Origin of the sequence: Pseudomonas flexibilis, assembly GCF_000806415.1 — a bacterium.
In the GTDB taxonomy this organism is placed as follows: Bacteria; Pseudomonadota; Gammaproteobacteria; order Pseudomonadales; family Pseudomonadaceae; genus Serpens; species Serpens flexibilis.
Map to the genome: position 1 here is coordinate 399,989 of NZ_JTAK01000005.1, position 51,037 is coordinate 451,025.

Annotated in this window: 47 protein-coding genes and 5 tRNA genes (1 of these 52 only partly in view); 5 read left to right on the forward strand and 47 right to left on the reverse strand. The window is 66.2% G+C overall.

Annotated features, from left to right (window positions below):
• The 14 genes from PT85_RS14010 to gorA form a co-directional block, all read right to left on the reverse strand.
• Positions 1–205, reverse strand: the beginning of a protein-coding gene (locus PT85_RS14010) for a hypothetical protein (protein WP_039606992.1). 554 nt of this gene lie to the left of the window's left edge; only the first 205 of its 759 coding nucleotides appear in the window; the start codon lies at positions 203–205; the stop codon falls past the left edge of the window.
• Between the two features lie 305 nt (positions 206–510).
• Complete coding sequence (locus PT85_RS14015; protein WP_052237694.1) at positions 511–1,707, reverse strand: Fic family protein; 1,197 nt, start codon at positions 1,705–1,707, stop codon at positions 511–513.
• Between the two features lie 782 nt (positions 1,708–2,489).
• A complete protein-coding gene (locus PT85_RS14020; RefSeq protein ID WP_039606993.1) occupies positions 2,490–3,494 on the reverse strand; it encodes a helix-turn-helix transcriptional regulator in 1,005 nt (334 codons plus the stop codon).
• A gap of 391 nt (positions 3,495–3,885) precedes the next feature.
• Positions 3,886–3,962, reverse strand: a tRNA-Pro gene (locus PT85_RS14025).
• 83 nt (positions 3,963–4,045) lie between these two features.
• On the reverse strand, positions 4,046–4,411 hold the full coding sequence (locus PT85_RS14030) for a MerR family transcriptional regulator (protein WP_039606994.1): 366 nt from the start codon (positions 4,409–4,411) through the stop codon (positions 4,046–4,048).
• Complete coding sequence (gene ihfA / locus PT85_RS14035; RefSeq protein WP_027591532.1) at positions 4,392–4,694, reverse strand: integration host factor subunit alpha; 303 nt, start codon at positions 4,692–4,694, stop codon at positions 4,392–4,394. The genes PT85_RS14030 and ihfA overlap by 20 nt, the downstream gene beginning before the upstream one ends.
• A gap of 3 nt (positions 4,695–4,697) precedes the next feature.
• Positions 4,698–7,076 carry a phenylalanine--tRNA ligase subunit beta gene (gene pheT, locus PT85_RS14040; RefSeq protein WP_039606995.1) on the reverse strand — a complete coding sequence of 793 codons (2,379 nt, stop codon included), beginning with the start codon at positions 7,074–7,076 and terminating at the stop codon, positions 4,698–4,700.
• A gap of 39 nt (positions 7,077–7,115) precedes the next feature.
• The gene (gene pheS / locus PT85_RS14045; protein WP_027591534.1) at positions 7,116–8,132 is read right to left on the reverse strand and encodes a phenylalanine--tRNA ligase subunit alpha; all 1,017 of its coding nucleotides are present in this window, start codon (positions 8,130–8,132) and stop codon (positions 7,116–7,118) included.
• Positions 8,133–8,278: 146 nt separating this feature from the next.
• Entirely contained in the window at positions 8,279–8,635 is a 357-nt protein-coding gene (gene rplT / locus PT85_RS14050) for a 50S ribosomal protein L20 (protein ID WP_027591535.1), read from the reverse strand.
• 30 nt (positions 8,636–8,665) lie between these two features.
• On the reverse strand, positions 8,666–8,860 hold the full coding sequence (gene rpmI / locus PT85_RS14055) for a 50S ribosomal protein L35 (protein ID WP_027591536.1): 195 nt from the start codon (positions 8,858–8,860) through the stop codon (positions 8,666–8,668).
• A 61-nt stretch (positions 8,861–8,921) separates the two neighbouring features.
• The gene (gene infC, locus PT85_RS14060; RefSeq protein ID WP_175444358.1) at positions 8,922–9,470 is read right to left on the reverse strand and encodes a translation initiation factor IF-3; all 549 of its coding nucleotides are present in this window, start codon (positions 9,468–9,470) and stop codon (positions 8,922–8,924) included.
• The gene (gene thrS / locus PT85_RS14065) at positions 9,470–11,392 is read right to left on the reverse strand and encodes a threonine--tRNA ligase (RefSeq protein WP_027591538.1); all 1,923 of its coding nucleotides are present in this window, start codon (positions 11,390–11,392) and stop codon (positions 9,470–9,472) included. Before thrS ends, infC begins: the two co-directional genes overlap by 1 nt.
• Positions 11,393–11,616: 224 nt before the next feature.
• Positions 11,617–11,693, reverse strand: a tRNA-Val gene (locus tag PT85_RS14070).
• 86 nt (positions 11,694–11,779) lie between these two features.
• Positions 11,780–13,132 carry a glutathione-disulfide reductase gene (gene gorA, locus PT85_RS14075; protein WP_039560244.1) on the reverse strand — a complete coding sequence of 451 codons (1,353 nt, stop codon included), beginning with the start codon at positions 13,130–13,132 and terminating at the stop codon, positions 11,780–11,782.
• Between the two features lie 76 nt (positions 13,133–13,208).
• Here gorA and PT85_RS14080 point away from each other — a divergent pair, with 76 nt between their 5' ends.
• The gene (locus tag PT85_RS14080) at positions 13,209–13,649 is read left to right on the forward strand and encodes a VOC family protein (protein ID WP_027591008.1); all 441 of its coding nucleotides are present in this window, start codon (positions 13,209–13,211) and stop codon (positions 13,647–13,649) included.
• Positions 13,650–13,660: 11 nt separating this feature from the next.
• Here the strand turns inward: PT85_RS14080 and galU are convergent, their stop codons facing one another.
• The 20 genes from galU to PT85_RS14180 all read right to left on the reverse strand — a co-directional run bounded on the left by galU (position 13,661) and on the right by PT85_RS14180 (position 29,213).
• Positions 13,661–14,500, reverse strand: a complete 840-nt coding sequence (galU, locus tag PT85_RS14085; protein ID WP_027591009.1) for a UTP--glucose-1-phosphate uridylyltransferase GalU — start codon at positions 14,498–14,500, stop codon at positions 13,661–13,663.
• Positions 14,501–14,591: 91 nt separating this feature from the next.
• Positions 14,592–14,825, reverse strand: coding sequence for a hypothetical protein (locus tag PT85_RS14090; protein ID WP_027591010.1), 234 nt, complete (start codon positions 14,823–14,825; stop codon positions 14,592–14,594).
• 62 nt (positions 14,826–14,887) lie between these two features.
• Positions 14,888–15,826 (reverse strand): DNA replication terminus site-binding protein, encoded by a 939-nt coding sequence (locus PT85_RS14095; RefSeq protein ID WP_037009227.1) that lies wholly within the window; start codon positions 15,824–15,826, stop codon positions 14,888–14,890.
• A gap of 192 nt (positions 15,827–16,018) precedes the next feature.
• A tRNA-Leu gene (locus PT85_RS14100) sits at positions 16,019–16,105 on the reverse strand.
• Positions 16,106–16,294: 189 nt separating this feature from the next.
• A tRNA-Cys gene (locus tag PT85_RS14105) sits at positions 16,295–16,368 on the reverse strand.
• 41 nt (positions 16,369–16,409) lie between these two features.
• A tRNA-Gly gene (locus PT85_RS14110) sits at positions 16,410–16,485 on the reverse strand.
• A 61-nt stretch (positions 16,486–16,546) separates the two neighbouring features.
• On the reverse strand, positions 16,547–17,107 hold the full coding sequence (gene pgsA, locus PT85_RS14115) for a CDP-diacylglycerol--glycerol-3-phosphate 3-phosphatidyltransferase (RefSeq protein ID WP_027591011.1): 561 nt from the start codon (positions 17,105–17,107) through the stop codon (positions 16,547–16,549).
• Between the two features lie 33 nt (positions 17,108–17,140).
• Positions 17,141–18,967, reverse strand: coding sequence for an excinuclease ABC subunit UvrC (uvrC, locus tag PT85_RS14120; RefSeq protein ID WP_039606996.1), 1,827 nt, complete (start codon positions 18,965–18,967; stop codon positions 17,141–17,143).
• A gap of 1 nt (position 18,968) precedes the next feature.
• Positions 18,969–19,613: a response regulator transcription factor GacA gene (gene gacA, locus PT85_RS14125; protein WP_039560241.1), complete on the reverse strand. Its 645-nt coding sequence runs from the start codon at positions 19,611–19,613 to the stop codon at positions 18,969–18,971.
• Positions 19,614–19,764: 151 nt separating this feature from the next.
• The gene (locus tag PT85_RS14130) at positions 19,765–20,433 is read right to left on the reverse strand and encodes a phosphoribosyltransferase (protein WP_039606997.1); all 669 of its coding nucleotides are present in this window, start codon (positions 20,431–20,433) and stop codon (positions 19,765–19,767) included.
• A gap of 84 nt (positions 20,434–20,517) precedes the next feature.
• On the reverse strand, positions 20,518–21,003 hold the full coding sequence (locus tag PT85_RS14135; protein WP_039606998.1) for a hypothetical protein: 486 nt from the start codon (positions 21,001–21,003) through the stop codon (positions 20,518–20,520).
• A gap of 75 nt (positions 21,004–21,078) precedes the next feature.
• Entirely contained in the window at positions 21,079–21,543 is a 465-nt protein-coding gene (locus tag PT85_RS14140; protein WP_039606999.1) for a periplasmic heavy metal sensor, read from the reverse strand.
• Positions 21,540–21,917 (reverse strand): anti-sigma factor family protein, encoded by a 378-nt coding sequence (locus PT85_RS14145; protein WP_039607000.1) that lies wholly within the window; start codon positions 21,915–21,917, stop codon positions 21,540–21,542. Before PT85_RS14145 ends, PT85_RS14140 begins: the two co-directional genes overlap by 4 nt.
• Positions 21,910–22,467, reverse strand: a complete 558-nt coding sequence (locus PT85_RS14150) for an RNA polymerase sigma factor (protein ID WP_039607001.1) — start codon at positions 22,465–22,467, stop codon at positions 21,910–21,912. Before PT85_RS14150 ends, PT85_RS14145 begins: the two co-directional genes overlap by 8 nt.
• A gap of 269 nt (positions 22,468–22,736) precedes the next feature.
• Entirely contained in the window at positions 22,737–23,396 is a 660-nt protein-coding gene (locus PT85_RS14155) for a dienelactone hydrolase family protein (RefSeq protein WP_052237695.1), read from the reverse strand.
• 17 nt (positions 23,397–23,413) lie between these two features.
• On the reverse strand, positions 23,414–24,319 hold the full coding sequence (locus PT85_RS14160) for a universal stress protein (RefSeq protein ID WP_039607002.1): 906 nt from the start codon (positions 24,317–24,319) through the stop codon (positions 23,414–23,416).
• A gap of 86 nt (positions 24,320–24,405) precedes the next feature.
• Entirely contained in the window at positions 24,406–25,248 is an 843-nt protein-coding gene (locus tag PT85_RS14165) for an FAD/NAD(P)-binding protein (RefSeq protein ID WP_052237696.1), read from the reverse strand.
• Positions 25,245–26,255 carry a 4Fe-4S dicluster domain-containing protein gene (locus PT85_RS14170; protein ID WP_039607003.1) on the reverse strand — a complete coding sequence of 337 codons (1,011 nt, stop codon included), beginning with the start codon at positions 26,253–26,255 and terminating at the stop codon, positions 25,245–25,247. The genes PT85_RS14165 and PT85_RS14170 overlap by 4 nt, the downstream gene beginning before the upstream one ends.
• Complete coding sequence (gene fdhF / locus PT85_RS14175; RefSeq protein WP_039607004.1) at positions 26,242–28,320, reverse strand: formate dehydrogenase subunit alpha; 2,079 nt, start codon at positions 28,318–28,320, stop codon at positions 26,242–26,244. The genes PT85_RS14170 and fdhF overlap by 14 nt, the downstream gene beginning before the upstream one ends.
• Positions 28,321–28,322: 2 nt before the next feature.
• Entirely contained in the window at positions 28,323–29,213 is an 891-nt protein-coding gene (locus PT85_RS14180) for a universal stress protein (RefSeq protein ID WP_039607005.1), read from the reverse strand.
• Positions 29,214–29,357: 144 nt separating this feature from the next.
• On the opposite strand from PT85_RS14180, the gene PT85_RS14185 reads away from it, so the two are divergent.
• Positions 29,358–30,395, forward strand: a complete 1,038-nt coding sequence (locus tag PT85_RS14185; RefSeq protein ID WP_065365793.1) for a phosphotransferase — start codon at positions 29,358–29,360, stop codon at positions 30,393–30,395.
• Positions 30,396–30,421: 26 nt separating this feature from the next.
• Positions 30,422–31,384, forward strand: coding sequence for a ribose-phosphate diphosphokinase (locus PT85_RS14190; protein ID WP_039607006.1), 963 nt, complete (start codon positions 30,422–30,424; stop codon positions 31,382–31,384).
• Between the two features lie 10 nt (positions 31,385–31,394).
• Here PT85_RS14190 and groL read toward each other — a convergent pair whose 3' ends face one another.
• The 11 genes from groL to glgP all read right to left on the reverse strand — a co-directional run bounded on the left by groL (position 31,395) and on the right by glgP (position 45,017).
• Entirely contained in the window at positions 31,395–33,020 is a 1,626-nt protein-coding gene (gene groL / locus PT85_RS14195; RefSeq protein WP_039607007.1) for a chaperonin GroEL, read from the reverse strand.
• 140 nt (positions 33,021–33,160) lie between these two features.
• Entirely contained in the window at positions 33,161–35,443 is a 2,283-nt protein-coding gene (locus tag PT85_RS14200; RefSeq protein WP_052199719.1) for a heavy metal translocating P-type ATPase, read from the reverse strand.
• Positions 35,443–35,964 (reverse strand): cytochrome b, encoded by a 522-nt coding sequence (locus PT85_RS14205; protein WP_027591608.1) that lies wholly within the window; start codon positions 35,962–35,964, stop codon positions 35,443–35,445. Before PT85_RS14205 ends, PT85_RS14200 begins: the two co-directional genes overlap by 1 nt.
• 33 nt (positions 35,965–35,997) lie before the next feature.
• Entirely contained in the window at positions 35,998–37,434 is a 1,437-nt protein-coding gene (locus PT85_RS14210; protein WP_052237697.1) for an ATP-binding protein, read from the reverse strand.
• Complete coding sequence (locus PT85_RS14215; protein ID WP_039560231.1) at positions 37,428–38,087, reverse strand: response regulator transcription factor; 660 nt, start codon at positions 38,085–38,087, stop codon at positions 37,428–37,430. The genes PT85_RS14210 and PT85_RS14215 overlap by 7 nt, the downstream gene beginning before the upstream one ends.
• A 55-nt stretch (positions 38,088–38,142) precedes the next feature.
• Positions 38,143–38,793 (reverse strand): tetratricopeptide repeat protein, encoded by a 651-nt coding sequence (locus PT85_RS14220; RefSeq protein WP_039607008.1) that lies wholly within the window; start codon positions 38,791–38,793, stop codon positions 38,143–38,145.
• Positions 38,790–39,620, reverse strand: coding sequence for an SDR family oxidoreductase (locus PT85_RS14225; RefSeq protein ID WP_039607009.1), 831 nt, complete (start codon positions 39,618–39,620; stop codon positions 38,790–38,792). Before PT85_RS14225 ends, PT85_RS14220 begins: the two co-directional genes overlap by 4 nt.
• Positions 39,607–40,275 carry a TenA family transcriptional regulator gene (locus tag PT85_RS14230; protein ID WP_039607010.1) on the reverse strand — a complete coding sequence of 223 codons (669 nt, stop codon included), beginning with the start codon at positions 40,273–40,275 and terminating at the stop codon, positions 39,607–39,609. The genes PT85_RS14225 and PT85_RS14230 overlap by 14 nt, the downstream gene beginning before the upstream one ends.
• Before the next feature lie 3 nt (positions 40,276–40,278).
• Entirely contained in the window at positions 40,279–41,736 is a 1,458-nt protein-coding gene (locus tag PT85_RS14235) for an AMP-binding protein (RefSeq protein ID WP_039607011.1), read from the reverse strand.
• Positions 41,720–42,400, reverse strand: coding sequence for a thermostable hemolysin (locus PT85_RS14240; RefSeq protein WP_039607012.1), 681 nt, complete (start codon positions 42,398–42,400; stop codon positions 41,720–41,722). The genes PT85_RS14235 and PT85_RS14240 overlap by 17 nt, the downstream gene beginning before the upstream one ends.
• Positions 42,401–42,518: 118 nt before the next feature.
• Positions 42,519–45,017, reverse strand: a complete 2,499-nt coding sequence (gene glgP / locus PT85_RS14245) for an alpha-glucan family phosphorylase (protein ID WP_407681102.1) — start codon at positions 45,015–45,017, stop codon at positions 42,519–42,521.
• Positions 45,018–45,134: 117 nt separating this feature from the next.
• Between glgP and mgtA the strand changes: the two genes are divergently transcribed.
• Together mgtA and PT85_RS14255 are read left to right on the forward strand one after the other, a co-directional pair.
• Positions 45,135–48,683, forward strand: coding sequence for a magnesium-translocating P-type ATPase (gene mgtA, locus PT85_RS14250; RefSeq protein ID WP_052237698.1), 3,549 nt, complete (start codon positions 45,135–45,137; stop codon positions 48,681–48,683).
• Between the two features lie 52 nt (positions 48,684–48,735).
• A complete protein-coding gene (locus PT85_RS14255; protein ID WP_039607014.1) occupies positions 48,736–49,293 on the forward strand; it encodes a DedA family protein in 558 nt (185 codons plus the stop codon).
• A gap of 206 nt (positions 49,294–49,499) precedes the next feature.
• On the opposite strand, the gene PT85_RS17820 is transcribed toward PT85_RS14255, so the two are convergent.
• The gene (locus tag PT85_RS17820) at positions 49,500–50,153 is read right to left on the reverse strand and encodes an AbiV family abortive infection protein (RefSeq protein WP_074467516.1); all 654 of its coding nucleotides are present in this window, start codon (positions 50,151–50,153) and stop codon (positions 49,500–49,502) included.
• Positions 50,154–50,262: 109 nt separating this feature from the next.
• Positions 50,263–50,580: a hypothetical protein gene (locus PT85_RS17825; protein ID WP_074467515.1), complete on the reverse strand. Its 318-nt coding sequence runs from the start codon at positions 50,578–50,580 to the stop codon at positions 50,263–50,265.
• Between the last annotated feature and the right edge of the window lie 457 nt (positions 50,581–51,037).

Here is a 51,037-nt window from a genome sequence, read left to right on the forward strand (position 1 = left end):
GCAGATCACCATTCTGGATGGCATCGTACAGGAGCTCTGTGCGCGCCCGGAGTTCTGAGCCGCGCGGGCAATTTAGACTGCGCGGAAAAGTTCTGGGCTGCTTCATCGCGGCGAGAATGACACTCTCGTAGCGCAGCAGCCCCAGCCAGCGAATGGCGGCCTCGATGGGACGGTAGTGGGTTTTCGATACTGGTGTTACCTGCATGCCTTGCCTCCTTGGCGTATGCGAACTCCATTACTGAACAAAAAACGTCCAGTAGCTGTAGCTCGCAACGGCGAGAGGTAGCAGGGCGCAGCCTGGCCAAGGAGCTATTCGGTGACTCGCTCGGCAATATGACTGAATGGTCAGTTGATTTTCGTCAAACCAGCCGCCCCGGACCGTCAAGAACGCGTGTTGTCGCGGGGATGCCAAGCGTGCTCTGAGCGAACCAGTCAGTCGTAGCGAGAGGCCGCCCTTCGCAGTGTCTCGTGCATGTCGCTGCGGCGACTCGGGCGCACTGGCACTGCGGGTTATTCGCGCATGGGGCGGTGAGTTGCCGTGGGCTGGGCTTCAGAATGAACCGGCGCCCCATGACGCGATGACGGGTCGCAATTAACCTGGTACCGAGTACTCCGCCCACTGCCAGGCAGCCGCACGAGGCAGCCCTTCCCCAGCAGGTCGCCAAGGTGGCGGGTGGCCGTGGCTTTGGAAACCTTCGCCACGGCCTGGTATTGGGACGCACTGATTCCGTCTTCAAAGCCGCGTTCCCCGCCATCAAGCAGGCGGTTGAGCACTTTGATTTGTTCGGCAGACAGGGCCTGGTTCCGGTGGACCTGCCAGAAGCGAGCCTTGGCGAGAACACGGTCGATCCGCGCAAACGCTTGTTCCAGGCTCCTGAGCAGCGTGCCGAGGAACCACTGCAGCCAGGCCGTGATATCCAGGGTGCCCTTCTGGCTGGCTTCAAGGATGCGGTAATAGCCGGCGCGATCGGCGAGGATACTGGCCGACATGGCGTAGAAACGGATGCACTGGGGCTCGCCCTGGGCCAAGGCCAAGTCGGTGATCGCACGGGTCAGACGACCGTTGCCGTCATCGAAGGGATGCAGGGTGACGAACCAGAAATGGGCAATGCCGGCGCGCAGCAAGGGGTCCAGACTGGCATCGCCGAGGCTGCGTTCGAACCAGGCGAGGAAGTCGGCCAGTTGCGCTTCCAACCCCGTGCGTGGCGGTGCTTCAAAGTGCACAGTAGGCCGGTCGATGCGGCCTGAGACCACCTGCATGGGCTCTTCGCCCCGCAGTGCGCCGATGCGTAGGGGGCGGACCAGCAGGCTGTCGTCACTGGGGAACAGCCAGCCATGCCACTTGTACAGTCTCTGCAGATCCAGCGGCTGCTGAGATGCGCGGGTGGCATCCAGTTGCAGTTCCGCCAATCCTTCGGAGCGCGCCGTGGTGCGACCGTCCTCGCTCACCCCCAAACGCCGCGCCAGAGATGAGCGCACCGAGCCGACATTCAGCTGCTCGCCCTCGATGGCTGATGAGGTCACGATGTTCTGCAGCATGGCATCCAGGCTGCTCTGCACCTCGGTATCGCTCTCGACCGCGCCGAGCATGCCGACCAAGCGACCTTGAGCCAGGGTGCAGGCGCGTAGCACCGGGGCAAGCGGTTCGGCTTGCCAGGTGAAGTGTGGCCAATCGGGCTGCTGCCAGATCCAGAGGGGTTCGTTCATGGTCTGCTGCTCATCTGTGAGCCGATTAGTTGATCTATTCGGCTCGCTTTGTGAGCCGATAATGCCGTCTATTCGGCTCACTGTCTAATCCGCAAACAGTTCGGTTCGCCTATTCGATAGCCGGTCAGGCTCATCCGGAGCGCGCCCCTCGCGTCCGGCTACAGCGGATTTGGCGGATGATGGACCTCTGGAGTACGCAGCGGCTTCCAGCTTGAAGCGTCACCAGGCTGGGAATTTGGACCAATCCTCGAAATCCCCACTCCCACCAGCAATCGCACGTTGCGGATATGCCACGCGAAGTTCATGTGGTGGTAGGCATGAGCAAGATCGATTTGAAGGTGACCCTCGTTGTACTGCAAGGGCTCATGGCGATGGCGAACCAACCCACTCTCCAAGCATTCGATGGTCGACTCTAGCTGGCCGATGCATTCGCGGAGATGACTAATGATGAGGTCGCATTTTTTCATCGCCGCTTCAGGGGAAAAAACATACGCTCAGTTTCCACCAGCTGCACGACAGAATGGGTCGCGTCCTGTTGCAACCCAATCCGTCGCATCCAGGCTGCATGCTTGGGTCAGTCGTTATCAGAGCTCTCGGAGAAACTGAATATGGACTAAGCCCAGGCGAACTGGGTACGGTGAAGAACGTCACCGTGAGCGCATCGGGCGGCAAGTGGTTCGTGAGTATCCAAACCCAGCGCGAGGTTGAGCAGTCCGCCCCGACCTACTGGCTTACTCTGTTTATTGGGGGTATGCGGTACTGAGCGTCGCTCCACGCGCGCTTCACTCATAGCGCGCCAGCGCACGACGCAACGTTTCACGCATGGCCTCGCGCAACGCGGCGGGGGCCTGGACGCAGATGTTTTCGCCCTGCTGCAACAACCACCAGCGCAGCTGCCAACTGTCCCGCACTGTGGCCTGCAGGCAAAAGCCCTCCTCGCCCGGCTCCAGGGTCATGTCGGGTGACAGCGGCGTCTCGCGAATCATCCGCGCCAGGGTATCGCTGACCCAGGCCTGCAGCCGCACCGGCGCCTGTGCGCCGAACTGCAGCGCGTCGCTGTCCAGATATGCCTGCAGCGAGAAGCCTTCCGCCCGGGTCAGTGGCATATCCAGCACCTGCACCTCGCGGAATCGATGCAACGCGTACTGGCGAATGTCGCTGTAGGGTTCGGCCGTGGCAATCAGGTAGGTGGTGGAGCCCCGCTGCACCAGTGCCAGCGGATTGAGGATCAGCTCGCGCTCCTTGTCCTGGTGCGCAGCGTAATAGCGGCAGCGCAACTGCTGCTCCTCCAGCAGGCCAAGCTGGATGCGCTCCAGCAACGCCACGTTCACATCCGGGGTCTGCAGGCTCATCTGCGGCTGGACGCTGGCGACCTTGTCGACCCAGCGGGCCGTGGCGTTCTCCTCCGCCAGGGCTTCGAGCTTGCGTCGCGCCTGCTGGAAGCGCGGTTCCAGCCCGCGGCGCAGGCTCAGCGGCAGCACGGCTTTCAGGGTGTCCTCCAGCAGCGCCAGGCTCAGCGCCTCGCTGAGTTCGATTCCCGGCAGCTCCAACTGTGCCCCCGGTCTCCAGTGCCAGCCGTAGGGTTTGCCCCGGTCGTTGCATTGCAACGGGAACAGGCGGGACAACTCCTGCAGGTCACGCTCGACCGTACGCTTGTTGATCTCGTGACCTTCACCGTCCAGCAGCTTGGTGAGCTGGGCTGCGGTCAGTCCAGGCCCGCGACTGGGCAACAGCTTGAGAAGCTGCCACTGGCGGCTGAGGGTGCTACGGGTACTATTGGCGGCCATGCGGGAACTCGCTATCGGATGCGCCTCATAACGACGCATGATGGCCTAACAATGGCGACACCCTCAACCGGAGCCGTTGCCATGACCGATCCCTTCGTACGCAAGCCCAGCTGACGCTCGCACCCCATCAGGCGGGCGGACCCGTCCGACAGCTGTCCACTGGCCTTGATGTGGAGCTTCCGCCTGCAGGGCTATCGCGTCTCGCGGGCGGGCGTAACCAGGAGAAACTGCCTCGCGTTGACGCCTCCCTGGCCCCGAAACCCTGCCTGATAAAAATCCTAATTGCCTACCAATTGCCTACCAGAAGGCCCCAAATTGCCTACCGAAAATTTTCGGTCGCGCATAAAAAAATCCAGTCACCGCTAAGTAACTGGATTTTTTGGAGTTTTTTTGGTCGGGACGGAGTGATTCGAACACTCGACCCCTTGCACCCCATGCAAGTGCGCTACCAGGCTGCGCTACGCCCCGAGATCACTACCAGCCTCGCTGGAAGTGGTGCGCACTATATAGTAACCATCTGATAAATGGAAGCTTTTTTTGCGAGGAGACCCTCAATTGCGCAGGATCCGCAACACGTCTTCCAGCTCGCATAATGTTTGCCGGATGAGCTGTCGTGTTTGTGTAGTGTCTTCGATAGCTTCCTGGCCGGACAGCTTCTGCCGAGCACCGCTGATGGTGAAGCCCTGGTCGTAGAGGAGGGAGCGAATCTGGCGGATGACCAGGACATCATGACGCTGGTAGTAGCGGCGGTTACCCCGCCGCTTCATCGGACTAAGCTGGGAAAATTCCTGTTCCCAGTAGCGCAGGACGTGGGGCTTGACGGCGCAGAGGTCGCTGGCCTCGCCAATGGTGAAGTAGCGCTTGCCCGGGATGGGCGGCAGGTCGTCCGGGCCGCCTTTAGGATTTGCTTCCGGCATAGGTTTCAACCCTTGCCTTGAGCTTCTGGCCCGGGCGGAAAGTCACCACACGGCGCGCCGTGATGGGGATCTCTTCGCCCGTCTTCGGATTTCTTCCGGGGCGCTGACGTTTGTCGCGCAGATCGAAGTTGCCGAACCCGGACAGTTTGACCTGTTCGTTCTGCTCCAGGGCCTGGCGAATTTCCTCAAAGAACAGCTCGACCAATTCCTTGGCTTCTCGCTTGTTCAGGCCCAGCTCTTCATACAGACGTTCAGCCATTTCAGCTTTCGTCAGAGCCCCCATACGCTACATCCTTAACGTGGCGTTGAACCGATCTCCCAGCGAGGTGAGGATGGTTTGGGTCGCAGCGCTCACCTCATCGTCGTTAAGAGTGCGCGAAGGATGCTGCCAGGTCAAGCCGACTGCCAGACTTTTACGAGACGGATCAATGCCTTTGCCCTGATAGACATCAAACAGCTTGAGATCAGTCAGGTAATCCCCTGCGCACTCTCGAATACAACCCAGAACCTCCTCGGCTGGCGTGTCGCGATCAACCAGCAATGCCAGGTCGCGGCGCACTTCAGGGAAGCGTGACAGCTCTCGGAATGCCGGCAGCTTGCCCACTGCCAGTTCGGCCAGGTGCAGCTCGAAGAGGAACAGCGGCTGCTCGATGCCCAGCTCCGTGGCTAGTTGCGGATGAATGGCGCCCATATAACCGACCGTTCGTCCTTCCCGCTCGATACGCGCGCACTGCCCCGGGTGCAGGGCCGGATGCTCTCCGGCAACGAACCGGAAGGCCCCCGCATCGCCTGCAGCAGCCAGCAGCGCTTCCACGTCCCCCTTGAGGTCATAGAAGTCCACGCTCTCGCGCCCATGGCTCCAGGATTCTGGGAGGCGATTACCGGTGATCACACCCGCTAGCATCGACTCCTGCTGGAGCTGGGGGAGCTGACCCACAAAGCGCAGGCCGCTTTCGAACAAACGCACCCGATTCTGCTGGCGATTGAGGTTGTGCAGGACCGCCTTGACCAGACCCGGCCAGAGGGAGGCACGCATCGCCGCCATGTCGGCGGAAATCGGATTGGCCAATACCAGCGGAGTCGCCTCAGGGTTGAACTGGGCAAACAGCTTGGGATCGATGAAGCTGTAGGTGATTGCCTCCTGATAGCCACGGGCAACCAGCAGGCGACGCAACGCGGGCAACTCGGCTGTCGCTTCTGCGCGCGCCTGAGGTGCCAGTCGCGCCTGCGGATAACGAACCGGCAAGCGGTCGTAACCGTACAGGCGCCCAAGCTCTTCGATCAGGTCGACTTCCAGGGCGATATCGAAGCGATGACTGGGGATCTGTACTTCCCAAACACCCTCTACCTTGGCGCTCACAGCCAGGCCCAGGGCGGCGAGCAGACGCTCCACCAGCGCAGGCTCCAGCTCAAGCCCCAGCATCTGCGCGATACGGTCGCTGCGTAGGATAACGGCGTCACGCTTGGGCAGATCGGCCTCGCTGACGGCCTCGACGACCGGGCCGGCTTCACCGCCGACGATTTCCAGCAACAACGCAGTGGCGCGCTCCATGGCCTGACGGGCCAGCTCGAAATCCACGCCGCGCTCGAAGCGATGCGATGCATCGGTGTGCAGGCCATAACCGCGCGCCTTGCCGGCCAGGGCGATCGGATCGAAGAACGCTGATTCCAGGAACAGATCCCGGGTCTGCGCACTCACGCCGCTGTGTTCGCCGCCCATCACACCGGCAATGGCCAGCGGACGTTCGTGGTCGGCGATCACCAGGGTGTCCGCCGTCAGCGTGGCTTCCTGGCCGTCCAGCAGAACCAGCTTCTCGCCCTGCTCCGCCATGCGCACCCGGATGCCGCCGCGAATCTCGGCCAGATCGAAGGCGTGCATGGGCTGGCCGAGTTCCAGCATCACGTAGTTGGTGACATCGACGGCCGGATCGATGCTGCGAATATCGGAGCGGCGCAGGCGCTCGACCATCCACAGCGGCGTCGGACGACTCAGGTCGACGTTGCGAATGACACGTCCCAGGTAACGCGGGCAGGCCTGCGGGGCCAGCAGTTCCACCGGGCGGGTTTCCTCGTGGACGGGCACCACCGGCTGGATCGCCACCGGTTGTACGTCGCTGCCGTAGATGGCGCCTACTTCCCGGGCCAAACCGGCCAGCGACAGGCAGTCGCCACGGTTGGGGGTGAGGCCGATCTCGATGACCACGTCATCCAGGCCCAGGTACTCGCGGATATCCATACCCAACGGGGCATCGGCCGCCAGCTCCATCAGGCCGCTGTGATCCTCGCTGACCTTCAGCTCGGAGGCCGAGCACAGCATGCCGTAGGATTCCACGCCGCGCAGCTTGGCCTTCTTGATCTTGAAGTCCTCGCCCAGCTCGGCACCGATCATGGCAAAGGGAATCTTGATGCCCGCACGGGCATTGGGTGCGCCGCAGACCACCTGGAAGGTTTCGCTGCCGTTGCTGACCTGGCATACGCGCAGCTTGTCGGCATCGGGATGCTGCTCGGCACTGAGAATCTCACCCACCACCACGCCATGGAAGTCACCAGCCACCGGGGTCACGCTGTCGACTTCCAGGCCCACCATGGACAGCTTGGCCACCAGCGTGTCGCGATCGACTTCGGGGTTGGTCCAGCTGCGCAGCCACTGTTCACTGAATTTCATCTTCTGCTCTCTCCTGTTCGGTTCGTGTCGGACGCGGGCCTAGCGGAATTGCGCCAGGAACCTCAGGTCGTTGTCGAAGAACAGGCGCAAGTCATTGACGCCGTAGCGCAGCATGGCCAGACGCTCCACGCCCATGCCGAAGGCAAAGCCCTGGAATTCCTCGGGGTCGATTCCGGACATGCGCAGCACGTTGGGGTGCACCATGCCGCAACCCATCACCTCCAGCCAACCGGTCTGCTTGCAGACACGACAGCCCTTGCCTGAGCACATCACGCATTGCATGTCGACTTCGGCGGACGGCTCGGTGAACGGGAAGAAGGAAGGACGGAACCGCACGCCCAGCGGCTTTTCGAAGAACACCCGCAGGAACTCCTCGATGGTGCCCTTCAGGTCGGCAAAGCTGATGCCCTTGTCGACCAGCAGGCCTTCGACCTGATGGAACATCGGCGAGTGGGTGATATCCGAATCGCAGCGGTACACACGTCCCGGGCAGACGATGCGGATCGGTGGCTTCTGGTTCTCCATGGTGCGCACCTGCACCGGCGAGGTATGGGTACGCAACAACATGTTGGCGTTGAAGTAGAAGGTGTCGTGCATCGCCCGGGCCGGGTGGTGGCCGGGGATGTTGAGGGCCTCGAAGTTGTGATAGTCGTCCTCGACTTCGGGCCCCTCGGCCACGCTGTAGCCGATATGGGTGAAGAACTGTTCGATGCGCTCCTTGGTGCGGGTAACCGGGTGCAGACCACCGGATGCCTGGCCACGGCCGGGCAGCGTCACATCGATCCGCTCGGCAGCCAGTTTGGCCTGCAGGGCGGCGGCTTCCAGATCAGCCTTGCGCGCCGCCAATGCACCTTGCACTTGGTCACGGGCGGCATTGATAAGCGCGCCGGCCTTGGGACGCTCTTCCGCCGAGAGCCTGCCCAGCGTCTGCATCAGCAGGGTGATCTCACCCTTCTTGCCCAGGTATTGCACCCGGATCTGTTCGAGGGCGTTGATGTCTTCGCTGCCTCGCACGGCCTCCAGCGCTTGGGCGACCAGTGCATCGAGATTTTCCATGTACATCCTCCCGAGGATCTTGCAAAAGCACCCGCTGTGTCAGGCGTTTTTGCAAGAGCCCTTCAAATACAAAATAGGGGAAGAGCCCAAGGCTCTTCCCCTATCGTTGACGCTTCGCTCCGGACGAATCCGGTATGCCGGGGAAGTTAGGCCAGAGAGGCTTTGGCTTTCTCGACGATCGCGGCGAAGGCGGTCTTTTCGTTGACTGCCAGATCGGCCAGAACCTTGCGGTCGATCTCGATGGCCGCCTTTCTCAGGCCAGCGATCAGGCGGCTGTAGGACAGACCGTTCTGACGAGCACCGGCGTTGATACGAGCGATCCACAGAGCGCGGAACTGGCGCTTGCGCTGACGGCGGTCACGGTAGGCGTACTGGCCAGCCTTGATCACCGCCTGCTTGGCAACGCGGAACACGCGGGAGCGTGCACCGTAGTAGCCCTTGGCGAGCTTCAGAATTTTCTTGTGACGAGCACGAGCGATAACGCCACGCTTAACACGAGCCATGAGTAAAGTCCTCTAAAAATCTTGACCGGATTAACGAACGCGCAGCATGCGCTCGACCTTCGCCTTGTCAGACGGGTGCATCAGCGAAGTGCCCCGCAGCTGACGCTTACGTTTGGTCGTCATCTTGGTCAGGATGTGGCTCTTGAAAGCGTGCTTGTGCTTGAAGCCGTTTGCGGTCGGCTTGAAGCGCTTCTTGGCACCACTCTTGGTTTTCATCTTTGGCATGTTCGGTACTCCGTAGCTGAGTGCTTACAAATAACTGCAAGGCCTGCCAGTGCCCTGGTAGTTATTTTTTCTTCTTGGGAGCGATGACCATCATCAGCTGGCGTCCTTCCAGCTTCGGATGCTGTTCAACGGCGCCGTATTCGGCGAGATCGGCTTCGACCCGCTTCAACAGCTCCATGCCCAGCTCCTGGTGAGCCATCTCACGACCGCGGAATCGCAGGGATACCTTGGCCTTGTCCCCTTCACTGAGGAAACGGATCAGGTTGCGAAGCTTGACCTGATAGTCCCCTTCCTCGGTTCCTGGACGGAACTTGATTTCCTTGATCTGAATCTGCTTCTGGTTCTTCTTGGCCGCCGCCTGCTGCTTCTTCTTTTCGAACAGGTGCTTGCCGTAATCCATGATGCGACAAACCGGAGGCAGGGCCTCGGCGGAAATTTCCACCAGGTCCAGCTTTGCCTCTTCGGCGACCCTCAGGGCTTCGTCGATGGAGACGATGCCGATCTGTTCGCCATCCGCACCGATCAGACGGACCTCACGAGCACTGATGTTTTCATTGATCGGAGGCTTGGGTGCCCGTTTGTCTTGTCTCATATCACGCTTAATAGTCATTACTCCGATGCTTGGCGACCACGCCGGGAAACCGTCTGTGCCAGCAAACCGCTGAACTGCTCGATGGGCATGCTGCCCAGATCAGTACCTTCGCGGGTGCGCACAGCGACGGACCGTGTCTCAACTTCCCGGTCTCCAATAACTAGGAGGTAGGGAACCTTGAGCAAAGTATGCTCGCGGATTTTAAAGCCGATCTTCTCGTTTCTCAAGTCAACCTTTGCCCGGAAGCCTTGGGAATTCAGGGTTTTCTCGACTTCCTCGGCGAATGGCGCCTGCTTGTCGGTGATGTTCATGATCACCGCCTGGGTCGGAGCCAGCCAGGCCGGGAAGGATCCTTCGTAATGTTCGATCAGGATGCCGATGAAGCGCTCGAACGAACCCAGGATCGCCCGGTGCAGCATGACCGGCCGCTTGCGCTGGTTGTCCTCAGCGATGTAGCTGGCATCCAGCCGCTCGGGCAGGTTCGGGTCGTACTGCAGGGTGCCGCACTGCCAGTTGCGGCCCAGGCAATCACGCAGGGTGAACTCGATCTTCGGACCGTAGAAGGCGCCCTCGCCCGGCTGGTACTCCCAGGCCAGGCCGGATTCATTCAACGCCTGCGCCAAGGCCTCCTCGGCGCGATCCCAGAGCTCGTCGGAGCCGACGCGCTTGGCCGGTCGGGTCGAGAGCTTCATGGCGATGTCAGTAAAGCCGAAGTCCGCGTAGACCTTGAGCGTCAGCCGGATGAAGTCGGCCGCTTCCTGGCGCACCTGATCCTCGGTGCAGAAGATATGCGCGTCATCCTGGGTGAAGCCACGCACCCGCATGATGCCGTGCAGCGCGCCGGACGGCTCATTGCGGTGGCAAGCACCGAACTCAGCCATGCGCAACGGCAGATCGCGGTAAGACTTCAGGCCCTGGTTGAAGATCTGCACGTGGCACGGGCAGTTCATCGGCTTGACTGCGTAGTCGCGGTTCTCCGAGGAGGTGGTGAACATGTTTTCGGCATAGTTCGACCAGTGCCCGGACTTCTCCCAGAGGATGCGATCCACCACTTGGGGGGTGCGCACCTCGACATAGCCGTTTTCGCGCTGAACCTGGCGCATGTACTGCTCGAGCCCCTGATACACGCTCCAGCCGTTCGGGTGCCAGAACACCATGCCGGGCGCTTCTTCCTGGGTGTGAAACAGCCCCAGGCGCTTGCCCAGTCGACGGTGATCGCGCTTCTCGGCTTCCTCGATGCGCTGGATATAAGCAGCCAGCTGCTTCTTGTCGGCCCAGGCAGTGCCATAGATTCGCTGCAACTGCTCGTTCTTCGAGTCGCCGCGCCAGTAGGCGCCGGATATGCGGGTCAGCTTGAAGGCCTTGAGGAAGCGGGTGTTCGGCACGTGCGGCCCCCGGCACATGTCCACGTATTCCTCGTGGTAGTACAGACCCATCGCCTTCTCGTCCGGCATATCGTCGATCAGGCGCAGCTTGTACTCTTCGCCACGCGCCCTGAAGACCTCGATGACCTCATTGCGCGGCGTCATTTTCTTGATGACGTCGTAATCCTTGGCAATCAGCTCGGCCATTCGCGCTTCGATCGCCGCCATATCCTCCGGCGTGAAGGGGCGATCGATGGCGATGTCGTAATAGAAGCCCTCGTCGATCACCGGGCCGATGACCATCTTGGCATTCGGATAGAGCTGCTTGACTGCATGCCCCACCAAGTGGGCGCAGGAGTGACGAATGATCTCCAGCCCTTCCTCGTCCTTCGACGTGATGATCTGCAGGGTGGCATCATTTTCGATCAGGTCGCAGGCATCGACCAGGCGACCGTTGACCTTGCCGGCGATCGTCGCCTTGGCCAGGCCCGCACCAATGGACTGCGCCACCTCGGCCACGCTGACCGGATGATCGAATGAACGCTGACTACCGTCGGGAAGAGTAATGATGGGCATGGCGCCTCCTCTCCTAGTGGTGACCCCTACCAAAGGCCACATGGGTTGGGATGAGCCAGTAAAGCGATCCGCCGGAAGAACCCGCCGCACTGTGGCAGGAGGCCTGAGGCCTAACCCGTCGAACCGGAGCACTGGAAATCGAAGCCGCGGATGCTTCCAGAAAGCCAGGCATCTGGCAAGCAGCCATAAAAAAGGGTCGCTTGCGGCGACCCTTTCTTGGAATTTGGTAGGCACAATTGGACTCGAACCAACGACCCCCACCATGTCAAGGTGGTGCTCTAACCAACTGAGCTATGTGCCTTCCGATGGCCGTGCATTCTACGCACAGCCCTCATCCTGTCAACTGGTTTTTTCGCTAACGCCCTGAATCGCCGCATTTTTTGGGATTCACTCGCGTGCGGTACGCATGGTGACGAACTCCTCCGCGGCGGTCGGGTGAATTCCCAGGGTGTCGTCGAAATCGCGCTTGGTGGCGCCAGCCTTCATCGCCACCGCCAGGCCCTGGATGATCTCGCCGGCTTCCGGACCGATCATGTGGCAACCCAATACACGGTCGCTGTCGGCATCCACTACCAGCTTCATGAGGGTGCGCTCCTGGGACTCCGTGAGACTCAGCTTCATGGGCCGAAAACGGCTTTCGAAGACTTTCACGCGGTGCTTTTCACGCGCCTGCTGCTCGGAAAGACCCACCGTACCGATATTTGGCAGGCTAAACACTGCGGTCGGTATGAGCTCATAGCTCAACGGGCGGTACTCCTCCGGCCTGAACAGGCGACGCGCCACCGCCATGCCTTCTGCCAGCGCCACTGGCGTCAGTTGCACACGGCCGATCACGTCGCCGATGGCCAGAACGTAGGGGTCCGTGGTGCGGTACAGGTTGTCGACCCGGATGAAGCCCCGATCATCCTGCTCGATACGCGTGTTCTCCAGCCCCAGGTTGTCCAGCATCGGCCGGCGCCCGGTGGCATAAAAGACGCAGTCGGTTTCCAGCACCCGACCGTCGGCCAGCGTCGCCTTGAGAGTGCCGTCGGCCTGCTTGTCGATGCGCCGGATGTCGCTGTTGAACTGCAGGTCAACGCCTTTCTTCTCCATCTCGTCACGGAGATGCACCCGCAGACTCTCATCGAAGCCACGCAGAAACAGATCGCGACGGTAAAGCAGCGAGGTCTTCGCACCCAGGCCATGGAAGATGGAGGCGAACTCCACCGCGATATAGCCACCACCGACCACCAGCACACGCTGCGGCAGCTGTTCGAGGTAGAACGCCTCGTTGGAAGTAATGGCATGCTCGGCGCCGGGAATGTCCGGCTTCTGCGGCCAGCCTCCGGTGGCGATCAGGATATGCCTGGCGCTATAGCGCTGCCCATCGACCTCAACATGCTGGCCACCTACCAGACGCGCATGCCCCTCCAGGAGCTTGACGCCGCTGTCGACCAGCAGCTTGCGATAGATCCCGTTGAGACGCTCGATCTCCCGGTTCTTGTTGGCGATCAGCGTCGACCAGTCGAACGCAGGCTCACCACTCGTCCAGCCATAACCCTTGGCCTGTCGCAGTTCTTCCTCGAAATGCGCGCCGTAGACCAGCAGCTTCTTCGGCACGCATCCCACGTTCACGCAGGTGCCACCCAGGTAGCGACTTTCGGCAACCGCCACGCGCGCACCGAAGCCGGCGGCAAAACGCGCCGCACGGACACCACCGGAGCCGGCGCCAATGACGAAGAGGTCGAAATCATAGGCCATAGTGTTGTCTCCTGATTCAGGCCGCCAGCATACCCCAGCATTCCCGGACTGGGGCATTTCGCTCAGGAGAACCGTCATGGGCCCCACACTGACGCACATCGCGCTGCATGTCCCCGACCTTGACGCCTGCATAGCGTTCTATTCCGACTTCTGCGGACTCCGACTGATACACCAGAGGCCCGCCAAGGGCTCGCGCATCGTCTGGATGGCCGAACCCGGCCGCGAACACGCGTTCGTCATCGTCATGATGCCGGGCGGCAACGAACGTCAACTGGCTACAGACGATTACAGCCACTTCGGATTCGCCTTGCCCAGCCGGGAGGCGGTGGATGAGATTGCCGAGCGCGCGCGCCAGGCCGACTGCCTGATCTGGCCACCCCGGGACGACTCTTTCCCGGCCGGCTATTACTGTGGCGTGCGCGACCCGGCCGGGAACTATGTGGAATTCAGCTATGGCCAACCACTAGGACCGGGCGCCAAGCCGCTAAAAAGCGCCGGAGACGGCCCGCCCACCTGACAGAGGCTGAATCAGAACGCCTTGCCGGCCTTGTAGAAGTGCTCGAAACAGAAGTTGGTGGCTGCGATATAGCCTTCGGCACTGCCGCAGTCGAAACGCCGCCCCTTGAAGCGGTAAGCCAGCACGCAGCCCTGCTGAGCCTGCTTCATCAGCGCATCGGTGATTTGGATTTCACCGCCCTTGCCCGGTTCGGTCTGTTCGATCAGCTCGAAGATGTCCGGAGTGAGGATATAGCGACCGATGATCGCCAGATTCGACGGCGCATCTTCCGGCCGAGGCTTCTCCACCATGCTACTGACCCGATAGATGTCGTCGCGAATGGCCTCGCCAGCGATGATGCCGTACTTGGACGTCTCCTCCGGCGGGACTTCCTCGATGGCCACGATGGAGCAGCGGAACTGGTTGTAGAGGCGCACCATCTGGGCCAGCACGCCATCACCCTCGGTATTCAGGCAAAGGTCATCCGCCAATACCACTGCAAACGGCTCATCACCGATCAGCGGGCGACCGCTGAGAATGGCGTGCCCCAGCCCCCGCATCTCGATCTGACGGGTATACGAGAAACTGCAACTGTCGATGAGGCGGCGGATGCCACTCAGGTAGCGCTCCTTATCGGTGTTGCGAATCTGGTGTTCCAGCTCATAGCTGATGTCGAAGTGATCCTCCAGCGCCCGCTTGCCACGTCCAGTGACAATGGCGATCTGATTGAGACCTGCCTCCAGGGCTTCCTCCACTCCGTACTGAATCAGCGGCTTGTTGACCACTGGCAGCATTTCCTTGGGCATAGCCTTGGTAGCTGGAAGGAATCGGGTGCCGTAGCCAGCTGCCGGAAACAGACATTTCTTGATCATGGCCATCCTTGGTTCGCGAGAAAGTCAGAACGATGCGGCGTGTCCGCCTGATAAGTCGGACAGTGTAGAAAATACCTGCCGTTTTGCTTCGTTATTCCCAAAGCAACTCACCCTCCCTGCTGATCTCCTTGAGCTTGGCCAGTGCGGCATGCGCAACCTCCTCGGCCTCGAAAGCGAGATCATACCGATGCCCCTCCGCCAGGGTATGCACCACAGGCCTGGCATCAGGGTCGCGCGTCTTGACCGCGATCACCGCCTGATAACCGTCCTCCACCGGAAGCGCCGAGGCAACCGCCTCATAATGTTCGAAGTGCCTGAAGATCATACGCCCACCCTCCTCCACTGCCGTCTGGGAATGGACAGCAAAAGCGGGCGAAAGCTCGCCGGTCAGCCCTTGTAAGTCGACGCAATGGTCTCCAGGCGCCCAGCAGGAAGAGCAGTTATTGCGCGGGCAGTCGTGGGCAAGTAGAGGTTCATGCGCGGGATCACTGGAACCCTAGGTTTACGATCCGGACGCTCGGCCTGGCGAGCCGCACGATCGAAATCTCCCAGCTCACGCACCTTCGGCGCGCCGCCCACGCGAATAAACACCGGCAGATTGGCATGCACCATGGCGTCGTAGCGGGTGGCTTCACTGAACCAGAACATGAGCCGCGGATGAGGCGCCAGTTTCTTGTAGCGATGCAGCACCTGCTCGTCGGCCAGGCTTGCAATGCTCTGCAACTCCAATCCCGCCGGGGTACGCTCCACCGAGCAGCGCGCCTCCGCTGCCTGCTGTTGGGCGCGCACCAGAAGCAACTCACGGACATCCTTCACGAGAACCTTCTCGGCGCCGGCCGTATGCCCTGCCCATGTGAACACCAGAAGACGGGGCGCCGCATCGAAGGCCTGGATATGCCGAGACACCTGCATCATGGAAAAACCAGCCCCTAGGGCCGCCCGCAAAAGCCGTGGGCGTGCCGTCTTGGCCAGATTCATCTCCAGACGGGTCTGCTCCACCGTCGCGACCAGAGCATCCTTGAGCCGATTGATTGCTCGCACCTGATCCAGCAGACAATCCCTGACCTCGAAGTAACCAGGCAGGCGCATCACCGTACCCGGGGCCTGCCCCGACGCCCGCTCCAGCATGGAGAAAGCGGCCTTGGCAGACTGGATGGCGTCATTGCCGGTCAGGCGCTCGACGGAAATCACATCAGGAGCCTTCTGCTCCCGTAGCAAAGGCAACCGCCAGGCTACGCCTGAAACAACCTGGCCCGGCCATTGTGCATTGAAACCCAGCAGCGCCTCGCGCAGCTCGGCATGGGCATTACGGATGTCGTCGTACATGGCGCCCTCCAGCATACCCTGCCCTGTTGGCCTGGGCAGGAGGTAAGGCAGACAGACTAACGCAAATATAGGGGTGGTATTAATGAATCAGGAAGTTGCGACTGGAAGGCACGAGCATTTCTGCTGGCACGAAGGGTATGGAAGCGCCTGGCGGCAGCTCCGCCGGAAGAAGAGCGAAGGACTGAATCGAGGTGGTGCCCGAAGCCGGACTCGAACCGGCACGACCTTGACGGTCGAGAGATTTTAAGTCTCCTGCGTCTACCATTTCGCCATTCGGGCAGCGAAGTGGCCGGACTATATACAGACACCCAGGCTTAGGCAAGTTGCCGCAACTCCGCCCAGCAACATGAAAGTCCAGTCGTATCAACGAGTTGTACTTATTGAATACAGGGAAACAGCACGATTGAACGGTATATTCAACGCAAAATAAAAAGCCCCGCAGATTAAATCTGCAGGGCTTTTCAATAGTGGAGGCCGAGGTCGGAATCGAACCGGCGTACACGGATTTGCAATCCGCTGCATGACCACTCTGCCACCCGGCCTCAAATGAAAGCGCCGCATCTGCGGCGCCAACATCAAAAATTGGAGCGGGAAACGAGACTCGAACTCGCGACCCCAACCTTGGCAAGGTTGTGCTCTACCAACTGAGCTATTCCCGCTTGGTGACGGCCGCCATTCTATCGTTTCCAAACACGCCGTCAAGCCTTTGATTCAAAAAACTTATTTCTTTTCCGGGGTGACCCGCAGATGCGGCCAGGCAGCCAGCAGATACTGGCACATGGACCACAGGGTCAGGCCTGCAGCAATGAACAGCAGGCCGTAGCCGAGTAACACCCAGAGCGTGAATACCGCCGGGTTGGCCAGGAGGATGACCAGTGCAACCATCTGTGCGGCGGTCTTCCATTTGCCCCACTGGGATACCGCGACCTGAGCCCGGGCCCCGAGCTCCGCCATCCATTCCCGCAGGGCGGACACCACGATCTCTCGACCGATGATGATCGCCGCAGGGAGGGTCAGCCAGAGATTGCTGTGCTCTTCCACCAGCAGCACCAGCGCCACGGCCACCATCAGCTTGTCGGCCACCGGGTCGAGGAACGCACCGAACGGCGTGCTCTGCTCCAGGCGTCGCGCCAGGTAGCCATCGAACCAGTCGGTCACCGCCGCCAGGGCGAACACTGCGCTGGCAGCCCAGTAGCTCCAGGAAAACGGCAGGTAAAACAGCAGAATGAAAACCGGAATAAGCAGAACGCGTAAGACAGTGAGCAGATTGGGGATGTTCATGGGCAGGCTTGGGCGGCGGGGTGGCACGGCATTCTACTCACTGTGCAGGGCGGCATAAATCGACTCGGCCAGTTTTTTGCTTATACCCGGTGCCTTGGCGATCTCTTCGATACTGGCGCGGCCAAGCTCCTGTAGACCACCGAAGTGCTTGAGCAGCTCACGACGGCGTGTCGGCCCGACGCCAGCAATGCCCTCCAGGGTCGAGGTACGGCGAGCCTTACCGCGCCGGGCACGATGGCCCGTGATGGCGAAACGGTGGGCTTCGTCGCGGATCTGCTGGATTAGGTGCAGTGCAGGCGAATCAGCCGGCAGGGTGAATTCGTGCTCGGCGTCATTGAGGTAGAGCGTCTCCAGCCCCGGCTTGCGGGTCACACCCTTGGCCACGCCGAGCAGCAGCATGCCGCCCACGGCCATTTCCTGCAGCACCTCGCGCGCCATGTTGAGCTGGCCCTTGCCGCCATCCACCAGCAGGATGTCGGGAACCTTGCCCTCCCCCTCCTTGAGCTTGCCGAAGCGACGGGTCAGCGCCTGGTGCATGGCGGCGTAGTCGTCACCGGGTGCCACGCCTTCGATGTTGTAGCGTCGATAGTCGGATTTCAGCGCCCCCTCGGGGCCGAACACCACGCAGGACGCCACCGTCGCCTCGCCGCTGGAATGACTGATGTCGAAGCACTCCAGCCGGGTCGGCTGTTCTTCCAGCGCCAGGGCCTGCGCCAGGGCCTCGAAACGCGCCGCGGTATGCTGCCGGTTGGCCAGACGGGCGGCCAGCGCCTGCTCGGCATTGGTGACTGCCAACTGCTGCCAGCGCGCCCGAGTGCCGCGCACACGTACGCTGATGCTCAGCTCGCGGCCGCGCAGCTCGGCGATGGCGGTCAGCAGCGTCGGGAAGTCCTCATGCTGGGCATTGACGATCAGCTCGGCCGGCAGATCCCGCTCACTGCTGCCCAGATAGTACTGGGCCAGGAAGGCGGCTAGCACACTGGCACTGTCCTCCTCGATGGCCACCTGTGGGAAGAAATTCTTGCTGCCCAGCACCCGCCCTGCCCGCACGCTGATCAGATGCACACAGGCGCCGCCCGGGTTGACGATGGCGGCGATCACGTCCACATCGCCAGTGCCGCCTTCCATGCTCTGCTGATCCTGGACGCGGCGCAGGATGCCGACCTGGTCGCGCAGCTCGGCGGCGCGCTCGAATTCAAGACTCATCGCCGCCTGCTCCATCTCTGTGGTCAGCTCGGCGGCCAGCGCATTGCTGCGACCCTCCAGGAACATCACCGAGTGGCGCACATCCTCGGCGTACTCCGCCGGACTGACCAGCCCGACGCAAGGCCCCTTGCAGCGCTTGATCTGGTACTGCAGGCACGGGCGGGTACGATTGCGGAAGTAGCTGTCCTCGCACTGGCGCACCAGGAAGGCCTTCTGCAGCAACGCCAGGCTTTCACGAATGGCCCCGGCGCTGGGATAGGGGCCGAAGTAGCGACCCTTCGCCTTCTTGACACCGCGATGGATGCCCAGCCGCGGATAATCGCCGTCGGACAGAAACACGTACGGGTAGGATTTGTCGTCGCGCAGCAGGATGTTGTACGGCGGCCGCCATTCCTTGATCAGCGTCTGCTCGAGCAGCAGCGCTTCGGTCTCGTTGGCGGTGATGGTGGTTTCCACCTGGGCGATGCGAGACACCAGCGCAGCGGTCTTCACCGCCAGGCCGGTCGTGCGGAAGTAGCTGGAGAGGCGCTTCTTGAGGTTGCGGGCCTTGCCGACGTAGAGCAGCCGGCCCTCGGCATCGAACATCCGGTACACGCCCGGATGGGAACTGCAGGCCGCCAGGAAGGCGGCCGGATCGAACACGGAAGGCGTCATGTCAGCTGGTGGCGTCGACCATGCCGTGGCGCACGGCCAGCAGCACCAGCTCCACATCACTGGTCACGGCCAGTTTCTCGAAAATGCGGTAGCGGTAGGTGTTCACCGTCTTGGGGGACAGGCACAACTTGTCGGAGATGCTCTGCACCTTCTGGCAACCGGCGATCATCAGGGCGATCTGGATTTCCCGCTCGGAGAGCTGGTCGAACGGCGAGCCCTGGTTCTGCGGCTGGAAGGACTTCAGCGCCAACTGCTGGGCGATCTGCGGGCTGATGTAGCGCTGGCCGGCGAAGGCCTGGCGGATCGCCTGGACCATTTCCTCCAGTGCGGCGCCCTTGGTCAGGTAGCCCGAGGCGCCCGCCTGGAGCAGGCGGGTCGGGAACACATCGTCCTCGCAGACGGTCACCACCACCACCTTGATGTCGGGATGGCTGCGCAACAGCTTGCGCGTGGCCTCCAGCCCGCCGATACCCGGCATGCGCACGTCCATCAGCACCACGTCAGGCTTCAGCTCGCGAGCCTTCCTCAGCGCCTCCTCACCGGAGTCCGCCTCCCCCACGACTTGCAGATCCCTGATATCGGCCAGCATGCGAACAATGCCCGCCCGCACCAGATCGTGATCATCGACAACCAGCAGCCTTATCAAGACGCACCTCATTCACTCGGCCGCTCAGCCGACGGCTTCTTCGTGTGGCCGAACCCTAGCAAAAAAGCGCGTGCTTCGCCTAGCTCGCACGCTCGCGCTGTGCGGATCCTGACAGGCCGGGGAGCTTATCGCGCCACAGGAATGGCTCAATTCAAGCGATGGGTCGCTCCCAGGCGCGCCGCAACAGATCAATCACTTCTTCGTCCGAGGTCTGCGAAAAATCGCGGTACCACCGACCGATAGCCCAAAGGGGTTCGGGAACCAGCGGACAGATCACCTCGTCCGCCTCATGCCGCAGCACGGCGAGCGTTTCCTGCGCGCCCACGGGTACCGCCACGGTGACATGCGCGGCACCCAGCTTGCGTACCGCCTGCACAGCGGCGCGCATGGTCGCCCCGGTGGCGATGCCGTCATCGACCAGAATCACCCGTTTGCCCTTCACCTCCGGCATGGGCCGCTCGCCCCGGTAGACGCGCTCGCGCCGGGCCAGCTCCTCCGTCTCGCGCCGCTCGACCGCGTCTATCGCCACTTCGCCGATGCCCAGGGAGCGGAGGATATCCTCGTTGAGCACCCGCACCCCGCCGCTGGCAATCGCGCCCATAGCCAGCTCGCTGTGCCCCGGCACCCCCAGCTTGCGCACCAGCATCAGGTCCAGCGGGCAATCCAGCGCCAGGGCGACCTCGAACGCCACCGGCACGCCGCCGCGGGGTAGCGCCAGCACCAGGGTTTGCGGGCCACCCTGCCCGGCCAGCAGCTCGGAAAGGGCGCGGCCGGCGGCAACCCGATCGGGAATGGGAACATCCAGCGAGTGCTTGGGCATGGCCGGCCACCTTGGTCAGGATCAGCGTTCATGCTCCAGCATAGAAAGCCAGGAACCGGCCGCAACCGGTCCCTGATCGGAGGGTCAGAAGCGCTTGAACGTCGGATCGTCGAAATGACTGCCGTAATCGTTCAGCGCCATGATGACCCGTACCGCGCCCGCACGCCGTCCCTCGCCGCCGTGCCCGGCCATTTCCTCGGCACCGGCCATAAGGGAGGCGATGATCAGGTGCAACTGGGCGTCGGCCTGCTCCGGCAGCGAACAGTTCTTCACCATGTAGGCCACCCGGTCATTCACCAGCGCCGCCAGACGTTCGTACTCCGCCGTCGGCAGACGGTCCTGGTGGATCGCGTCATGCGTGGCATGCAGCGCCGAACCCAGCTCACCCATGGCCTTGCGCAGCGGCGCATCCGTGACCCAGCGCTTGCCGTTGTCCAGGCGCAGCGTCTGGGCGCTATCGCCGTGTTGATGATGATCATGGCCGCCGGCCGCCAGACTGGCGGTGGCGGTACCCAGGGAAAGGCTGCCCAGCAGCAGGGGAAGCAACAGCGAACGGTAATGCATGGTCATGTCCTTATCTCGTCGATAAACACCCGAAGCGGGCTCGAACCTGTAACGCTGGCGCGCGGAAAAATGTTCCCGTCGTCACTCCCGGTGCAACTGATCGAGGCCGATTGGCCCTACTGGCTGGCCTAGCAGAATGTCTGCCAGTCGATCGCGCTGCGACGGTTCGAGAATCTCCCGCTCACGCAGCAACTGATCGATCACCAGACGCTGCTGCCGCTCCTGCAGCTCGGCGATCCGCACCCGCGCCGCCTCGATCTTCTCGATGTCCGTCTCGGCGGCGAAGATCCCGCGCACCAGGCTGTCGCGCTGTTCGCCTATCGCCTGCATGGACGCCCGCAGTTGCGCCAGGAACGGCGCTTCGGCGTCATGCCAGCGCTGCAGCTGCCGACTGTTCAGTTGCAGCTCGCGAGTCAGGCTGGTCTGGGCTCCGGAGGGCATCGGCAAGCCCTCGCTGGCCAGCTGCGACCAGAGCGCAGCAACCAGCACGCCCAGGTTGATCAACAGGGAGACCGCCAGCAGGCGGCGTTGCAGGGTGGAACTCATTGTGAAACTCCTTGGGGTTGGCAGAATTCGGGGCGGGCGCACAGCCCGCCGGGAGGCGTGCTGCTCAGCACTGCCAGCAGCGCCGAGGCGGGCATTTCCCGGCGCTCTGGCGTGACGAGCGTGGAGCCCAGCAGCACGCCAAGCAGCAGCGAAGCCGCAGCACCCAGCGCCAGAGGGAGGCGGCGCGGGCCGGAGGCTGCTCGTGTACGCCCCCGCAAGGCGCGAAGGTCCTCGCCCAGTACACGCAGCTCGACAAGGCGCGCCTGGCAATCGGCACAGGTGGGCAGATGTGCCTCGGCCATCGGACGCAGGGCAGGTTCCAACTCGCCGTCCAGCAAGGCGGACAGCGCCTCCTGGTGCAGATGCTCAGTCATGCAGGTGCTCTCCTCCTTCCAGTCGATAGTGCTCCAGCACCCCCGCGCGGGCCCTGGCCAGCCGCGACTTCACCGTACCGGGCGGAATGCCCAGCAGATTCGACAGCTCGGCGTATGACAGCCCCTCCTGCTCTCGCAACAGCAGGACCTCCCGCTGCTCGGCCGGAAGGCGTTCGAGAAGCCGTTCCAACTGACGCAGGCGGCGATCCAGCTCCAGCCGCCGAACCGGCGATGGAGACGGGTCCACATGCTGTTCAACCTCGAACGGCTCGGAAGGTTGGCGTAGTTGTCGACGCCATTCATCACGGGTGGTATTACGAGCAATCTGCAGCAGCCAGGTGCGAAAGCGCGCTTCGGGTCGCCAGCGGGCGATTGCCTGCCAGGCCTTGAGGAAGGTTTCCTGGGCGATGTCTGGCGCGTCAGCCGGCGTGCCTGGCAGCCGTCGCACAAAGCGAAGCACCCACGCCTGGTGACGACGTACCAGCAGGCCGAAGGCATGCGGGTTGCCGGCCTGGGCCTGCTCGATCAGTTCTTCATCCGTGTGTTTCATGCCCTGCCCGGATCGGAAGTTGCCGGGCGTTAACGAACACAGCGGTAAAAAGGTTCCCGGACGTCGTCAGGGTTACTCAGCACGGCGCACGGAACACTGGATCGCGATCAAGAAAAATCGCCATTCAGCCTCGGTTAAGCCAGCGCGCCTGGAACGGCCGGCGAAGGAACGCCGCGACCCGTAACAGAGCCGGCGCCGGCTTCAGGAACGCCTGCATGTCGGACTCTGCTGACCTGCAGGGTGCAGGCGTGGCCTGGGGCTCCACACGGCTAGCTGGCCACCAGGAAGCGTTCGAACCAGTCGCCGGCATGTTGCGCCACTTCCTCCAGGGCGCCCGCTTCCTCGAACAGGTGGGTAGCACCCGCCACCACGGTCACCTGCTGGACGCAATGCAGGTGGTGGGCGATCTCGCGATTGAGCGACAGCACCTCGTGATCGAGCTCACCCACGATCTGCAGGGTGGGCGCCGCCACGCCATCCAGCGATTCGCGGGCCAGGTCGGTCCGTCCGCCCCGCGACACCACGGCACGCACTACGTGCGGCCGCTGCGCGGCGGCGATCAGCGCGGCGGCTGCGCCGGTGCTGGCGCCAAACAGGCCGAGCGGTAGCATGGCCAGTTCCGGGTCCCGCTCCAGCCAGTCGATCACCCCGACGATGCGCCGCGCCAGCAGCGGAATGTCGAAGCGCAGGCGGCGCGTCAGCGCATCGATGCGCTGTTCGTCCTCGGTGAGCAGATCGAACAGCAGCGTCGCCAGGCCCCGCCTGGCAAAGGTACGCGCCACCTGCTGGTTGCGCGGGCTGCGCCGGCCACTGCCGCTGCCATGCACGAACACCACCAAGCCGCGCGCCTCGGGCGGCCGCAGCAGGTCGGCCGCCAGGCCGGCGTCGTCAAGGGTCAGGAACAGGGACATCGGTTCCAGGGTGTGCATGGGCCCTCCTCGCTACTTCAGGTGTTTTCCGGACGAATCGCCAACAGGCTGCCGGGCATCTGGTAGAGCAGGTGCTCGGTGGTGCTGCCGACATACCGCTCCAGCCCCCGCCGCTGGATACGCCCCATGACCAACACGTCGATGCCGACATCCCGCGCGAATCCGGCGAGCATCAGGGTGGGGGGACCGAGCAGGAAATGGCGGCGATCCTGCGGCACGCCGCACGCGTCGGCGAAGTGCAGGAAATCGCTGCGCTCGCTGGCCTGCAGGTCGCCCGCAAGGTCGGCCCACGAGGCGCTGAAACCGCTGAAGTCGCCCAGGAACACCGCCATCGGATCGAAGGCGTGCACCAGATGCAGCTCGGCATCGCACTGCAGCGCCAGGGTATTGGCCGCCTCGACGATGCGCCGGTTCAGCGGGCTGTCAGGGGCCTTGTCCCCCCCGGTATCCACCGCCGCCGCGATCCGCCGGGGATGCGCGTGCCCGCCCTCGCCCACCAGATGCAGGGGCACCGCGCAGTCACGCAGCAATTGCCAGTCGAGCGGCGTGGTGAAGGTTCGACGGAGTTCACCGACCCGCTCGACATCCTTGACCAGCACGTCCGGCTGCATTTCCTCCACATAACGCAGGATCTCGGCATGCGGGTCGGCCGTCCACACCACCTCCGCCGTGACATTCAACCCCTGGTGGCGCAGAGATTCGATCTGGGCTTCCAGATGCTGCCTGGCCTCCAGGACAAAGCCGTCCTGCGACTTGCTGCGCACGTCATGCTCCAACAGCGGCCAGGACCACGGCGGCTCGATGCAGGCCAGCACATGCAGGCCTGCATCGCTCTCCCTGGCCAGCACGGCAGCCCGTTGCAAGGCCGGGGAATGGCGCTGACGCAGATCGACGAGAGTCAACAGTCGCTGATAGTGGCCCATGGCAATTCCTCCCTTTTTTCGCCCGCGGCACTGCTGTGAGCATAGGTGCGAATACCCGTGCGTCCCGCGCCGCCGGTCACGCGCTGCTAGCAGTAGCCGGGCGCCGCCGGCAGGGCGTCGGCGCCACTCCCCCGCAGCAGGCGCAGGTAATGGTCATAGCGGTAGGTGGGACCGTCACGACAGACGTAACTCGCACCCAGATAGCAATGTCCGCACAGGCCATCGGCGCAGTGCATGCGCCGCTCCAGCGACAGCCAGATGCGCTCGGCGGGCAGGCCGCGCCGCAGGCATTCGCGCGCGCTGGCCAACATCAGCGGTTCCGGGCCGCAACACAGCAGCGCGTCCACGCCGCCTGCGGCGAACACACGATCGAGCTGGTCCAGGGGCGTACCGGGTCGCTGGCCGGGGGGTGGTTGATCGAAGCTCTCGAACAGCGGCAGCAGCTTGCGCCAGCGCGCCCGTTCCCGGCCCAGCACCTGGGCGGCGGCATGGCGAGCGCCGTACAACAGCGTCAAACGCCAGGGCGCGTCCGGCGCGCAGGCGTCCTCGATCATGCTGGCCAGGGGTGCCAGGCCGCATCCCCCCGCCACCGCCAGCACCCGGCCACCCGCCGGCAGGTCATGCGGCCAACCGTGGCCGAACGGGCCGCGATAGCCCAGCAGCGCACCCGGCGCGCAGGCCAACAGCGCATCGGTGACCCGCCCCATCCGGCGCACCAGCGCGCTGAAGCGGCCGTCCGGATCCGGGGGCCGTACATAGGTGAACGGCGCCTCGCCGACGCCGGGCACGCAGAGCATGAAGAACTGCCCGGGGCGCACGGCGCCATCGCCGGCGTGTGGAGCGTCCAGGCGAAAGGTGAAGTGGCGGGTGTCCTCGCCATCCACATAGCCATGCTCAAGCCACAGACGGCGCGGCGTCGCGTCGATCATGGCTTCGCCACCCGGCCCATGACGCCGTGCACGCCGATGCCACCCGGACAGACCCGGTCGCAGCGCCCGCAACCCACGCAGCCATAGGCGTCGAACTGCTCGCGAAACGCCTCGCCGAACTTGTGATACCAGAAGCGCCGCACGCGCTGCCCGGCGCTGGCGGTGGGGTTGTGCCCGCTGGCCTCGCGCTGGAACGCCTCGTACAGACAGGAATCCCAGACCCGCTCGCGCGCGACTCCGCCCTCCTCGTCCGCCACGTCCAGCGGGGCGAAGCAGGAACAGGTCGGGCAGACCGTGGTGCAGCCGGAGCAACCGAGGCAGCGCAGGCCCACCGCATCCCAGGTCTCCTCGGTGATGCGCCCGGCGTGCAGCGCCTGGATGCCCCGCGCCACCTCCGTCTGCGGGCCCTGCTCGGCCGCCACCCGCCGGGCATTTTCCTGGCGCTCCGCCTCCCCATCGTCCGGCGCCGCCGGCGCATCGAAGCCGCGCAGCGCCTCGGCGCCAGCGGCGGATGCGACCAGCAGCCGCCAGCCTTGCGACAGCGGCAGCAGGATCAGATCGGCGTCGCCGTCATGCACCCGGGGTCCGCTGCCGACCAGGCTGCAGAAACCGCCCGCGCAGCTGTGCCGGCACTCCAGCGCAACCAGCAGACTGGCCCGGCGGCGGGCCTGGTAATGGGGATCGGCGGCGAAGAACTGGTCCTGGTAGGCGACCGCCCGCAAATCGCAGGCATGCAGGCCGAACAGCACCTGCAGCTCGACCTCTGGCATCAGGCCGAGGAACTGCCCGCCGTCGAAGCGAAACAGCCGCTCGCGCTCGGCGAAGAAAAAGCCCTTGGCGGAGAACGGCGGCAGCACGGACGGTGGATCGAACGGGGCGGCATCGTCCGCCGCCAGCGCCTGCCAGTGCCAACCGCCCTGCCCGTCGGCACGCACCTCATGCACGGTGCGCTGGCGCGCCAGCCAGGCGCGCAGCCGCTCCGGACGGTCGAGTTCAACGGCGTCCATGGCGTTCCGTCGTTCGTGGAGTCACACCCGGCGCCAGCGGTTCCACCGCCACGGCGCAGGCCTTGAGCTCCGGCATGCGGCTGATCGGGTCCTGGGCCGGATTGGTCAGCTGGTTGCACGGCGCCTCGCGAAAGTGATACGGCATGGCCAGGGTGCCCGGCGGCACGTCGTCGGTCAGGTGTACCCGAGTCTCCAGCCGGCCGCGCCGCGAGCGCACGCGCACCGCCTGGCGCTCGCCCAGGCCCAGCGCCGCGCCGTCGGCCGGGTGCATGAACAGCAGCGCCAGCGGCGTTTCCCGTTCCAGCAGTGGCGACTGCCGGGTCATCGCGCCGCCACCGTAGTGGAAGTGCAGGCGGTGCGTGGTGAAGGCGAAGGGATAATCGGCATCCGGCACCTCGTCGAGCGGCACCTGGCTGACCGGCAGCAGCCGCCCGCGCCCCCGCGGGAAGCCCCGTTCATGCAGGCGCGGCGAACCCTGCGGATGCGCGGCGTCGCACGGCCACTGCAGGCCATGCGCGACAGCCAGCGCCGGATAATCCATGGCGGAGAAAAGCGGGGTGAGCGCCGTCATCTCGGCGAAGACCGCCTCGGCGTCCGGCCAGTCCATGCCGGAATAGCCCATGCACGCCGCCAGCGCGGACAGGATCTGCCAGTCGGCGCGCGCCGTGCCGGGCGGCGCCACAGCTTGGCGAATGCGCTGCACGCGGCGCTCGCAGTTGGTGAAGGTGCCATCCTTCTCGGTGAAGGCGGCAGCCGGCAGCACCACGTCAGCGAGCCGAGCGGTCTCGCTCAGGCGCAGTTCCACCACCACCAGGAAATCCAGGGCCCGCAGCGCGCGCAACAGCTGGTTCTGGTCCGGGTCGGTCACCACCAGCTCCTCGCCCATCACCATCAGCGCGCGCAGCTGGCCGCGCCGCGCCGCCTCGCTCATGGCCAGCGAGGTCAGCCCCGGCAAGGCGGGCGCCGGACGGCCCCAGGCCGCGCCGAAGCGCGCCTGCACGGCAGGGTCGGCAGCCGGCTGGTAGCCGGGATAGACATCCGGCAGACAGCCCATGTCACAGGCGCCCTGCACGTTGTTCTGCCCGCGCAGCGGGTTGATGCCGGTACCCGGCCGGCCGCTCTGGCCGCAGGCCAGCACCAGGTTGGAAACCGCGATGACGTTGTTGGTGCCGCTCTGGAACTGGGTAATGCCCATGCCGTAGGCGGTAAAGGCGGCGCGGGCGTGGCTGAACAGATAGGCCACCCGCTCCAGCTCGGCCAGCGCCAGCCCGGTCTGCACGCAGCACTGCGCCAGATCGAAGTTGGCCAGGTGATGGCGCAGCGCAGCCTCGCCCTCGCAGCGCGCGGCGAGAAAGGCGCGATCCTCCCAGCCATTGGCGAGGATCAGGTGCAGCAGGCCGTTGAGCAACGCGATGTTGCTGCCCAGACGCAGCTGCAGATGGATATCCGCCAGGCGTGCCAGGCGGGTGCGGCGCGGGTCGACGACGATCAGCGTGGCGCCGCGCGCCTGGGCGCGCAGCAGGCGCGCGCCGATCATGGCGTGGTTCTCGGTGACGTCGGCGCCGATCACCAGCAGCAGATCGGCCTGGTCGATGTCGGCGATGCCTCCACTCATCGCCCCGGAGCCCAGGGTGCGGCCCAGACCGGCCACCGAGGGGCTGTGGCAGATGCGCGCGCAATGGTCGATGTTGTGGGTGCCGAGCACCGCTCGGGCGAATTTCTGCGCCGCGTAGTTATCCTCGTTGCTGGCATGGGCGCAGCTGATCACCCCGACACCGGACGGGCCCAGCTCGTCGAGCGCCAGCTGGAAGCCTTCGGCGGTTCGCGCCAGCGCCTCCTCCCAACTGGCCGGGCGCAGGCGGCCGTTTTCCCGAACCAGTGGCTCGCGCAGGCGCCCGGCGGGCTCGACGGCGAAGCTGCACGCCCAGCCCTTGGCGCACAGCTGACCTTCGCTGACCGGATGTCCGGGTTGCGGCTCGACGCCAATGACCCGGCCCTCCTCCACGCGCAGCCCCAGACCGCAGCCGACGCCACAGAAGGTGCAGATGCTCGGCACCACGTGCATGTTCAGCCGCCCGGAGCGATGGCCAGGATGCTGCAAGGCACCTGGTAAAGCGCGTGCTCGGTGGTGCTGCCGACCAGCCTGTCCAGGCCCTTGCGCTGCACGCGCCCCATCACCAGCACGTCCACCTGCTGTTCGCGGGCGAACTCGGCGAGGGTCATGGTCGGCGGGCCGAGCAGGAAATGCCGGCGATCCTCGGGAACCCCCTGTGCCTGGGCGAACGCCTGGAAGTCCTGCTGGGCGATGTCGCGCAGCTCGTTCCAGGACTCGCTGGGCGCGCCGGCGTCGGCCATGTAGTAGCGCAGCGGGTCATAGGTGTGCAGCAGGTGCAGCTCGGCGCCGCTTTGCATCGCCAGGGCGTTGGCCGCCTCGATGATGCGCTCGTTCAGCCCGGTTTCCCTGGCCTGTTCCCGCGAGGTGTCGACCGCCGCGACCACCTTGCGCGGCTGGGCATGACCACCGGCGGCAACCAGATGCAGGGGTGCGCTGCACTCGCGCAGCAGGTGCCAGTCCAGCGGAGTGATGAAGGTGCGTTTCAGCTCGCCTTCGTGCTGCACATCCTTGATCAGCAGGTCCGGCTGCAGCTCGGCCACGTGCTGGAGGATTTCCGCCCGTAGGTCGGACACACAGAGTACCTCGCGGGTGATCGTCAGCCCCTGTCGGCGCAGCGGCTCGATCTGCTCCTCCAGGCGCGTGCGGCATTCCGCGGCGTAGCCATCGCGGGTCCTGGCCTGCACCTCGGCGGGCAGCAGGGCCACCAGCGCGGGTGTCGCCACCAGCGCGGCCACATGCAGCGTGGCGCCACCCGCGCGGGCCAGAGCCGCCGCGCGCTGCAGCGCCGGGGAATGACGCATCCGGGGATCGACGATCACCAGCAGGCGCTGGAACTGGGTCATGGGGGGCAGCCTCCGTGAAGTCCGGCCGCGCGGCCGCCCTTTCACTGTAGCCGCGCCCACCCCGAACCGTTGATCGTCATGGCGGCCGCCCGGCGGAGATTTCACCCATGCTGCACAGGGTCGCGCTGACGACGGACGACACGCATGAATGGACAACGCGAGGTCATCGACTTCCTGTGCAATCCGCGCAGCCACGGCCCGGGGCCGGGCATCGTCGAGCGCATCGACACCCACGGCTCGCTGATCGTCCTGTACGGCGACCGGGCCTATAAGCTAAAGCGCGCGGTGACCTACGCCTCGCTGGACTTCCGCAGCCTGGCGAGCCGCGCCCGTGCCTGCCGCGCGGAACTGGCCCTGAACCGCCGCACCGCGCCAACCCTCTACCTGGGGGTGAGCGCCATTACCCGCCAGGCCGATGGCCGACTGGCCTTCGATGGTCCCGGCAGCGTACTGGACTGGGTGGTGGTGATGCGCCGCTTTCCCCAGGAGGCCCTGTTCGACCGCATGGCCGGCGCCGGCACGCTGGCGATGGACCTGGCCGAACAGCTCGGTGCCGAAATCGCCCGCTTTCACAACAGCGCCGAGCGCCTGCCCGAGCACGGCGGTGTCGAAGGCATCCGCCTGGCCATCGAGGAGAACCACCGGGAACTGCTCGGCCATCCGGACCTGCTGCCCAGCGCGCCGGTACAGGCCCTGTACCGCGCCAGCCTGCAGGCGCTCGACCGCCAGGCCGACTGCCTCGAACAGCGGCGCCGCGACGGCCGGGTCCGGCGCTGCCACGGCGACCTGCGCCTGGCCAACATCTGCCTGTTCGAAGGCCGGCCGACGCTGTTCGACGGCATCGAGTTCAGCGAGCGACTGAACTGCATCGACGTGCTCTACGACCTCTCCTTCGTGCTCATGGACCTGCACTTCCGGCAGTTGCCGAGGCACGCCGAGCAGCTGCTGGCCCGCTACTGGGCACAGCGCGACGAAGCCGAAGACTGCCAGCCACTGCCGCTGTTCTTCGCCCTGCGCGCGGCGCTGCGCGCCTTCACCCTGGCCGGCAGCGCCAAGCGCCAGAGCGAGCCACGCATTGCCCGGCTCAAGGCTCGCCAGGCCCGCAGCCTGCTGCGCCTGGCGCGCGTCAGCCTGGCGCTCCCGCCGCTGCGCTTGACGCAGGCACGCCAGCGGCAATGCTGAACCCAGGCCCGATCATGGAGAGGCACATGTCTACGGAACGCCCGCTTATCTTCGCCCTGCACGGCAGCCAGGACTATGCCCGCCGGGTCGCCCGACACCTCGGTTGCGACCTCGGCGAACACGAGGAACGCACCTTCGAGGACGGTGAACACAAGACCCGCGCCCTGGAGCGGGTCAACGGCCGCGACGTCGTGGTGCTGCACAACCTCTACGGCGACGAGCGCCAGAGCGTCAACGACAAGCTGTGCCGCCTGCTGTTCTTCTGCGGCGCGCTGAAGGACGCCGGCGCCCGCCAGCTGCAACTGGTCGCCCCCTACCTGTGCTACGCCCGCAAGGAACGCCGCACCCAGTACCAGGACCCGGTCATCACCCGTTACCTGGCGGGACTGTTCGAGGCCTGTGGGGTGGATCGGCTGATGGCCCTGGAAGTCCACAACCTGGCGGCCTTCGACAACGCCTTCCGCATTCCCACCCAGCACCTGGCCAGCGCCGAGCTGTTCGCCGAGCACTTCGCCCCACTGGCCGCCGACGCCGAGCTGGTGTCCGTGTCGCCGGACGCCGGCGGCGCCAAGCGCGCCGAACTGTTCCGCCAGGCCCTGCAGCGGCGCATCGGCCGGCCGGTGGGCAGCGCCTACATGGAGAAGTACCGGGCCAACGATGTGGTGACCGGCGCCCTGCTGGTCGGCGAGGTGCGCGGCAAGGTGGCGATCGTGATCGACGACCTGATCAGCACCGGCGGCACCCTGCTGCGCGCCGCCCGTGCCTGCCAGGAGGCTGGCGCCTCGCGCCTGTTCGCCGCCGCCGCGCACGGGCTGTTCACCGGCGGCACCGAGCTGCTGGACAGCCCGCTGTTCGAAGGCATCGTCCTGTGCGATACGGTGCCGCCGTTCCGCCTTCCCGCCGAGCTGGCCGCGCGCCGGCTGACCCTGCTGGATTCCACGGCCATGGTGGCGGCGCAGTTGGCGGAGAATTACGGCATCCAGACGTAACGGTACGGAATCAGTACATATCGGGATGGGGTTGGCTCGGCGGCGGCGCTTCCTTCTCCGGCAGCTCGGTCATTACCGCCTCGGTCAGCAGCAGCACGCTGGCCACCGACACGGCATTCTCCAGCGCCACTCGCACCACCTTGGTGGGATCGATGATGCCGGCCTCGTACAGATCCACGTAGCGGTTGGCGGCGGCGTCGAAGCCGACGTTGCCGCCCTCGGCCAGCATGCGCGCCACCACCACTCCGGCATCCACCGCCGAATTCTCGGCGATGGTGCGCGCCGGCGCCTCCAGGGCGCGGCGCAGGATCTGCAGGCCGGTGCGCTCGTCGCCCTCGCAGCCGGCCTCGACCTGCTCCAGCGCCGGCACGCAGCGCAACAGCGCCAGCCCGCCGCCCGGCACGATGCCTTCGGCGATGGCCGCCTTGGTGGCCGCGATGGCATCATCCAGCGCGTCCTTGCGGGCGCGCATCTCGGATTCGGTGGGCGCGCCCACGCGGATCACCGCCACGCCGCCGGCCAGCTTGGCCAGCCGCTCCTGCAGCTTCTCGCGGTCGTAGTCGCTGGTCGCCTTGTCGATCTGCTGGCGCAGCTGCTGCACGCGCTTGTCGATGGCCTCGCGGGCGCCCGCGCCGCCGATCAGCGTGGTGCTCTCCTTGTCCACCACCACCCGCCGGGCGCGGCCGAGCATGTCCAGGGTCACCTGCTCCAGGCTCAGCCCCAGCTCGCTGGAAATCACCTGGCCGTCGGTGAGAATGGCGATGTCCTGCAGCAACTCGCGGCGCCGGTCGCCGAAGCCCGGCGCCTTCACCGCCACCGCATGCAGCACGCCGCGCAACTGGTTGACGATCAGCGTGGCCAGCGCCTCGCCCTCGATGTCCTCGGCGATCAGCACCAGCGGCCGGCCGCTCTTGGCCAGCTGTTCGAGCAGCGGGATCAGGTCCTTGAGCAGGCCGATCTTCTGCTCGCAGAGCAGCAGGTAGGCGTCTTCCAGCACCACCTGCATCTTCTCGCTGTCGGTGACGAAGTACGGCGATACGTAACCCCGGTCGAAGCGCATGCCTTCCACCACCTCCACCACGGTTTCTGTGGTCTTGGATTCCTCGACGCTGATCACCCCCTCGCTGCCGACCTTTTCCAGCGCGTCGGCCACCTGCTCGCCGACATTCGCATCGTTATGGGCGGAGATGGTCGCCACCTGGGCCTTTTCCAGCCGCGTGCTCACCGGCCGGGACTGGCTGCGCAGGGTGTCCACCGCCAGTTGCAGGCCGCGATACAGCCCGCGCTTGAGGTCGATGGCGCTGGCCCCGGCCACCACGTTGCGCACGCCATCGGCGAACAGCGCGTGCGCCAGCACGGTGGCGGTGCTGGTGCCGTCGCCCACCAGTTCCCCGGTACGCTCGGCGGCCTGGCGCAGCATCTGCGCGCCGAGGTTTTCCTCCGGGTCTTCCAGGTCCACCTGCTTGGCGATGGTCACCCCGTCGTTGCACACCAGTGGCGCGCCCCAGCTGCGCTGGATCAGCACCGACTTGGACTTGGGCCCGAGCGTCACCCGCACCGCATCGGCCAGCTGCGTGGCGCCGCGCAGCACCTTGTCGCGGGCGGCGCCGCGAAACAGGATCTTGGTGTGGGCCATGGCATGCCTCCTTCGCCGATGCGGACGGTTTGCGTGTTCGAGTGGCAAGGGCGCGGGAAAGCTCCGGGGTGGCGATGGACGCGCCGGGGCGGCTGACCTTGCGGGGCCGGACCTGCCCGGCCGACGCGGCCGGGCGATGCTCAGCGCCGATCCAGGTGGTGATACAGCTCGTCTTCGTCGGCAAAATGCAGGTCGAGCACGGTATCCAGCTGCACCAGCAGGCGCTGGATATCGGCCAGTGCCTCGGCGCTCGGCGGGTCTTCCAGGTCGGCGCCCATGCGCTCCAGCTGGTGGCCGAGGCGGAAGATCTCCCGGTGCGTGTGGCTCAGCGCGGCGAGCGGGTCCTCCCCGGCCAGGTGGTTCGCCAGGCGCGGGAACAGCGCATCCTCGTCCTCGCGCTCGTGGGGCAGCAGCTGTTCCTGCAAATCCCCCAGCAGCTCGCGCAATTCCCGCCCGGCCTGCGCCGCCGGCAGGCTGGTCAGCCGCTGTGCCAGCCGGTGCACCCGGATCAGCAGGGGCGCCAGCGCGGCGTGTCCCTGGCGCAGGCGCTCCACCTGCTCGCTGTCCAGTGCCGTCGCGGCGATCCGCCGGCCGCCACGCAGGGCGCGCAAGGCGTTGAGGATGACCAGTACGTCGATGCCTTCCTGCAGCAACGCGCCAGCCAGCGGCGGCAGCATGCCCAGCGCCGCGAAGAGCATGGCCAGCAGCGACAGGCCCATGCCCACCGTCACGCTCTGCACGGCGATGCGCCGCGAGCGCCGCGCGATCAGCAGGATCTCCGGGATGCGGTCCAGGCGATCCACCAGCAGCACCACGCTGGCCGCCTCCGAGGAGGCCGTGCCGCCACCCGCCGCCAGGGCGATGCCGACATCCGCGGCGGCCAGCGCCGGCGCATCGTTGATGCCGTCGCCGACCATCGCCGTGTGGCCCTGGTGGCGGCCCTGAGCCACCGCCTCGACCTTCTGCAGCGGCGTCAGGCCGGCGCACACCTCATCGACCCCGGCGGCGCGGCCGATCACCTCGGCGGCCTCCCGCTGGTCGCCGGTCAACATGACCATCCGCTCGACCCCGGCACGCCGCAGCGCCCGCAGGGTATAGGGGGTTTCCAGGCGCAGCCGGTCGGAGAACAGCGCCACCCCTTCGATCTGGCCATCCACGGCAATGAAACTGCCGGCGGCCAGCTCATAAGCCATGCGCCGGCGCAGCGTCTCGATCCCGGGACTGACCACCGCGCCCTGCGCCACGTAATCGAAGCTGCCGAAGGCGATGTGATGGCCGTCCACCTGGCCGCTGAGCCCGGCGCCCGGCACCTCGTGTACCGCGCGTGGCGTGACCAGGCTCAGTCCCTGCTCGGCAGCCGCGCGCACCAGCGCCCGCGACACCAGATGCGGGGAGGCCTGGGCCAGCGCCGCGCCCAGGGCCAGCAGCCGGGCCGGCGGAAGCCGGCCGGCGCTTTCCACGGCGTCGAGGGTCACGTTGCCGGCGGTCAGGGTGCCGGTCTTGTCGAAGAAGAAGCGCCGGGCCAGCGCCAGCGCCTCCAGGGTGGCGCCATCCTTGATCAGCACGCCGCGCCGTGCGCTGCGCGAGATGCCGGCGATGATCGCCACCGGCGCGGCGAGGATCAGCGGACAGGGCGTGGCCACCACCAGCACCGCCAGGGCGCGCAACACGTCGCCGCTGAGCCACCAGGCCAGCCCGGCCAGCCCCAGGGTCAGCGGGATCAGCGCGAGCGCGTAGCGATCGGCCAGCCGCACGAAAGGCGCCCGCGAACCGCGCGCCGCCTCGACCATCGCCACGATGCCGGCATAGGTGCTCTGCTGCGCCGGCCGGCTTGCGCGCAGGTCGAACGGCGCGCCGGCGTTGACCACCCCGCTGCGCACCGTCTCGCCGGCATGGCGGCGCACCGGCAGGGCTTCGCCGGTCAGCGCCGACTCATCGAGGACCGCTTCGCCGAGCAGCACCTCGCCATCCACCGGCACCACTTCGCCCAGACGCACCAGCAGGGTGTCGCCCGGCGCCACCTGCTCCACAGGAATCTGCTCCAGCGCATCGTCCCGGTAACGCCAGGCCTGGCGCGGCGCCCGGTCGACCAGGCGGTGCAGCTCGCGTTCGGCGCGCTGCTCGGTCCAGGACTCCAGCAGGCGGCCGCCGGCCAGCATCAGCGCGATGATCGCCGCGACCAGCGCCTCGTCGACCGCCAGGGCGGCGAGGATGGCCAGCAGCGCGATCAGGTCGACGCCCACCTCGCGGCGCAACAGCCGCACCAGGATCTCTGCCAGCAGCACCGCCGCCGCCAGCAAGGCGCTGGCCGTCCACACCCAGCGCGCCGCCCGCTCGGGCGCCAGCAGCCCGACCGGCACCGCCAGCAGGGCCACCAACAGGAGCAGCGGGTTGAACCAGGCAGGCAGGCGGGCGGTTGGCATCAGGCTCCGGGCAGCATGCGCCGCAGGGTTTGGTCACGCAGCACATAGTGATGGAACAGCGCCGCCACCGCGTGCAGGCCGATCAGCCAGTAACCGGCCTGGGCAACGGTTTCGTGCAGTTCCTTGAGCTGGCCGGCGCGGTCCTGGTCAGCCGGCAGCAGCGCTGGCAGCTCCAGGCCGAAGAACGGCACCGGCTTGCCGGCGGCGCTCAGGGTCAGCCAGCCGAGCAGCGGCAGGCCGATCATGAAGGCGTACAGCGCCAGGTGCATCAGCCGCCCCAGCAGGTGCAGCGCGCCGGGTTCCGGCCGCACCGGTTTGATCAGCCGCGCCAAAAGGCGCAGCCAGACCAGCGCGAACACGCTCAGGCCCAGCATGAAGTGCCAGTGCTTGAGCAGCTCGCGCGGCTCGCTGCCCTTGGGAAAGTTGCCCTTCAGCTCGATGGTGGCGTACACCGCCGCGATCAGCAGCAGCATCAGCCAGTGCAGGCCGATGCTCAGGGGGCTGTAGCGTTGCGTGTTCATTGCGGTACTCCTCGCGGATGGGATACCGGCAGGCTAGCGAGCGTTGCTTAACCGAAGCTTAGCGGGGGGCGAGGCAGGGGCCTCGGCCGGGAAGCTCACCACCACCCGCAGCCCGCCCAGCGGCGAGTCCAGCAGCGCCAGCCCGGCGCCGTGCAGCTCGGCGATGCGTGCGACGATGGCCAGGCCGAGCCCGGCGCCCTCCCCCTCGCCCAGCCGGAAGAAGCGTTCCAGCAGCTGCGGGCGCAGCTCGGCCGGCACACCCGGCCCGCTGTCATCCACCACCAGCTGCAGGCCCTGCGCCGTGGTGTCCAGGCTGACCTGGATGCGGCCGCCCGCCGGGGTGTACTGCAACGCGTTGCCGACCAGGTTCTGCAGCAGCGTGGCCAGGCTGGCTGCATCGCCGCGCAGCAGGCGGTCGCCGTTGCGCTCGTCTTCCAGGGTCAGTTCCTGATCGCGACTGAGCGCCAGCGGGGTCAACTCAGCCAGGGTTTCGCGGGCCAGGGCGGCGACGTCCACGGGCTGGCGGTGCACGCGCTGGGCGTCGGGCTCCAGGCGGGCCAGGGTGAGCAGCTGCGTCACCACCCGGGTGGTGCGATCGACGCCGCCGATCAGCAGCCGCAAGGCGCGCTCGCGTTCCGCCGCATCGGCCGCGCCGAGCGCGTTCTGGGCATGGATGCGCAGCACCGCCAGCGGCGTGCGCAGTTCGTGGGCGGCATCGGCGATGAAGCGCTTCTCCCGCACGATCAGCTGGTTGAGCTGGTGCAGCAGCCGGTTCAGCGAGGCCGCCACCGGCTCCAGCTCGCGCGGCAGGGGCGCCAGCAGCAGCGGTGACAGGTCGGCGGCGTCGCGGCTGCGCAGCAGATGCGCCATGCGCGCCAGCGGCCGCAGACCCCAGCCCACCGCCAGCCAGACCAACAAGGCAACCAGCGGCAGGCCGATCAGATCAGGCAGCAGGCTGCGCCGGGCGATCTTGCCCACCAGCTCGCCGCGCACGTCGTCGCGCTCGCCGACCAGGATGCGCAGGCCGTCGCGGCTGCCGTCCAGCAGGAACAGCCGCCACTGGTAGTCGCCCAGACGCAAGTCGTGGAAACCCGCCTGTCCGCCCAGCAGTTCCAGCAGCGACTCGTCCGGCGCGCTCGACGAGCGCAACAACAGCCGCCCCTGGCCGTCGTAGGCCTGGAAGCCCAGCTTGCTTTCGTAGGCATGCCCGGCAAGCACCGCGCCCGCGTCGCGCCGGTAGCGCACCGCTTCATCGAGCGCGGCCTGCAGCTCGGCCAGCCGCCCCGGTTCCTGGCCGCTGCGCAGCATGCCCTGCAACAGCCGGGCGCTCTGCGCCAGCTGGGCATCGAACAGCTCCTCGATCTCGTGGCGGGCGTCGCGGTAGCTCTGCTGGGCAACCAGGGTCAGACCCAGGGCCAGGGTGCCCAGGACCAGCACCAGGGTGCGGGTGCGGATCGACAGCTTCAGCATTTTTCCACCAGATAGCCGACACCGCGCACCGTGCGGATCAGCTCAGGAAAGAACTTGCGGCGCAGATGGTGGATATGCACCTCCAGGGCATTGCTCTCCACCTCCTGGTCCCAGCCATACAGCACCTGCCCCAGCCGGTCGCGAGTCAGCACCCGCCCCGGCTGGGCCAGCAGTTCGTGCAGCAGCAGGTATTCCTTGCGCGGCAGGCCGATCTCCCGGCCCTGGTAGCTGACCTGCTGGGTCACCGGGTCCAGGCGAATGCCCCGATACTCGAGCACCGGCTGCGGGCGGCTGAAGCTGCGCCGCAGCAGCGCGCGCAGCCGGGCCTTGAGCTCCTCCACATCGAACGGCTTGACCAGATAGTCGTCGGCACCGGCATCCAGCCCGGCGATGCGGTCGCTGGTCGCGTCGCGGGCGGTGAGCACCAGCACCGGCACCGGATTGGCGGCGGCGCGCAGGCGGCGCAGCACCTGCAGGCCGTCGAGGCGCGGCAGGCCCAGGTCGAGGATGGCCAGATCGAAGCTCTCGTGACTGAGCGCGTGCAGCGCCGAGGCGCCGTCGCGCAGCCAGTCCACCGTGTAGGCCTCGGGCTTGAGGGCCGTACGGATGCCCTCGCCAAGCGCCGGATCGTCTTCCACCAACAGAATGCGCATAAGGCGGCTTTCCCACATGCCGGGCGTTCCCGGCATTCAACGCCGGGCGCCGTCTTTATTCCAGTTCTTCTTCGACCCGCTGCAGCAGGCGTTGTGCTTCCTCGCGTCGTCCGGCATCGGCCAGCGCGCGGCCCGGCCGGTCGGGTGCGGCCAGCGCCTTCTCCAGCGCCGCGCGGGCCTCCCGGTAGTGGCCCTCGCGGAACAGGAAATCGGCGTGGAAGTAGTTGCTGTCCAGACCGTTCGGATTCAGGCGCAGCGCCTGGTCGAACAGTTCGGCGGCCTTGGCCTTGTCACCGAAGCCGATCGGCCAGCCTGGCACCTGGTAGTACAGGGTGGCCAGGCTGGTGTACGCCGAGCCGTCCAGGGCCTGCGGATCCAGCGCCAGCGACTCTTCGAACGCCGTGCGCGCCCGCTTGGCCAGCCCGAGCGCGCCAAGTCCACCCTTGGCGCCCGCCCAGGTGCTGAGGATGATGCCCTGCCAGCTCTTCAGCTCCGCCGAGTCGGGGTTGCGCCGGGTGGCGGCCTCGGCCTGGCTGGCGAGCTGTTCGAAGGCGGCCTCGCGGCGCGCCTCGGGCAGCTCGTAGTTGATCTGCGCCCAGCGCTCCTGCAGGCGCGCGAGCTCCTGTTCGCCGGCCGCGTCCAGGGCGAACACGGACGAGCTGGCCAGGGCCAGCAGGACGGCGAAAATACCGTGGCGGATAGTCATGGATGTTGTTCTCCGGAAGAGGAAGTAGGCACCGCAGGCTCCGCCCCATGGGCGAAGCGGCGGATGACCGGCAACTGGCGCTGCAGTGCGCGGTCCACCAGCCGGGGCAGCAGCTGGTTGAGGAACACGAAGAAGCGCTCCGGCCAGCCGAGATAGAGCTCCTCGCGCTCGGCTTCGATGGCCCGGGCGATCTGCCCGGCCACCTGGCGGGGATCGTCCATGGCCACGCCCAGCGCATCGTTCATGGCCACCACCGGCCCGGCATTCATCGCCGTGCGGGTGGCGCGCGGCGCGATGTACAGCACCCTGACGGCGGTGTCCGCCATCTCGCGGCGCAAGGCCTCGCTGAAACCGCGCACGGCGAACTTGCTGGCGCAGTAGGCGGCGAAGCCCGGGTAGCCAAGCGAACCGAAGGTGGAGCCCAGGTTGATCACCAGCGCGCGCGGCGCGCGGCGCAGCTCGGGCAGCAGCAGGCGCAGCAGTTGCAGGGTGGCGGTGACGTTCACGCTGATCAGCCGCTCGATGGACGCCGCGTCCTGCTCCTCGAACAGGCTGAAGCTGTTGATCCCGGCGGCGCTGATCACGCCATTGAAATCCTCGAAGTGGCGGGCGGCGATCAGCACCCGCTGGCGGTCCGCCGGGTTGGCCAGGTCCGCGCAGACGGTCTCCACCTGGCCGGGAAAGCGCTCGGCCAGCTGTTCCAGCGCGGCGTAATCGCGGCCGACCAGCAGCAGCCGGGCGCCGCCGCCACACAGCCGCTCGACCAGCGCCTGGCCGATGCCGCCGCTGGCGCCGGTTACCAGCAGCCGGCAGTCAGCGAGTCGCATGGCGCACCTCCGCCGTCAGACTGTGGAACAGGTCGCCGTACAGGCGGTACACCACCCGCGCGGTGTGCACCACGGCGGCGCGGTCGTCGGCGTCGTCGAGGCGATTCATCAGCGTGCGGAAGAATTCCACATGGCTGATGTCCAGGCTGCCGTGGGAGGTCAGGTAGCTGAAGGCCTGGGGCGGCAACTGCAGGCTGGTGCGCAGCACGTCGGCGGCCTGGGTGGCCAGGGCGATGCTGGTGCCCTCCAGCACGTTGACCATGCCGAAGAAGCTCACCGGGTTGTGGCGGGCAATGCGGTCGTAGACGTAGGCGACCATCAGCTCGGTGGCCAGGCTCGGCTGGCCGTTGCGCACCGCCTCGGCATCGCCGCCGCAGGCGCGGATGTCGTTGAGAATCCACTCCTGGTGACCGATCTCCTCCTCGATGTATTCGGCCACCGCGACCCGCAGCCATTCCAGCCGCTCCGGCAGCCGGGCACCGCAGGCCATCAGCAGCGGCACGGTGTGCTTCACGTGGTGGTAGGCCTCGCTCAGGAAGGCGATGTAGCTGTCCAGGCTGGCGGTGCCGTCCAGGGCACTCCGGATGATCGGCGCGCCGAGCAGGTAGGCACGCTCGGCCTCGGTCTGGTGTTGCAGCTCGTCGAAGAACTCCATGGGTCACTCTCCGCAGGGGGAAGTCAGCAGACCCGCGAGGGCCGCTTGGTAGTGGTCGAGCAGCGCGGCACGACGCAGCCGCCCGTTGCGGGTGGCCAGGCCGTTGTCGGCGCTGAACGGTTGTGCGGCGCGCAGCCAGCGGTGCACGCGGGCGTAGTCGGGCAGCGTGCGATTGACCGCGGCGACCGCCTCGGCCAGTTGCGCGTCCGGGCAGTCGGCGCGGCGCGGCACCAGCACGGCGACGTTGCACGGCAGCGCCTCGCCGTGCAGCCAGGCCTGGGCGATGGGCAGTTGCTGGACCAGCTCGGCCTCGACCCATTCCGGGTTGACGTTGCGGCCGTAGGCGGTCACGAACTGGTGCTTCTTGCGGCCGCGCAGGGTCAGGAAGCCGTCCCGCAGCTCGCCCAGGTCGCCGGTGGCCAGCCAGTCGCCGGACAGCGGCGGCTCGCCCAGGTAACCGAGCATGCGCGCACCGCGCACCCAGACTTCGCCGTCCTCGGCCAGGCGCAATTCGACATGCGCCAGGGGTCGGCCGACGCTGCCGATGCGGCGCGCCTCGGGCGTGTTCAGGCACACCACCGAGGCGCACTCGGACAGGCCGTAGCCCTCGAACACCGGCAGGCCCAGGCGGTCGGCCCGCTCCAGCAGCTGCGGCGCCACGCGCCCGCCGCCCACGGCGACGAAGCGCAGCGCCTCCGGCAGCGCCACGCCCTGCTCCGCCGCCGTCACCAGCGCCAGCAGCAGCTGCGGCAGCAGGATCAGGCTGTTGGGGCGCACCGCATGCAGCAGCGCCAGGAAACGCGCCACGTCGAAGCCGCTGGCGCCCTGCAGCCCGACCTGCGCCAGCGGGCGCAGCTCCACGGCGGCGCCGGCCAGCAACGGGGCGTAAAGGCCGGCGAGGTTCTCCAGCAGCGTGGCCAGCGGCAGCACGCACAGATGGCGCGTGACCTGGCGGCTGCGGCTGGCCCGCTCCAGGCTGTCGGCCACGCGCAGCAGGGTGTCGGCGTCGAGGCACACGCCCTTGGGCTGGCCGGTGGTGCCCGAGGTGTAGGTGATCTTGCAGGTACCGGGCGGCAGTTCCGCCTGACGCGCCGGCACGCGGCGCAGCAACCCGCCTTCCTCGCGGAAGCCGCAGGCCTGGCTGACCGGCCCCGGGGCGCCGAGCAGCGCGTCGACGCCGGCGTCCTGCAGCACATGGATCTGCTGGTCATCGGAGAAGAAGCCCGGCAGCGGCACGCAGACCAGTCCCGCGCGCAGCAGCGCCAGATCCCACAGCGCCCACTCCAGGCCGTTGTCCAGCGCCAGCGCCACGCGCCGCACGTCCCAGGCCCGCAGGCGTTCGACCCGCGCATCGATTTCGGCGAGCAGCGCGGCATAGTCCAGCCGGCGTTCGCCGTCACTCAGCGCCGTGCCGCCGTGTGCGGCCAGGCGCTCCCAGAACCGTTCAGCAACCGACGGCATGGGCCAGCCCTCCGTGGTAGCGCGGCTGATGGCCGAGACGCGCATACATCCCCAGCTGCAGCAGTTGCCGGTGGCCGGGCAGGATCTCGCCGACCATCACCTGCGGCCGGCTGGCGTAGTAGCTGCCCCAGTCCTCGCGCTCGGCGCCCAGGCGCGCCGGATCGGCCTCGCCCAGCGGCAGCGGTGCCAGGCCCAGGCGCTGGAAGCTGTTGAGCAGTTCGCGGGTGCCGGTGAAGGCCACCCACTGGAAGCCTTCGCTGATCAGCAGGTCGGTGAGCGCGACGATCAGCAGGCGCGCCGAGGCGGCGCCGGTGGCGGCCAGGTTGCCCACCTCGACGATGGCGTCGCGCGGTACCTGCCGCGCATGGCGACGGGCGATCTCGCCCTCCAGCGGCGCGTCCAGGTAGCGCTCCAGAAACAGCGGCTGGCGAGCCGGACGCAAGCCCACCGCCCCCTGTACCACCCCACGCTCGTCCAGCAGGCCGAGCAGGCAGGGCAGGAAATGGCGGATGCGCGCCTGGTGCTCGTCGGCGAAGCGCTGGCGAATGAAGGCTTCCAGCGTGTGCCGCAACGGGCCGCCATCGGCCTCGGCCCTGCGCAGGTACAACGGCGTGTCGCGGCCGATGCGCGCCAGGGTGTCGGTTTCGTGTTCGGGCTCAAGCATGCGGGGGCGTCCTCTGCGGAAATGATCCGAGAGGCATCTTCGGCACCCAGGCTTAAGAAATTCTTAGGTTTCCCACGGCAACTACCGGCGCGCGGCGACTTTTCGCAGCGAGCCGGCTTCAGCGTTCCCAGATGATGTGCGCGCTCTCCAGCGGCACCTTCGCGTCGGGGTGCGCCGGCACCACGCGCAGCGTGTAATCGCCGGCCGGGCGCTCGGCGGGCAGTTCCAGGCGATAGGCGTAGCCGTGGGTGGCGCCGACCAGTGCATGGGCGCGCTGCAGCGCCCGGCATTCGGCCGGCTGGCCGTCGGCATACAGCTCGACACGCACGGCGTCGGCGTCCAGGTCGCCCAGGTACAGCTGCGCCTCGACCTGGTGCAGGCCGTCCTGGGTAGTCACCCGCACCTCGCCGATGCGCAACGAGGCCCATTTCTCGTCCAGTTCGCGCTGCCAGCGCACCAGCGCGGCCGCGCGCGCGCCCCGCTCGGCCGCACGCTCCCGGTAGGCGACCGCCGCCGGCAGGTAGTGCGTTTCGGTGTATTCGCGCACGGTGCGCGCCGCCGAATACTGCGGGGTGAGCCGCGCCATGCTCTGGCGCATGCGCGCCACCCAGGCGGTGGGGATGCCCTGCGCGTCGCGCTGGTAGAACTGCGGCACCACCTCGTTCTCCAGCAGCGCGTAGAGCGCCTCGGCATCGCGGGCGTCCTGGACCGCCTCGTCCGGGTCCTGCTCGCCATTGCCCAGCGCCCAGCCGACCTCGGGCGTGTAGGCCTCCGCCCACCAGCCGTCCAGCACCGACAGATTCAGGCCGCCGTTGACCAGCGTCTTCATGCCGCTGGTGCCGCAGGCCTCCCACGGGCGGCGCGGGGTGTTCAGCCAGACGTCCACGCCCTGCACCAGCCGTTCGGTCAGCTGCATGTCGTAGTCGGCGAGGAACACCGCGCGGTGGCGCACCTCGGGCCGGCGCACGAACTCCACCCACTGGCGGATCATCGCCTGCCCGCGGCGGTCCTCGGGGTGCGCCTTGCCGGCCAGGATCAGCTGCACCGGGCGCTGCGGGTGGGTGAGCAGGCGGATCAGCCGCTGCGGATCGTGCAGCAGCAGGTTGGGTCGCTTGTAGGCCACGAAGCGCCGCGCGAAGCCGAGGGTCAGGGTGTTGCAATCCAGCACATGGCGCGCGGTCTCGCGCCAGGCCTCCGGCGCGCCGGAGGCGCCCATCTGCCAGACCAGCCGCGCCCGCGCGTAGTCCACCAGCGCGGCGCTGGCGGCGGTGCGGAACTGCCAGAGCTGAGCGTCGGACACGCAGGCGATGTCCTCGCCCAGCGTGCCGACAGTGCCCGACCAGCGATTCTTGCCGCAGGCGGTGGTCCACAGTTCATCGGCCTGGGCCGAGTCCCAGGTGGGCATATGCACGCCGTTGGTGATGTGGCCGACCGGCACCTCGGCCAGCGGCCAGCGCGGAAACAGCGGCGCGAACAGCGCCCGGCTGACCGCGCCGTGCAGGCGGCTGACGCCGTTCACCGCGCCGCTGCCGCGAATCGCCAGCCAGGCCATGTTGAACGGCTCGCCGTCGTTGCCCGCCTCCAGCCGACCGAGCGCCAGCAGCGCGCGGCGCGAAATGCCCAGCCGCTGCTCGGCGTAGGCGCCCAGGTACTGCTCCACCAGCGCCGGGGCGAAACGGTCGAAACCCACCGTCACCGCCGTATGGGTGGTGAACAGGTTACCGGCGCGGGTGGCGGCCAGCGCCACGTCGAACGGCTGACCGGTGTCCGCCATGAACTGCCGCGCGCGCTCCAGCACGGCGAAAGCCGCATGCCCCTCGTTGAGGTGGCACACCTCCGGCTGCAGGCCCAGGGCGCGCAGCAGCTGCCAGCCGCCGATGCCCAGCACCAGTTCCTGGGTGAGGCGCAGCTCGCTGCCGCCGCCGTACAGCTGACTGGTGATGCCGCGATGAACCGGGTAATTGGCCATGTCGTTGCTGTCCAGCAGGAACAGCCGCACCCGTCCCACCTGCACCTGCCAGCCGCGCAGCCAGATCAGCTGGCCGGGCAGCTCCAGGCGCACTCGCAGCCATTCGCCATCGGCCTGGCGCAGCGGCGTGACCGGCAGCTGCCCCGGATCGTTGAACGGATTCAGCGCGCGCTGCGCGCCGGCGCTATCGATGGTCTGCCGGAAGTAGCCACTCTGGTACAGCAGGCCGACGCCGTACACCGGCAGCCCCAGATCACCGGCGGCCTTGAGCTGGTCGCCGGCCACGTTGCCCAGCCCGCCGGAATAGATGGGCAGCGACTCGCCGAGCATGAACTCCATGCTGAAGTAGGCCACCGCGCCCAGCGCCGCTTGCGGATGGGCCTGCTGGAACCAGGCCGGCGCCTCGGCGGCCTGCCGGCGCGCCTCGACCAGCGTCGCCAGCCGCCGGCGCACGTCGGCATCGCCCAGCACCTGCCGCAGTCGGCCCTGGGAGACCGTCTGCAGCACCACCCAGGGATTGCGCGTCTGGCTCCACAGCTGTTCATCAAGCTGCCGCCAGATCCAGTCCGTGGCGTGATTCCAGGAGGAACGCATGTCCAGCGCCAGCCCGAGCAGCGCCTCGAAACCCTCGATGTCGTGGAAGGCCAGGCGCTGCTTGGGGTGAATGAAATGAATCGGCTCGCTCACGGTCCCTTCCTTCGCAGGTATGTGCAATTCCTGCTCAGGATAGATGGCGCCCGAGGGCGCCTCCGGGAGCGCCCGACCATGCCGCATGCCGACCGCCCCAGCCACTCTTCGGCCCGCCACTGGCTGGGCTGGCTGCTGGGCGCCGCCGGACTGGCTGCGGTGGTCACGATGGCGCTGCACCTGAGCGAGGTACGCGCCTTCGCCGAGCAACTGGCGCAGCTGGAACCCGGCTGGCTGCTGCTGGCCGTGCTGCTGCAGGCCTTGACCTACCTGGCCCAGGGGCAGCTGTACCGACGGGTGGCCCACGCCGGCCAGGCCGAACTGTCGCTCTGGCAGGGCGCGCGGCTCGGCCTGATGAAGCTGTTCATCGACCAGGCGCTGCCCAGCTACGGCCTGAGCGGCACCCTGGCCGCCACCGCGGCCTTCGAACGCCACGGCATCCGCCGCCCGGTGGTGATGGCCTGCCTGGCGGTGAGCCTGACCGCCTACCTGCTGGCCTACGTGGCGAGCCTGGCCGCCGCGCTGGCGGTCACGGTGCTGGAAGGCCACGCCACGCGCCTGCTGCTGCTCGCCGGCGGCCTGTTCGTGCTCGGCACCCTCGGGGCGGGTCTGGCCGTGGCGCTGGTGGCCGGGCATCCGCTGCCGGCGCGCCTGAGCCGGCTGCCGGGTGGCAAATGGCTGCAGCGGCCGCTGGCCGTGCTGGCACAGGCCGATGCCCGTCTGGTGCGCAACCCGCGCCTGTTGCTCGACGCCACCGGCCTGGACCTGGGCATCGTGCTGCTCGACGCCACGACCCTGTGGGTGCTGATCCTGGCGCTGGGTGAAAGCCCCAGCTGGGCCAGCGTGTTCGCCGGCTTCATGCTGGCCAGCGTGCTGCGCAGCATCGGCGTGACACCCGGCGGGCTGGGGCTGTTCGAGGCCGCGCTGATCACCACCCTGAGCTGGGCCGGCATCAGCGTGCCGGTGGCGCTGTCGGCGACCCTGCTGTTCCGGGGCCTGAGCTTCTGGCTGCCGATGCTGCCGGGCCTGCTGCTGGCGCGCGGCGCCACCCGGAACACGACACCCACGCCCGCCGCGGACGACGAACCCTGGTGGAGCTGGAGCCCCGAGCAGGCCTTCCGCCAGCTGGACAGCACCCCGGACGGCCTGGACGCCGCGAGGCTGGCGCGCCATCCGGCGGCGACGCAGCTGGCGCGCGGGCGGACGGCGGGGCTGGGGCGCACCTTCCTGACCCAGCTGTACAACCCGCTGATGCTGATTCTGGTGGTGGCCTGCGGGGTGTCGCTGGTGGTGGCGGAGTGGCTGGACGCGCTCATCGTGCTGGCGATCATCCTGCTCAGTGCCCTGCTCACCGCCCTGCAGGAACGCCGCGCCTCGCGGGCGGTGGAAGCGTTGCGCGCGCAGGTGGCGCTCACCGCCAAGGTGCGTCGTGACGGCCAGCTGCGGGAGATTCCCGCCAGCCAGGTGGTGCCGGGCGACGTGGTGGAGCTGTCCGCCGGCAGCCTGGTGCCCGCCGACGGCCTGCTGCTGGAAGCGCGCGACTGCTTCGTCGCCCAGGGCCTGCTGACCGGCGAATCGGCGCCAGTGCAGAAGCTGCCCGGGGTGGCGAAGATCGACGCCAGCCTGGCCGAGCGCAGCAACTGCCTGTTCATGGGCAGCTCGCTGCGCAGCGGCACCGCCCGGCTGCTGGCGGTGCGCAGCGGCGCGGCCAGCGAGTACGGGCGCATCGCCCAGAGCCTGACCCTGCGCCCGCCGGAAACCGAGTTCGAACGCGGCCTGCGCCACTTCGGCGCGCTGCTGCTGCGGGTGATGCTGCTGATCGTGCTCGGCGTGCTGGCCGCCAACATCCTGCTGCAGCGGCCCACCGTGGACACCCTGCTGTTCGCCATCGCCCTGGCGGTCGGCCTGTCGCCGGAGCTGCTGCCGGCGGTGCTGGGCATCACCCTCGCCCAGGGCGCCCAGCGCATGGCCCACCAGGGGGTGATCGTGCGCCATCTCAACGCCATCGAGAACCTCGGCGCCATGGACGTGTTGTGCAGCGACAAGACCGGCACCCTCACCCAGGGCGTGGCGCGCCTGGACGCCGCGCTGGACGCCGAGGGCCAGCCGTCGCCGCGCTGCCTGCTGCTGGCGGCGCTCAACGCCGGGCTGCAGACCGGCATGGCCAACCCGCTGGACGAGGCGATCAGCGCCGCCGCCCAGGAACAGCAGGTGGCGTTGAACGGCTACCGCAAGCTCGACGAAACCCCCTACGACTTCGTGCGCAAGCGCCTCGGCGTGCTGGTGGCCGAGCCGGCGGGCGCGCCGCTGCTGATCGTCAAGGGCGCGCTGGACAAGGTGCTCGACGCCTGCGACCACGTGCACGGCGAGCCGCTGGACGCCGCGCACCGCGCACAACTGGATGCCCGCTTCGCCGAGTGGAGCGCCCAGGGCTACCGGGTGCTGGGCGTGGCCAGCCGTGCACTGCCGGACGCAACCGGCTGCACGGTGGCCGACGAGCGCGCGCTGGATTTCGAGGGCTTCCTGCTGATCTTCGACCCGCCGGAACCCGGCGTGGCCGACACCCTGCAGCGGCTCGCCGGGCTGGGCGTGCAGGTGAAGATCATCAGCGGCGACAACCGCCGGGTGACCCGCCATGTGGCCGAGGCGGTGGGCCTGGACGCCGAACAGCTGATCACCGGCGGCGAGCTGCTGCGCATGAAGGACGACGAACTGCTGCACCGCGTGCCGCAGGTAGCGCTGTTCGCCGAGGTCGACCCCAGCCAGAAGGAGCGCATCATCCTCGCCCTGCAGAAGACCGGCCACGTGGTGGGCTTTCTCGGCGACGGCATCAACGACGCCCCGGCGCTGCACGCGGCGGACGTCGGCATCTCGGTGGACCAGGCCGCCGACGTGGCCCGCGAGGCCGCCGACTTCGTGCTGCTGCGCCACGACCTGGACCTGCTGCGCCTGGGCATCGACGAGGGCCGGCGCACCTTCGCCAACACCCTCAAGTACATCTTCATCACCACCAGCGCCAACTTCGGCAACATGATCAGCATGGCGCTGGCCTCGGTGCTGCTGCCGTTCCTGCCGCTGCTGGCCAAGCAGATCCTGCTCAACAACTTCCTCTCCGACCTGCCGGCCATGACCCTGGCCGGCGACCACGTGGACCCCGAGTGGGAACGCACCCCGCACCACTGGAACCTGCGCGAGGTGCGCAACGTGATGGTGGCGTTCGGCCTGACCAGCTCGCTGTTCGACGCGCTGACCTTCGGGCTGCTGTTCTACGTGGCCGGCGACCAGCCGGCGCTGTTTCGCAGCGGCTGGTTCGTGGAATCGCTGCTCACCGAACTGGCGATCATCTTCGTGGTGCGCACCTACAAGCCCTTCTACCGCAGCCGCCCCGGCCGGCTGCTGCTGATCAGCACCCTGGCGGTGATGCTGCTCACCCTGCTGCTGCCCTACACCCCGGTGGGCGGCTGGTTCGACCTGGTGCCCCTGCCCTGGCCGCTGCTGGCGGCGATCCTGACCCTCACCCTGCTCTACGCCGCCACCTCCGAATGGGTGAAGCGCCATCTGCTGGCTAAAGCGCGCCGGCCGACGCGGGCAGCGCGGCGGCATCGGGGGCAGCCGTGGCCGCCATGAACGGCCCCGGCGGTGACGGCCTGCCAGCGCGTGGCAGCCGGAGGACAACCGGATGACGCTGACGCAACTGGTCGCCGACTACGGCTATCTGGCGGTATTCGTCGGCGCGCTCTTCGAGGGCGAAACGGTTTTGCTGCTGGCTGGATTCGCCGCGCACCAGGGGTATCTGTCATTTCCCTGGATCGTCCTCATCGCCTTCTGCGGCGGCACGCTGGGCGATCAGCTCTGGTTCTTCATGGGTCGGCGCTACGGAACGGCTCTGTTGAAGCGCTTTCCGCAACTGACGCCAGCCACCCAGCAGGTCAACCGCCTGATGCTGCGCTTTCAGGTGGGGGTGATCATCGGCGTGCGCTTCATGTACGGATTACGCATCGCCGGCCCCATCGCCATGGGCATGAGCGACGTTTCGGCGTGGCGCTTCATTATGTTCAACCTGATCGGCGCCGCGCTCTGGGCGTTGGCGGTCAGCGGCACGGGCTACTTGTTCGGCCAGACGCTGCACTGGCTGTTTGCCGATATCAAGCGCTACGAGGAAGGCGTACTGCTGGTGATTATTGGGGTGGGGGTGATGGTCGGGCTGTGGCGGCGGTGGGGTCGCAGGAAGCATTAGGGAAACTCATGACCTTCGCCGACCGCCGAGAGCGCTTGATGCTCTTCAGGCGAAAGATTCGCAACGCCAGAAGCGGTCATTTCAAAATAGGCCAGCTGAATTAAAGACGCTACTTTGGCATATAACGCCCGGCTTTGGGGCGGACTTGTAGCCGCGCAGCTGCGGAAAGGCCGTCCCAGCCCCGAAGAGGCGACAACAGCCGATTGTTAGTTTTGCTGGCGATTTCTCTTTCTCCAGCCGCTATTCTTTATCCCACTTTTATGAGGCCACTTTAAAAGCCTTTTATAGATCTCATAATCGAAGACCTCATCCATGCCTTTGCCTCCCTCGAAATAAAACTCATCTTCTTCGATTCTTGCACATATCCTGAGCAGCTCATCATTTATTATTGAAATAAACTGCCTTGCATCTTTTTGTTTTATCTTCCAGGGAGTGGAAATCCGACTGTCTGTGTCAATTTTTCCTTTTGAGCGAGTCAAGCCGACATAGATAGCGTTTTGCTTTTTCTCTTCAAGCTTTCTGCCTTGGATCAGAGAAATAAACTTTGGCGAATAATCATCTTTTTCTCTTGCCACAAAGTTCCACTGTTTCTTTGGATGTAAGTACAGAAGCTTTAGCCATTCTTGCTCAAACTCAGCGTCAGGATAGCCATCATTGGTTTCCGATGACCAAATATAGTGATTTACCCAGTTGGCCTTTGAAAACTCTTCCATGGCCAATACTGAAAGCTGAAGAGCACTTGGATAAGAGCCGTTTCCATAGAGCAACACGGAGTCAAAATGAAGACGGATAGTATTCCTCAAAGACTCCGTAGCGATTTTATTTAGCTTGTACTTTGAGATTCCGTCTTCTTTCTTCACTGACACTCCGATTCAGAAACTAACGCTTGCATAAACGGCGGCCTGACAAGGCCGTCCGGTGGAGGCCTGAAAGGCCGGAACGAATTTGATGCACTTGTTAGGTGCTGATTCAAGGAATTGGCTCATAAATTACCTCGAAACCTGCCCCAAGCTCTGCTTGCAGTTTTGCCCGCATAGACAGTGCAGCTGCCTCAAACTCCTTAAATTCCTCCTGACTCCAAGGACTTGGGTCAGGCGGATATTTCCAATTCAGCGCTTTGTCGTGCCAAGTAGATAATGTGTCGAGTTCTTGAAGCGTTGCCGCTGATAGCGATAACTTTTCTTCGATAGGTCCAACATCAAATCTTTCGAGTGCAGCATCATTGCCACACCAGATGCAGCCACCACCCCACTCGAACATAAGCCGTACTTTGTAGAGTGTTTGCATAAGCACCTAACGTTGAATTAAGCCGGGCCGCATTGCGGCATCGGCTTGAATGAATGGTTAGGCAGTGTACAAATACGACATTTAAAACAGAGCCTTCAACAATTTATCTTCAGCGCTTGAGCCTTAAACTCTAAAACAAACTCCTTCGCTTGCTCCAGTGTGTCTGGATACCGTACTCGACACCACAAACCGCCGCCTAAGTCTCTATATATTTTTTGGAATAGAAAACCATGCCTTACCAAAAAAGCAACTTTAGCCCACTGTCTATTATCCGACTTCTTTGGCGGGCGAAAACGAGGATCCATTCGAATTGCTTGCCCGCTACAGCCCGGGCATTTCCGAAGAAGAATCTCTTTTTCATTCGGCCTCTTGAATGTGCTCCGACAGGATAAGCACGTGTAGGGAGCCAAGTTAGTGATCGCGTGATTCATAAAGCCTAACGTAGAGCTAACCGGCG

What these genes read in the sequence shown, in the direction of transcription:
- PT85_RS14015 (WP_052237694.1), bottom strand. Translation starts at nt 1,707, where the DNA reads ATGAACGAACCCCTCTGGATCTGGCAGCAGCCCGATTGGCCACACTTC.
- PT85_RS14020 (WP_039606993.1), bottom strand. Translation starts at nt 3,494, where the DNA reads ATGGCCGCCAATAGTACCCGTAGCACCCTCAGCCGCCAGTGGCAGCTT.
- PT85_RS14030 (WP_039606994.1), bottom strand. Translation starts at nt 4,411, where the DNA reads ATGCCGGAAGCAAATCCTAAAGGCGGCCCGGACGACCTGCCGCCCATC.
- ihfA (WP_027591532.1), bottom strand. Translation starts at nt 4,694, where the DNA reads ATGGGGGCTCTGACGAAAGCTGAAATGGCTGAACGTCTGTATGAAGAG.
- pheT (WP_039606995.1), bottom strand. Translation starts at nt 7,076, where the DNA reads ATGAAATTCAGTGAACAGTGGCTGCGCAGCTGGACCAACCCCGAAGTC.
- pheS (WP_027591534.1), bottom strand. Translation starts at nt 8,132, where the DNA reads ATGGAAAATCTCGATGCACTGGTCGCCCAAGCGCTGGAGGCCGTGCGA.
- rplT (WP_027591535.1), bottom strand. Translation starts at nt 8,635, where the DNA reads ATGGCTCGTGTTAAGCGTGGCGTTATCGCTCGTGCTCGTCACAAGAAA.
- rpmI (WP_027591536.1), bottom strand. Translation starts at nt 8,860, where the DNA reads ATGCCAAAGATGAAAACCAAGAGTGGTGCCAAGAAGCGCTTCAAGCCG.
- infC (WP_175444358.1), bottom strand. Translation starts at nt 9,470, where the DNA reads ATGACTATTAAGCGTGATATGAGACAAGACAAACGGGCACCCAAGCCT.
- thrS (WP_027591538.1), bottom strand. Translation starts at nt 11,392, where the DNA reads ATGCCCATCATTACTCTTCCCGACGGTAGTCAGCGTTCATTCGATCAT.
- gorA (WP_039560244.1), bottom strand. Translation starts at nt 13,132, where the DNA reads ATGGCCTATGATTTCGACCTCTTCGTCATTGGCGCCGGCTCCGGTGGT.
- PT85_RS14080 (WP_027591008.1), top strand. Translation starts at nt 13,209, where the DNA reads ATGGGCCCCACACTGACGCACATCGCGCTGCATGTCCCCGACCTTGAC.
- galU (WP_027591009.1), bottom strand. Translation starts at nt 14,500, where the DNA reads ATGATCAAGAAATGTCTGTTTCCGGCAGCTGGCTACGGCACCCGATTC.
- PT85_RS14090 (WP_027591010.1), bottom strand. Translation starts at nt 14,825, where the DNA reads ATGATCTTCAGGCACTTCGAACATTATGAGGCGGTTGCCTCGGCGCTT.
- PT85_RS14095 (WP_037009227.1), bottom strand. Translation starts at nt 15,826, where the DNA reads ATGTACGACGACATCCGTAATGCCCATGCCGAGCTGCGCGAGGCGCTG.
- pgsA (WP_027591011.1), bottom strand. Translation starts at nt 17,107, where the DNA reads ATGAACATCCCCAATCTGCTCACTGTCTTACGCGTTCTGCTTATTCCG.
- uvrC (WP_039606996.1), bottom strand. Translation starts at nt 18,967, where the DNA reads ATGACGCCTTCCGTGTTCGATCCGGCCGCCTTCCTGGCGGCCTGCAGT.
- PT85_RS14130 (WP_039606997.1), bottom strand. Translation starts at nt 20,433, where the DNA reads ATGCCCAAGCACTCGCTGGATGTTCCCATTCCCGATCGGGTTGCCGCC.
- PT85_RS14135 (WP_039606998.1), bottom strand. Translation starts at nt 21,003, where the DNA reads ATGACCATGCATTACCGTTCGCTGTTGCTTCCCCTGCTGCTGGGCAGC.
- PT85_RS14140 (WP_039606999.1), bottom strand. Translation starts at nt 21,543, where the DNA reads ATGAGTTCCACCCTGCAACGCCGCCTGCTGGCGGTCTCCCTGTTGATC.
- PT85_RS14145 (WP_039607000.1), bottom strand. Translation starts at nt 21,917, where the DNA reads ATGACTGAGCATCTGCACCAGGAGGCGCTGTCCGCCTTGCTGGACGGC.
- PT85_RS14150 (WP_039607001.1), bottom strand. Translation starts at nt 22,467, where the DNA reads ATGAAACACACGGATGAAGAACTGATCGAGCAGGCCCAGGCCGGCAAC.
- PT85_RS14155 (WP_052237695.1), bottom strand. Translation starts at nt 23,396, where the DNA reads ATGCACACCCTGGAACCGATGTCCCTGTTCCTGACCCTTGACGACGCC.
- PT85_RS14160 (WP_039607002.1), bottom strand. Translation starts at nt 24,319, where the DNA reads ATGGGCCACTATCAGCGACTGTTGACTCTCGTCGATCTGCGTCAGCGC.
- PT85_RS14165 (WP_052237696.1), bottom strand. Translation starts at nt 25,248, where the DNA reads ATGATCGACGCGACGCCGCGCCGTCTGTGGCTTGAGCATGGCTATGTG.
- PT85_RS14170 (WP_039607003.1), bottom strand. Translation starts at nt 26,255, where the DNA reads ATGGACGCCGTTGAACTCGACCGTCCGGAGCGGCTGCGCGCCTGGCTG.
- fdhF (WP_039607004.1), bottom strand. Translation starts at nt 28,320, where the DNA reads ATGCACGTGGTGCCGAGCATCTGCACCTTCTGTGGCGTCGGCTGCGGT.
- PT85_RS14180 (WP_039607005.1), bottom strand. Translation starts at nt 29,213, where the DNA reads ATGACCCAGTTCCAGCGCCTGCTGGTGATCGTCGATCCCCGGATGCGT.
- PT85_RS14185 (WP_065365793.1), top strand. Translation starts at nt 29,358, where the DNA reads ATGAATGGACAACGCGAGGTCATCGACTTCCTGTGCAATCCGCGCAGC.
- PT85_RS14190 (WP_039607006.1), top strand. Translation starts at nt 30,422, where the DNA reads ATGTCTACGGAACGCCCGCTTATCTTCGCCCTGCACGGCAGCCAGGAC.
- groL (WP_039607007.1), bottom strand. Translation starts at nt 33,020, where the DNA reads ATGGCCCACACCAAGATCCTGTTTCGCGGCGCCGCCCGCGACAAGGTG.
- PT85_RS14200 (WP_052199719.1), bottom strand. Translation starts at nt 35,443, where the DNA reads ATGCCAACCGCCCGCCTGCCTGCCTGGTTCAACCCGCTGCTCCTGTTG.
- PT85_RS14205 (WP_027591608.1), bottom strand. Translation starts at nt 35,964, where the DNA reads ATGAACACGCAACGCTACAGCCCCCTGAGCATCGGCCTGCACTGGCTG.
- PT85_RS14210 (WP_052237697.1), bottom strand. Translation starts at nt 37,434, where the DNA reads ATGCTGAAGCTGTCGATCCGCACCCGCACCCTGGTGCTGGTCCTGGGC.
- PT85_RS14215 (WP_039560231.1), bottom strand. Translation starts at nt 38,087, where the DNA reads ATGCGCATTCTGTTGGTGGAAGACGATCCGGCGCTTGGCGAGGGCATC.
- PT85_RS14220 (WP_039607008.1), bottom strand. Translation starts at nt 38,793, where the DNA reads ATGACTATCCGCCACGGTATTTTCGCCGTCCTGCTGGCCCTGGCCAGC.
- PT85_RS14225 (WP_039607009.1), bottom strand. Translation starts at nt 39,620, where the DNA reads ATGCGACTCGCTGACTGCCGGCTGCTGGTAACCGGCGCCAGCGGCGGC.
- PT85_RS14230 (WP_039607010.1), bottom strand. Translation starts at nt 40,275, where the DNA reads ATGGAGTTCTTCGACGAGCTGCAACACCAGACCGAGGCCGAGCGTGCC.
- PT85_RS14235 (WP_039607011.1), bottom strand. Translation starts at nt 41,736, where the DNA reads ATGCCGTCGGTTGCTGAACGGTTCTGGGAGCGCCTGGCCGCACACGGC.
- PT85_RS14240 (WP_039607012.1), bottom strand. Translation starts at nt 42,400, where the DNA reads ATGCTTGAGCCCGAACACGAAACCGACACCCTGGCGCGCATCGGCCGC.
- mgtA (WP_052237698.1), top strand. Translation starts at nt 45,135, where the DNA reads ATGCCGCATGCCGACCGCCCCAGCCACTCTTCGGCCCGCCACTGGCTG.
- PT85_RS14255 (WP_039607014.1), top strand. Translation starts at nt 48,736, where the DNA reads ATGACGCTGACGCAACTGGTCGCCGACTACGGCTATCTGGCGGTATTC.
- PT85_RS17825 (WP_074467515.1), bottom strand. Translation starts at nt 50,580, where the DNA reads ATGCAAACACTCTACAAAGTACGGCTTATGTTCGAGTGGGGTGGTGGC.